General features: G+C 40.3%; 53 protein-coding genes (1 of these 53 cut by a window edge). 31 read left to right on the top strand and 22 right to left on the bottom strand.

Annotation, left to right across the window (positions count from 1 at the left end):
• The 9 genes from GNP81_RS01835 to rpoC all read left to right on the top strand — a co-directional run.
• Positions 1 to 172: EF-Tu C-terminal domain-related protein (locus tag GNP81_RS01835; RefSeq protein ID WP_459076243.1), on the top strand; the 172-nt coding region annotated here is incomplete at its 5' end.
• 216 nt (positions 173 to 388) lie between these two features.
• Positions 389 to 766, top strand: a complete 378-nt coding sequence (gene secE / locus GNP81_RS01825) for a preprotein translocase subunit SecE (protein WP_005421329.1) — start codon at positions 389 to 391, stop codon at positions 764 to 766.
• Between the two features lie 12 nt (positions 767 to 778).
• Positions 779 to 1324 (top strand): transcription termination/antitermination protein NusG, encoded by a 546-nt coding sequence (nusG, locus tag GNP81_RS01820; protein ID WP_005421327.1) that lies wholly within the window; start codon positions 779 to 781, stop codon positions 1322 to 1324.
• A gap of 120 nt (positions 1325 to 1444) precedes the next feature.
• Positions 1445 to 1873, top strand: a complete 429-nt coding sequence (gene rplK, locus GNP81_RS01815) for a 50S ribosomal protein L11 (protein ID WP_005421326.1) — start codon at positions 1445 to 1447, stop codon at positions 1871 to 1873.
• A 4-nt stretch (positions 1874 to 1877) separates the two neighbouring features.
• Complete coding sequence (gene rplA, locus GNP81_RS01810; RefSeq protein WP_005421325.1) at positions 1878 to 2582, top strand: 50S ribosomal protein L1; 705 nt, start codon at positions 1878 to 1880, stop codon at positions 2580 to 2582.
• A gap of 245 nt (positions 2583 to 2827) precedes the next feature.
• Positions 2828 to 3322, top strand: a complete 495-nt coding sequence (gene rplJ / locus GNP81_RS01805) for a 50S ribosomal protein L10 (protein WP_005421324.1) — start codon at positions 2828 to 2830, stop codon at positions 3320 to 3322.
• A gap of 55 nt (positions 3323 to 3377) precedes the next feature.
• The gene (gene rplL, locus GNP81_RS01800) at positions 3378 to 3746 is read left to right on the top strand and encodes a 50S ribosomal protein L7/L12 (RefSeq protein ID WP_005421323.1); all 369 of its coding nucleotides are present in this window, start codon (positions 3378 to 3380) and stop codon (positions 3744 to 3746) included.
• 237 nt (positions 3747 to 3983) lie between these two features.
• Positions 3984 to 8012 (top strand): DNA-directed RNA polymerase subunit beta, encoded by a 4029-nt coding sequence (gene rpoB / locus GNP81_RS01795; RefSeq protein WP_012533765.1) that lies wholly within the window; start codon positions 3984 to 3986, stop codon positions 8010 to 8012.
• A 71-nt stretch (positions 8013 to 8083) separates the two neighbouring features.
• Positions 8084 to 12289 carry a DNA-directed RNA polymerase subunit beta' gene (gene rpoC / locus GNP81_RS01790; protein WP_005421318.1) on the top strand — a complete coding sequence of 1402 codons (4206 nt, stop codon included), beginning with the start codon at positions 8084 to 8086 and terminating at the stop codon, positions 12287 to 12289.
• 66 nt (positions 12290 to 12355) lie between these two features.
• On the opposite strand, the gene GNP81_RS01785 is transcribed toward rpoC, so the two are convergent.
• On the bottom strand, positions 12356 to 13300 hold the full coding sequence (locus GNP81_RS01785; RefSeq protein ID WP_017019298.1) for a major curlin subunit CsgA: 945 nt from the start codon (positions 13298 to 13300) through the stop codon (positions 12356 to 12358).
• A 24-nt stretch (positions 13301 to 13324) separates the two neighbouring features.
• Positions 13325 to 13894: a minor curlin subunit CsgB gene (locus tag GNP81_RS01780; RefSeq protein ID WP_005421315.1), complete on the bottom strand. Its 570-nt coding sequence runs from the start codon at positions 13892 to 13894 to the stop codon at positions 13325 to 13327.
• Between the two features lie 255 nt (positions 13895 to 14149).
• Between GNP81_RS01780 and GNP81_RS01775 the strand changes: the two genes are divergently transcribed.
• From GNP81_RS01775 to GNP81_RS01760, 4 genes are read left to right on the top strand one after another with little or no spacing between them, the layout of a single operon-like run.
• Positions 14150 to 14794: a LuxR C-terminal-related transcriptional regulator gene (locus tag GNP81_RS01775; RefSeq protein ID WP_012533964.1), complete on the top strand. Its 645-nt coding sequence runs from the start codon at positions 14150 to 14152 to the stop codon at positions 14792 to 14794.
• A complete protein-coding gene (locus GNP81_RS01770; protein ID WP_005421311.1) occupies positions 14791 to 15243 on the top strand; it encodes a curli production assembly/transport protein CsgE in 453 nt (150 codons plus the stop codon). Before GNP81_RS01775 ends, GNP81_RS01770 begins: the two co-directional genes overlap by 4 nt.
• Before the next feature lie 9 nt (positions 15244 to 15252).
• Positions 15253 to 15654 carry a curli assembly protein CsgF gene (locus tag GNP81_RS01765; protein ID WP_011262786.1) on the top strand — a complete coding sequence of 134 codons (402 nt, stop codon included), beginning with the start codon at positions 15253 to 15255 and terminating at the stop codon, positions 15652 to 15654.
• A gap of 21 nt (positions 15655 to 15675) precedes the next feature.
• Positions 15676 to 16512: a CsgG/HfaB family protein gene (locus GNP81_RS01760; protein WP_005421307.1), complete on the top strand. Its 837-nt coding sequence runs from the start codon at positions 15676 to 15678 to the stop codon at positions 16510 to 16512.
• A 41-nt stretch (positions 16513 to 16553) separates the two neighbouring features.
• Here GNP81_RS01760 and GNP81_RS01755 read toward each other — a convergent pair whose 3' ends face one another.
• Positions 16554 to 17036, bottom strand: coding sequence for an Rsd/AlgQ family anti-sigma factor (locus tag GNP81_RS01755; protein ID WP_017019297.1), 483 nt, complete (start codon positions 17034 to 17036; stop codon positions 16554 to 16556).
• 159 nt (positions 17037 to 17195) lie between these two features.
• Here GNP81_RS01755 and nudC point away from each other — a divergent pair, with 159 nt between their 5' ends.
• From nudC to GNP81_RS01740, 3 genes are all read left to right on the top strand, one after another.
• Complete coding sequence (nudC, locus tag GNP81_RS01750) at positions 17196 to 17990, top strand: NAD(+) diphosphatase (RefSeq protein ID WP_012534137.1); 795 nt, start codon at positions 17196 to 17198, stop codon at positions 17988 to 17990.
• A gap of 206 nt (positions 17991 to 18196) precedes the next feature.
• Positions 18197 to 19264, top strand: a complete 1068-nt coding sequence (hemE, locus tag GNP81_RS01745; RefSeq protein WP_005421300.1) for a uroporphyrinogen decarboxylase — start codon at positions 18197 to 18199, stop codon at positions 19262 to 19264.
• 115 nt (positions 19265 to 19379) lie between these two features.
• On the top strand, positions 19380 to 19832 hold the full coding sequence (locus tag GNP81_RS01740; RefSeq protein WP_047863570.1) for a tellurite resistance TerB family protein: 453 nt from the start codon (positions 19380 to 19382) through the stop codon (positions 19830 to 19832).
• A gap of 45 nt (positions 19833 to 19877) precedes the next feature.
• Here the strand turns inward: GNP81_RS01740 and GNP81_RS01735 are convergent, their stop codons facing one another.
• Complete coding sequence (locus GNP81_RS01735) at positions 19878 to 20792, bottom strand: D-2-hydroxyacid dehydrogenase (RefSeq protein ID WP_155674218.1); 915 nt, start codon at positions 20790 to 20792, stop codon at positions 19878 to 19880.
• 71 nt (positions 20793 to 20863) lie between these two features.
• Here GNP81_RS01735 and GNP81_RS01730 point away from each other — a divergent pair, with 71 nt between their 5' ends.
• Positions 20864 to 21457: a YjaG family protein gene (locus GNP81_RS01730; RefSeq protein WP_005421295.1), complete on the top strand. Its 594-nt coding sequence runs from the start codon at positions 20864 to 20866 to the stop codon at positions 21455 to 21457.
• An 80-nt stretch (positions 21458 to 21537) separates the two neighbouring features.
• Here the strand turns inward: GNP81_RS01730 and GNP81_RS01725 are convergent, their stop codons facing one another.
• Positions 21538 to 22608: a CNNM domain-containing protein gene (locus GNP81_RS01725; protein WP_155652711.1), complete on the bottom strand. Its 1071-nt coding sequence runs from the start codon at positions 22606 to 22608 to the stop codon at positions 21538 to 21540.
• Positions 22609 to 22829: 221 nt separating this feature from the next.
• Here GNP81_RS01725 and GNP81_RS01720 point away from each other — a divergent pair, with 221 nt between their 5' ends.
• Both GNP81_RS01720 and GNP81_RS01715 read left to right on the top strand, forming a co-directional pair.
• Positions 22830 to 23102: an HU family DNA-binding protein gene (locus tag GNP81_RS01720; protein WP_005421291.1), complete on the top strand. Its 273-nt coding sequence runs from the start codon at positions 22830 to 22832 to the stop codon at positions 23100 to 23102.
• A gap of 39 nt (positions 23103 to 23141) precedes the next feature.
• Positions 23142 to 23846: a DUF1481 domain-containing protein gene (locus GNP81_RS01715; RefSeq protein WP_012534047.1), complete on the top strand. Its 705-nt coding sequence runs from the start codon at positions 23142 to 23144 to the stop codon at positions 23844 to 23846.
• Between the two features lie 64 nt (positions 23847 to 23910).
• On the opposite strand, the gene purD is transcribed toward GNP81_RS01715, so the two are convergent.
• The gene (purD, locus tag GNP81_RS01710; RefSeq protein WP_155674219.1) at positions 23911 to 25203 is read right to left on the bottom strand and encodes a phosphoribosylamine--glycine ligase; all 1293 of its coding nucleotides are present in this window, start codon (positions 25201 to 25203) and stop codon (positions 23911 to 23913) included.
• 293 nt (positions 25204 to 25496) lie between these two features.
• Positions 25497 to 27089: a bifunctional phosphoribosylaminoimidazolecarboxamide formyltransferase/IMP cyclohydrolase gene (gene purH, locus GNP81_RS01705; protein WP_155674220.1), complete on the bottom strand. Its 1593-nt coding sequence runs from the start codon at positions 27087 to 27089 to the stop codon at positions 25497 to 25499.
• Between the two features lie 279 nt (positions 27090 to 27368).
• Here purH and zntR point away from each other — a divergent pair, with 279 nt between their 5' ends.
• Together zntR and GNP81_RS01695 are read left to right on the top strand one after the other, a co-directional pair.
• Positions 27369 to 27788, top strand: coding sequence for a Zn(2+)-responsive transcriptional regulator (gene zntR, locus GNP81_RS01700; RefSeq protein ID WP_005421287.1), 420 nt, complete (start codon positions 27369 to 27371; stop codon positions 27786 to 27788).
• An 89-nt stretch (positions 27789 to 27877) separates the two neighbouring features.
• Positions 27878 to 28186, top strand: coding sequence for a hypothetical protein (locus GNP81_RS01695; protein ID WP_005421286.1), 309 nt, complete (start codon positions 27878 to 27880; stop codon positions 28184 to 28186).
• A 184-nt stretch (positions 28187 to 28370) separates the two neighbouring features.
• Here the strand turns inward: GNP81_RS01695 and fis are convergent, their stop codons facing one another.
• From fis to GNP81_RS01650, 9 genes are all read right to left on the bottom strand, one after another.
• Complete coding sequence (gene fis, locus GNP81_RS01690) at positions 28371 to 28667, bottom strand: DNA-binding transcriptional regulator Fis (protein ID WP_005421285.1); 297 nt, start codon at positions 28665 to 28667, stop codon at positions 28371 to 28373.
• 22 nt (positions 28668 to 28689) lie between these two features.
• Complete coding sequence (dusB, locus tag GNP81_RS01685; RefSeq protein ID WP_005421284.1) at positions 28690 to 29658, bottom strand: tRNA dihydrouridine synthase DusB; 969 nt, start codon at positions 29656 to 29658, stop codon at positions 28690 to 28692.
• A 185-nt stretch (positions 29659 to 29843) separates the two neighbouring features.
• Positions 29844 to 30728, bottom strand: coding sequence for a 50S ribosomal protein L11 methyltransferase (gene prmA, locus GNP81_RS01680; RefSeq protein WP_005421283.1), 885 nt, complete (start codon positions 30726 to 30728; stop codon positions 29844 to 29846).
• A gap of 116 nt (positions 30729 to 30844) precedes the next feature.
• Positions 30845 to 32188 (bottom strand): acetyl-CoA carboxylase biotin carboxylase subunit, encoded by a 1344-nt coding sequence (gene accC / locus GNP81_RS01675; RefSeq protein ID WP_005421282.1) that lies wholly within the window; start codon positions 32186 to 32188, stop codon positions 30845 to 30847.
• An 11-nt stretch (positions 32189 to 32199) separates the two neighbouring features.
• Positions 32200 to 32658, bottom strand: coding sequence for an acetyl-CoA carboxylase biotin carboxyl carrier protein (accB, locus tag GNP81_RS01670; RefSeq protein WP_155650719.1), 459 nt, complete (start codon positions 32656 to 32658; stop codon positions 32200 to 32202).
• Between the two features lie 30 nt (positions 32659 to 32688).
• Positions 32689 to 33138: a type II 3-dehydroquinate dehydratase gene (gene aroQ / locus GNP81_RS01665; protein ID WP_196587398.1), complete on the bottom strand. Its 450-nt coding sequence runs from the start codon at positions 33136 to 33138 to the stop codon at positions 32689 to 32691.
• A 455-nt stretch (positions 33139 to 33593) separates the two neighbouring features.
• Positions 33594 to 35543 carry an acetate--CoA ligase gene (gene acs, locus GNP81_RS01660; protein WP_155674222.1) on the bottom strand — a complete coding sequence of 650 codons (1950 nt, stop codon included), beginning with the start codon at positions 35541 to 35543 and terminating at the stop codon, positions 33594 to 33596.
• Between the two features lie 204 nt (positions 35544 to 35747).
• Positions 35748 to 36389 carry a 3'-5' exonuclease gene (locus tag GNP81_RS01655; protein WP_155674223.1) on the bottom strand — a complete coding sequence of 214 codons (642 nt, stop codon included), beginning with the start codon at positions 36387 to 36389 and terminating at the stop codon, positions 35748 to 35750.
• Positions 36390 to 36392: 3 nt separating this feature from the next.
• Positions 36393 to 38225: a putative nucleotidyltransferase substrate binding domain-containing protein gene (locus GNP81_RS01650; protein ID WP_155674224.1), complete on the bottom strand. Its 1833-nt coding sequence runs from the start codon at positions 38223 to 38225 to the stop codon at positions 36393 to 36395.
• Positions 38226 to 38430: 205 nt separating this feature from the next.
• On the opposite strand from GNP81_RS01650, the gene GNP81_RS01645 reads away from it, so the two are divergent.
• A complete protein-coding gene (locus tag GNP81_RS01645; protein WP_012533064.1) occupies positions 38431 to 39573 on the top strand; it encodes a 3-phenylpropionate MFS transporter in 1143 nt (380 codons plus the stop codon).
• Between the two features lie 119 nt (positions 39574 to 39692).
• Positions 39693 to 43133: a hybrid sensor histidine kinase/response regulator gene (locus tag GNP81_RS01640; RefSeq protein WP_155674225.1), complete on the top strand. Its 3441-nt coding sequence runs from the start codon at positions 39693 to 39695 to the stop codon at positions 43131 to 43133.
• A gap of 61 nt (positions 43134 to 43194) precedes the next feature.
• Here the strand turns inward: GNP81_RS01640 and ulaG are convergent, their stop codons facing one another.
• Positions 43195 to 44262 (bottom strand): L-ascorbate 6-phosphate lactonase, encoded by a 1068-nt coding sequence (gene ulaG, locus GNP81_RS01635; protein WP_155674226.1) that lies wholly within the window; start codon positions 44260 to 44262, stop codon positions 43195 to 43197.
• A 141-nt stretch (positions 44263 to 44403) separates the two neighbouring features.
• Positions 44404 to 45159 carry an HTH-type transcriptional regulator UlaR gene (gene ulaR / locus GNP81_RS01630; RefSeq protein ID WP_155670892.1) on the bottom strand — a complete coding sequence of 252 codons (756 nt, stop codon included), beginning with the start codon at positions 45157 to 45159 and terminating at the stop codon, positions 44404 to 44406.
• Between the two features lie 342 nt (positions 45160 to 45501).
• On the opposite strand from ulaR, the gene GNP81_RS01625 reads away from it, so the two are divergent.
• From GNP81_RS01625 to GNP81_RS01595, 7 genes are all read left to right on the top strand, one after another.
• A complete protein-coding gene (locus GNP81_RS01625; protein ID WP_155674227.1) occupies positions 45502 to 47286 on the top strand; it encodes a PTS ascorbate-specific subunit IIBC in 1785 nt (594 codons plus the stop codon).
• 64 nt (positions 47287 to 47350) lie between these two features.
• Entirely contained in the window at positions 47351 to 47818 is a 468-nt protein-coding gene (locus GNP81_RS01620) for a PTS sugar transporter subunit IIA (RefSeq protein ID WP_155670896.1), read from the top strand.
• Between the two features lie 9 nt (positions 47819 to 47827).
• Entirely contained in the window at positions 47828 to 48532 is a 705-nt protein-coding gene (locus tag GNP81_RS01615) for an L-ribulose-5-phosphate 4-epimerase (RefSeq protein ID WP_155674228.1), read from the top strand.
• Between the two features lie 35 nt (positions 48533 to 48567).
• Positions 48568 to 49389, top strand: a complete 822-nt coding sequence (locus tag GNP81_RS01610) for a pyridoxal phosphatase (protein ID WP_155674229.1) — start codon at positions 48568 to 48570, stop codon at positions 49387 to 49389.
• 4 nt (positions 49390 to 49393) lie between these two features.
• Complete coding sequence (locus GNP81_RS01605; RefSeq protein WP_155674230.1) at positions 49394 to 50041, top strand: 3-keto-L-gulonate-6-phosphate decarboxylase UlaD; 648 nt, start codon at positions 49394 to 49396, stop codon at positions 50039 to 50041.
• Between the two features lie 8 nt (positions 50042 to 50049).
• Positions 50050 to 50931, top strand: coding sequence for an L-ribulose-5-phosphate 3-epimerase (locus GNP81_RS01600; RefSeq protein ID WP_155674231.1), 882 nt, complete (start codon positions 50050 to 50052; stop codon positions 50929 to 50931).
• A 174-nt stretch (positions 50932 to 51105) separates the two neighbouring features.
• Entirely contained in the window at positions 51106 to 51528 is a 423-nt protein-coding gene (locus tag GNP81_RS01595) for a hypothetical protein (RefSeq protein ID WP_155670904.1), read from the top strand.
• A 121-nt stretch (positions 51529 to 51649) separates the two neighbouring features.
• Here the strand turns inward: GNP81_RS01595 and GNP81_RS01590 are convergent, their stop codons facing one another.
• The 4 genes from GNP81_RS01590 to GNP81_RS01575 form a co-directional block, all read right to left on the bottom strand.
• Positions 51650 to 53353 (bottom strand): sodium:solute symporter family protein, encoded by a 1704-nt coding sequence (locus GNP81_RS01590; RefSeq protein ID WP_155674232.1) that lies wholly within the window; start codon positions 53351 to 53353, stop codon positions 51650 to 51652.
• A gap of 11 nt (positions 53354 to 53364) precedes the next feature.
• The gene (locus GNP81_RS01585; RefSeq protein WP_011262767.1) at positions 53365 to 53631 is read right to left on the bottom strand and encodes a DUF4212 domain-containing protein; all 267 of its coding nucleotides are present in this window, start codon (positions 53629 to 53631) and stop codon (positions 53365 to 53367) included.
• Positions 53632 to 53814: 183 nt separating this feature from the next.
• Positions 53815 to 54438, bottom strand: coding sequence for a MarC family protein (locus tag GNP81_RS01580; RefSeq protein ID WP_063653268.1), 624 nt, complete (start codon positions 54436 to 54438; stop codon positions 53815 to 53817).
• A 124-nt stretch (positions 54439 to 54562) separates the two neighbouring features.
• Positions 54563 to 55192 carry a response regulator transcription factor gene (locus tag GNP81_RS01575; protein ID WP_011262765.1) on the bottom strand — a complete coding sequence of 210 codons (630 nt, stop codon included), beginning with the start codon at positions 55190 to 55192 and terminating at the stop codon, positions 54563 to 54565.
• Between the two features lie 226 nt (positions 55193 to 55418).
• Between GNP81_RS01575 and GNP81_RS01570 the strand changes: the two genes are divergently transcribed.
• A protein-coding gene (locus GNP81_RS01570) for a DeoR/GlpR family DNA-binding transcription regulator (RefSeq protein WP_012533066.1) crosses the window boundary here: on the top strand, positions 55419 to 55839 show its 5' portion. It continues 341 nt past the right edge of the window; the window shows 421 of its 762 coding nt (coding positions 1–421); it begins with the start codon at positions 55419 to 55421; its stop codon lies beyond the right edge, outside the window.

Below are 55839 nucleotides of genomic sequence, written 5' to 3'. Positions count from 1 at the left end.
AACAGGCGACATCACTCTACCTGAAGGCGTAGAAATGGTAATGCCAGGTGACAACGTTCAAATGACGGTTGAGCTAATTGCTCCAATCGCAATGGACGAAGGTCTACGCTTCGCGATCCGTGAAGGTGGCCGTACAGTTGGTGCTGGTGTTGTTGCTAAAATCTTTGCTTAAGATTTGACTAAGTACTAGTAAAGAGGGCATCATTTGATGCCCTTTTTCTGCGTTGTATTGTGTGTTGTTTTGCATTTTTAGAAAATACACAGCACAGCGCAGATGAATCAACGAAATTGTTGGTTTATGGAATGAAGATACTAGGCTATATTAAGTCTGGTTAACAATTTCTATCAAGTGATAGAAGTAAATTATGGTTATGTCACAGGTTGGTTTATGAAAACAAATACTGAGACAACAGAAACTTCAGGCGCAGCTGATACAGTAAAATGGTTACTTGTTTTAGTTCTATTATCTGCTGCTGTTGTTGGTAATTACTTACTAGCTGATTTATCTGTTGTTATTCGAGCTGCCGGTGTGGTTGCATTAATTGCTGCTGCTGGTGGTATTGCTGCTTTCACAGCAAAAGGTCAAACTGCAATTGCATTTGCTCGTGAATCAAGAATGGAAGTTAGAAAGGTTGTTTGGCCTACACGCCAAGAAACAACACAAACAACTTTCATTGTTCTAGCTGTATGTATCGTGATGGCTCTGATTTTATGGGGCATTGATGGTATTATGGTTAGACTAATTGGCTTAATCACAGGTGTTTGAGGATAAGTGATCATGAGTGAAGCTCCAAAAAAACGTTGGTATGTAGTTCAAGCTTTTTCAGGCTTTGAAGGTCGTGTATCTCAATCGCTACGCGAACATATTAAAATGCATAACATGGAAGAGTTATTTGGTGAAGTACTAGTACCAACTGAAGAAGTGGTAGAAATGCGTGCTGGCCAACGTCGTAAAAGCGAACGTAAATTTTTCCCTGGTTACGTTTTAGTGCAAATGATCATGAATGATGAATCATGGCACTTAGTACGTAGTATTCCACGTGTAATGGGGTTCATTGGTGGTACTTCGGATCGCCCTGCACCAATTACTGATAAAGAAGCGGATGCCATTTTAAACCGTCTTGAGCAAGCGAGCGAAGCTCCACGTCCTAAGACATTGTTTGAAGCTGGTGAAGTGGTTCGTGTTACTGAAGGCCCATTCGCAGACTTTAACGGTACTGTTGAAGAAGTGGATTACGAGAAGAGTCGCTTAAAAGTATCTGTATCTATCTTTGGTCGTGCAACTCCAGTAGAACTAGAGTTCAGCCAAGTAGAAAAAAACTGATCGAAAAATCAGCAAAAGGTATTGTCAAAGGCGCGAATTATTACTATAATTTCGCGCCTTTTTGTTAACGGGGAGCTAATCCAGTTGGATAGCGTTTGAACCCAAGTATTAGGAAATATCATGGCTAAGAAAGTTGAAGCTTATATCAAACTGCAAGTTGCAGCAGGTATGGCGAACCCAAGTCCACCAGTTGGTCCTGCACTAGGTCAACACGGTGTGAATATCATGGAATTCTGTAAAGCGTTTAACGCAAAAACAGAATCTATCGAGAAAGGTCTACCAATCCCAGTAGTTATCTCTGTATACAACGACCGTTCTTTCACGTTCGTTACTAAGACTCCACCAGCAGCAGTTCTTCTTAAGAAAGCTGCAGGCGTTAAGTCTGGTTCTGGTCGTCCAAACACTGAGAAAGTTGGTACTGTTACTGACGCTCAACTACAAGAGATCGCAGAAACTAAAGCTGCGGACATGACTGGTGCTGACATTGAAGCTATGAAGCGTTCAATTGCTGGTACTGCTCGTTCAATGGGCCTAGTGGTAGAGGGTTAATATAATGGCAAAACTTACTAAGCGCATGCGCAATATCCGCGAAAAAGTTGAAGTTACTAAAGAATACGACATCAACGAAGCTGTTGCTCTTCTAAAAGAACTTGCTACTGCTAAGTTCACAGAAAGCGTTGACGTTGCTGTTAACCTTGGCATCGATGCACGTAAATCTGACCAAAACGTTCGTGGTGCAACTGTACTACCACACGGTACTGGTCGTGACATTCGTGTTGCTGTTTTCACTCAAGGTGCAAACGCAGAAGCTGCTAAAGAAGCTGGTGCTGATCTAGTTGGTATGGAAGATCTTGCTGAACTAGTTAAGAAAGGCGAAATGAACTTTGACGTTGTTGTTGCTTCTCCTGATGCAATGCGCGTTGTTGGTCAACTAGGTACAATCCTAGGTCCTCGCGGTCTTATGCCAAACCCTAAAGTTGGTACTGTAACGCCTAACGTAGCTGAAGCTGTTAAGAACGCTAAAGCTGGTCAAGTTCGTTACCGTAACGACAAAAACGGCATCATCCACACTACTATCGGTAAAGTGGACTTTGATGCTGCTCAACTTAAAGAGAACCTAGAAGCTCTTTTAGTTGCACTTAAGAAAGCAAAACCAACTTCTGCGAAAGGTACTTTCGTGAAGAAGGTAAGCATCTCTACTACAATGGGTGCTGGTGTATCTTTAGATCAAGCGACTCTAAATACACAAACAAACTAATTTGCAAAGGTGGGAAATTCATGTATAATTTTCCGCCTATCAAATTTATGGTTGGGGCTTTCTGATTTTTAATTAGAAAGTCTCCGTCCAAGACCGTAGGCGCTCGTAAGAGCTTAATAAAACCTGCGTAGACGGTGCCCGAACTTGAAATCAATTTTATAAAAATTGGTTTTCTGTGAATGCATCGTATTTACTCTCCTACATTTTGTAGTGAGTGGTGTAATCACAACCAGAGGTTAATCCAAATGGCTTTAAATCTTCAAGACAAAAAAGCAATTGTTGCTGAAGTCAACGAAGCAGCCAGTGGTGCACTTTCTGCAGTTGTAGCTGACTCTCGTGGCGTTCCTGTTGCTGCGATGACTGTTCTACGTAAACAAGCGCGTGAAGCGGGCGTTTACATGAAAGTTGTTCGTAACACATTAGCACGCCGTGCAGTAGAAGGTACTGAGTATGAGTGTCTAACTGACACTTTCACTGGTCCGTCTCTACTTGCATTCTCTAACGAGCACCCAGGTGCTGCAGCGCGTCTTTTCAAAGACTTCGCTAAAGAGAATAAAGATTTCGAGATCAAAGCTGCTGCATTTGAAGGCGCAGTTACTGATGCTGATGTACTAGCGACACTACCAACTTACGACGAAGCTATCGCACGCCTAATGATGTGCATGAAAGAAGCTTCTGCTGGCAAGCTGGTTCGTACTATCGCTGCTGTTCGTGACCAAAAAGAAGAAGCTGCGGCATAAGCCTTGCTTTAACTGGTTACAAAATAAATTATTGTTGACTTAAAAGAGAATTGTTATGTCTATTACTAACGAGCAAATCCTAGACGCAGTTGCAGAAATGTCTGTAATGCAAGTTGTTGAGCTTATCGAAGCTATGGAAGAAAAATTCGGTGTTACTGCTGCTGCTGCAGTAGTTGCAGGTGGCGCAGCTGGCGGCGACGCTGCTGAAGAGCAATCTGAATTTGACGTAATCCTAACTTCTGCTGGCGCTAACAAAGTTGCTGTTATCAAAGCAGTACGTGGCGCTACTGGCCTAGGTCTTAAAGAAGCTAAAGGTCTTGTAGACTCAGCTCCAGCACCTCTAAAAGAAGGCGTTGACAAAGCTGAAGCTGAAGCTCTTAAAGCTCAGTTAGAAGAAGCTGGTGCTTCTGTTGAAGTTAAGTAATTATTACTTAGTTTCATAGCCTAACGGCTAATGGCTGGTGGTTTATTAACCACCGGCCTTTTTGCGCTGTAGGGTGTAGGGTAATTTCACACTGTTTAGAACCCCTCATCCGAGCAAAAAACATGATCACAAATCAGTGAACATGTCCTACAGAAAACAGTGTTATTAGTCACTGTCCCAGCCTTTAAAGACAAAGGCGGACGGTTCGGGTCACTTATCAGCGAGCTGAGGAACCCCATGGTTTACTCTTATACAGAGAAAAAGCGCATCCGTAAGGATTTTGGTAAGCGTCCACAAGTGTTGGACATACCATACTTGCTATCGATCCAGCTTGATTCTTTTACAAAATTTATCGAGCAAGATCCAGAAGGGCAATACGGTCTTGAGGCTGCCTTCCGTTCTGTTTTTCCAATTCAGAGCTACAACGGCAACTCTAAGCTAGAATACGTTAGCTACAATCTCCGTGAGCCAGAATTTGACGTTAAAGAATGTCAAATCCGTGGTGTTACATATTCTGCACCACTACGTGTTAAACTGCGTTTGGTTGTGTACGATAAAGATGCACCAGCAAACACGGTTAAAGACATTAAAGAACAAGAAGTCTACATGGGCGAAATTCCGCTTATGACAGACAATGGTACTTTTGTAATCAATGGTACTGAAAGGGTTATCGTATCCCAGCTGCACCGCAGCCCAGGTGTCTTCTTCGACAGCGATAAGGGTAAGACCCATTCATCTGGTAAAGTTCTTTATAACGCACGTGTAATTCCTTACCGTGGTTCATGGTTAGATTTCGAATTTGATCCTAAGGATAACTTATTCGTACGTATCGACCGTCGTCGTAAATTACCAGCAACGATCATCCTACGTGCACTGAATAAAACAACAGAAGAGATCCTAGATCTATTCTTCGATAAAGTTGTTTTTGAAGTGAAAGATCAAACGCTAATGATGGAATTACTTCCTGAGCGTTTACGTGGTGAAACTGCAACTTTTGATATCGAAGCTAACGGCAAAGTTTATGTAGAAGCTGGCCGTCGTATTACTGCGCGTCATATTCGCCAGTTAACGAAAGACGATATCACTCATATTGAAGTTCCAGTTGATTACATCGTAGGTAAAGTGGCTTCTCACGACTACGTGAATGAAGACACTGGCGAGATCATTATCGCAGCTAACCAAGAGTTTAGCTTAGAAGATCTGGCTAATTTATCTCAGGCTGGCTACAAGAAGATCGAAGTACTATTTACTAACGATCTTGATCATGGTGCATACATCTCTGACACATTACGTGCAGATTCAACTGTTGACCGTTTATCGGCTCTTGTTGAAATTTACCGTATGATGCGCCCTGGCGAGCCGCCAACAAAAGAAGCTGCTGAAGCATTATTCGAAAGCCTATTCTTCTCTGAAGAACGCTATGACTTATCGACTGTTGGTCGTATGAAGTTCAATAGCTCTATTGGCCGTGATAATGACGAAGGTGCTGGCGTTCTTGATGAGACAGACATCATTGAAGTGATGCGTAAACTGATCGATATCCGTAACGGTATTGGTGAAGTCGATGATATCGACCACCTAGGTAACCGTCGTATTCGTTCTGTTGGCGAAATGGCAGAAAACCAATTCCGTGTTGGTCTAGTTCGTGTAGAACGTGCTGTTCGTGAGCGTCTAAGTCTTGGTGACCTTGATGCAATTATGCCTCAAGACCTTATCAACGCTAAGCCGATTTCAGCTGCAGTTAAAGAATTCTTTGGCTCTTCACAGCTGTCTCAGTTTATGGACCAAAACAACCCATTGTCAGAAGTTACGCACAAACGTCGTATTTCTGCTTTAGGTCCTGGTGGTCTAACTCGTGAGCGTGCTGGCTTCGAAGTTCGTGACGTACACGCGACTCACTACGGTCGCCTATGTCCTATCGAAACGCCTGAAGGTCCAAACATCGGTCTGATTAACTCACTATCAGCATTTGCACAATGTAACGAGTACGGTTTCCTAGAAACTCCATACCGTCGTGTTGTTGATGGTCAAGTAACTGATCAAGTTGATTACCTATCTGCTATCGAAGAAGGTACTTTTGTTATTGCACAGGCTAACGCCGTGTTAACTGAAGAAGGTACTTTTGCTGATGAACTAATCATCGCTCGTCAGAAAGGTGAATCTGGTCTACACCCTCGTGAACATATCCAATATATGGATGTCGCGACAAACCAAGTTGTATCTGTAGCTGCTTCGCTTATCCCGTTCCTAGAACACGATGATGCGAACCGTGCCCTAATGGGTGCGAACATGCAACGTCAAGCTGTACCTACATTAAAAGCTGATAAGCCTTTAGTTGGTACTGGTATTGAACGTAACGTAGCAGTTGACTCAGGTGTAACAGCTGTTGCTAAACGTGGTGGTGTGGTTCAGTCAGTAGATGCTTCTCGTATCGTTATTAAAGTGAACGAAGAAGAGTTGGTACCTGGTGAAGCTGGTATCGATATCTACAACTTAACTAAATACACTCGTTCTAACCAAAATACGTGTATCAACCAACGTCCTACAGTGCTTCCTGGTGAACCTGTAACTCGTGGTGATGTTCTTGCTGATGGTCCTTCAACAGACCTTGGTGAGTTAGCACTTGGTCAGAACATGCGTATCGCATTTATGCCTTGGAATGGTTACAACTTCGAGGATTCAATCCTTGTATCTGAACGTGTAGTTCAAGAAGACCGTTTCACGACGATTCACATCCAAGAACTATCTTGTGTGGCTCGTGATACTAAACTTGGTTCTGAAGAGATCACAGCAGACATCCCTAACGTAGGTGAAGCTGCTCTGTCTAAACTAGACGAATCAGGTATTGTTTACATTGGTGCTGAAGTTAAGGGTGGTGACATCCTAGTTGGTAAAGTAACACCTAAAGGTGAAACTCAACTGACTCCTGAAGAGAAGCTACTACGTGCTATCTTCGGTGAAAAAGCATCTGATGTTAAAGATTCATCTCTACGTGTACCAAACTCTGTTTCAGGTACTATCATTGACGTACAAGTATTTACGCGTGATGGTGTTGAAAAAGACAAACGTGCTCTAGAAATCGAACAAATGCAGCTTAAAGAAGCTAAGAAAGACATCACTGAAGAGTTCCAAATTCTTGAAGGTGGTCTATTAGCTCGTGTTCGTACACTTCTTGTAGCAGCGGGTGTTTCTGAAGTTAAACTTGATGCAATGGATCGTAAGCAGTGGTTAGAAATCACTCTTGACGACGAAGCGCAACAAAACCAACTTGAGCAACTTGCTGAGCAGTACGACGAACTTAAAGCTGAGTTCGATAAGAAGTTTGAAACTAAGCGTCGTAAGATCACTCAAGGTGATGATCTTGCTCCGGGCGTACTGAAGATCGTTAAAGTTTACCTAGCGGTTAAACGTCGTATTCAGCCTGGTGATAAGATGGCGGGTCGTCACGGTAACAAGGGTGTAATCTCTAAGATCAACCCTGTTGAAGACATGCCTTATGATGAGAAAGGTCAACCAGTAGATATCGTATTGAACCCACTGGGTGTACCTTCTCGTATGAACATCGGTCAGATTCTTGAAGTTCATATGGGTCTTGCTGCGAAAGGCGTTGGTGACAAGATCAACCAAATGCTTAAAGAGCAACAAGAACTGCATAAGTTCCGTAACTTCTTACAAAAAGTATACGATCTTGGTGAAACTCGCCAAGAAGTAGATATTGCTGCTCTGTCTGATGACGAAGTTCGTACTTTAATTAAGAACTTACGTGGTGGTTTACCAATCGCTACACCAATCTTTGATGGTGCTCCTGAAGCGTCAATTAAAGAGCTATTAAAACTTGTTGATCTACCAGAATCTGGTCAGTTGAAACTGTTTGATGGTCGTACTGGTGATGCGTTTGAGCGTCCTGTAACTGTTGGTTACATGTACATGCTAAAACTGAACCACTTAGTTGATGACAAGATGCACGCACGTTCTACCGGCTCTTACAGCCTTGTAACTCAGCAACCACTAGGTGGTAAAGCTCAGTTCGGTGGTCAGCGTTTCGGTGAGATGGAAGTATGGGCACTTGAAGCATATGGTGCTGCATATACCCTACAAGAAATGCTAACCGTTAAGTCGGATGACGTGAACGGTCGTACTAAGATGTATAAGAACATCGTAGATGGCGATCATCGTATGGAACCAGGTATGCCAGAATCATTCAACGTATTGTTGAAAGAGATCCGCTCACTTGGTATCAACATCGAGTTAGAAGACGAAGAATAATCTCATTGAGATTGTCCGGTAGAATATAAGGCGCTCGCCGAGCGCCTTTTTTCTCCTTACAGGAGCCGAATGTGAAAGACTTATTAAAGTTTCTGAAAGCACAACACAAGACTGAAGAATTTGATGCAATCAAAATCGGTCTTGCTTCACCTGACCAAATTCGTTCATGGTCTTTTGGTGAAGTTAAAAAGCCAGAAACAATCAACTATCGTACCTTTAAGCCAGAACGTGACGGTCTTTTCTGTGCACGTATCTTTGGCCCAGTTAAAGACTACGAATGCTTATGTGGTAAATACAAACGCCTTAAGCACCGTGGTGTTATCTGTGAAAAATGTGGCGTAGAAGTAACGCAAACTAAAGTTCGTCGTGACCGTATGGGCCACATCGAATTAGCGTCTCCAGTTGCGCACATCTGGTTCCTGAAGTCACTGCCGTCTCGTATTGGTTTGTTAATGGACATTCCACTACGTGATATCGAGCGTGTACTTTACTTTGAATCATATGTGGTTACTGAGCCAGGTATGACTGATCTAGAACGCAGCCAACTTCTTTCTGAAGAAGAATATCTTGATAAGCTAGAAGAGTTCGGTGACGAATTCACAGCTAAGATGGGTGCGGAAGCGATCAAAGATCTGCTAGCGTCTATGGACATGCAAGCAGAAATCGAAGACATGCGTGAAGAGTTAGAAACTACTAACTCTGAAACAAAACGTAAAAAAGTAACTAAGCGTCTGAAACTAGTAGAAGCTTTCGTTCAATCTGGTAACAACCCAGAGTGGATGATTCTAACTGTTCTACCAGTTCTTCCGCCAGATCTTCGTCCTCTAGTACCACTAGATGGCGGTCGTTTTGCTACGTCTGATCTAAATGACTTATACCGTCGTGTGATTAACCGTAACAACCGTTTGAAGCGTCTATTAGACTTAGCTGCACCAGATATTATCGTACGTAACGAAAAACGTATGCTTCAAGAGTCTGTTGATGCGCTGCTTGATAACGGTCGTCGTGGTCGTGCGATTACAGGTTCTAACAAGCGTCCTCTTAAATCTCTTGCTGATATGATCAAGGGTAAACAAGGTCGTTTCCGTCAGAACTTGCTTGGTAAACGTGTAGACTACTCTGGTCGTTCTGTAATCACAGTAGGTCCATACCTTCGTCTACACCAGTGTGGTCTTCCTAAGAAGATGGCACTTGAACTATTTAAACCATTTATCTACAGCAAATTAGAAGGCCGTGGTCTTGCTACGACAATCAAAGCTGCTAAGAAGATGGTAGAGCGTGAAGAAGCGATCGTTTGGGATATCCTAGATGACGTAATTCGTGAACACCCAGTACTGCTTAACCGTGCGCCGACACTTCACCGTCTAGGTATCCAAGCGTTTGAACCAGTACTAATCGAAGGTAAAGCAATTCAGCTTCACCCACTAGTGTGTGCGGCATATAACGCCGACTTCGATGGTGACCAGATGGCGGTACACGTACCACTAACTCTGGAAGCTCAATTAGAAGCTCGTACCCTAATGATGTCGACAAACAACATTCTGTCGCCAGCATCAGGTGACCCAATCATCGTACCTTCTCAGGACGTTGTATTAGGTCTGTACTACATGACACGTGAAAAAATTAACGCTAAAGGCGAAGGCATGTACCTTGAAGGTTTTGCTGAAGCTGAAAAAGCATACCGTACAGGTGTTGCTGAGCTACACGCTCGCGTTAAAGTTCGTATCACTGAAGTTATTCGTGATGAGAACGGTATTGAGACTCGTGAAACTAAATTGGTTGATACGACTGTTGGTCGTGCAATGCTATGGCAAATCGTGCCAGAAGGTCTTCCTTACAGCATCATTAACCAGAAGTTAGGTAAGAAGCAAATCTCTAACCTACTAAACGAAGCGTACCGTACTCTTGGTCTTAAAGACACAGTAGTGTTTGCTGACCAAATCATGTACACCGGTTTCGCATACGCAGCATTGTCTGGTGCGTCTGTTGGTATCGATGACATGGTTATCCCTGATGCTAAGTACACGAAAGTTGCTGATGCAGAAGAAGAAGTTAAGCAAATTCAAGAGCAGTACCAATCTGGTCTTGTAACTGCGGGCGAACGTTACAACAAAGTTATCGATATCTGGGCAGCAACAAACGAACAAGTTGCTAAAGAGATGATGGATAACCTGTCTTCAGAAACAGTGCTTAACCGCGATGGTGAAGAAGAGCAACAAGAATCGTTTAACAGCGTTTACATGATGGCCGACTCCGGTGCTCGTGGTTCTGCAGCTCAGATTCGTCAGCTAGCGGGTATGCGTGGTCTGATGGCTAAACCAGATGGTTCAATCATCGAAACACCGATCACGGCGAACTTCCGTGAAGGTCTAAACGTAAACCAATACTTCATCTCAACGCACGGTGCGCGTAAAGGTCTTGCCGATACAGCACTTAAAACTGCGAACTCAGGTTACCTGACTCGTCGTTTAGTAGACGTTGCACAAGATGTAGTTGTTCATTTAGATGACTGTGGTACATACGAAGGTGTGACCATGACTCCTCTAATTGAAGGTGGTGACGTTAAAGAACCTCTACACGAACGTGTTCTAGGTCGTGTGGTTGCTGAAGATGTATTGAAACCAGGTACAGATGAAATTCTTCTTCCACGTAACACTCTTCTTGATGAGAAGCAGTGTCAAATCGTTGAAGAAAACTCAGTTGACCAAATTAAAGTACGTTCAGTAGTAAGTTGTGAAGCTGACTTCGGTTGTTGTGCAAACTGTTACGGTCGTGACCTTGCTCGTGGCCACATGGTTAACCAAGGTGAGTCAGTTGGTGTTATCGCTGCTCAATCAATCGGTGAACCTGGTACACAGCTAACGATGCGTACGTTCCACATCGGTGGTGCGGCATCTACAGCGGCAGCAGACAACAGCATTCAAGTTAAGACGACTGGTTCGATCAAGCTTCATAATGCTAAGCACGTAACAAATAGCGAAGGTAACTTAGTTATTACGTCTCGTGCTTCTGAATTAACAGTTATTGATGAGCATGGCCGTACTAAAGAGAGTTACAAGCTATCTTACGGTACTATCTTGAATAAGAAAGATGGTGATGCAGTTAACCAAGGCGATAAGATCGCAGCTTGGGACCCGCATACAATGCCAATCATCACTGAAGTACAAGGTCAAGTTCAATTCGTTGACATGATTGATGGTGTTACGATCACAACTCAAACTGATGAGTTAACTGGTCTATCTTCAATCGTTGTTCTTGATGCGGCTGAGCGTGCTTCTGCTGGTAAAGACATGCGTCCAACAGTGAAACTTGTTGATGCGAACGGTAACGACATCATGATCCCTGGTACTGAAATGCCAGCTCAATACTTCCTACCAGGTAAGGCGATTGTTAACCTTGCTGATGGTGGTAATGTAGGTATTGGTGAAACGTTAGCGCGTATTCCTCAAGCTTCAAGCGGTACTAAAGATATCACCGGTGGTCTACCACGCGTTGCGGACTTATTTGAAGCTCGTAAACCTAAAGAGCCAGCAATTCTTGCTGAGCACGCAGGTATTGTTGCGTTTGGTAAAGAGACTAAAGGTAAGGTTCGCTTATTGATCACTCGTGACGATAACGGCGAAGTTTATGAAGAAATGATTCATAAACACCGTCAACTTAACATCTTTGAAGGTGATAAAGTTGAACGTGGTGACGTTATCTCTGATGGTCCAGAAACTCCACATGATATTCTACGTTTACGTGGTATCCATGCAGTGACTGAATACATCACTAACGAAGTTCAAGAAGTTTACCGCTTACAAGGCGTTAAGATTAACGATAAGCACATTGAAACTATCGTTCGTCAAATGCTACGTAAGTGTACGATTACACATTCTGGTGATTCTACTTTCCTTGAAGGTGAGCAACTAGAATTCGCTAACGTAACGATTGCAAACCGTCAGCTTGAAGCTGAAGGCAAGCAACCTGCACGTTTCGAGCGTGATCTACTAGGTATTACTAAAGCGTCTCTTGCTACTGAGTCGTTCATCTCTGCTGCATCGTTCCAAGAAACGACGCGCGTACTTACTGAAGCAGCTGTTTCTGGTAAGCGTGATGAACTACGTGGTCTGAAAGAAAACGTAATCGTTGGTCGTCTAATTCCAGCGGGTACAGGTTTCGCATACCACCAAGAACGTCAAAAGCAAAAAGCTGTGGAGCAAGAAGGTCCATCAGCTGAGCAAGCGACTGATAACTTAGCGGCACTATTAAATGCAGGTTTCTCTTCTGAAGAGTAATTGATTTAATAAACGCAAATAAAAGCCCTGCAGAGATGCAGGGCTTTTTTTATTTAAGTGATAAATTTATAGTTGAGTAATTACAACAGCATTGTAACTACTGTTATCTGCGGTTACTGTAGCCATATCATTATTAGTTTGGTTAACCATTATCCAGTTATCATTCGAACCATTTTCCAATGTAACCTCAGCCATTGATGAGTCACCCCATTGGGCCACAGAAACAAAGTTATCGTTACTTGAATCAATTGTTACATCCGCTTCGTTGAAGCTACCACCAACAACGACAGCGTAAACGGTATTGTCTAATGAATCATTTTTCATCAAGATTGTCGTGTCGTTATCTGATGCACCAGCATAAAATGCAGTGTAAGTTGTATTATCATCACCGTTGATTTTAGTTAATGCTTCATTACCTGAACCACCATAAACATGAATTTTAGAGTCATTATCATGTCCTTTTTGACGGATTTTTAATGTACCATTGTTTGATCCGCCCATTACACTGATTTCACCTTCATTACGACGACCTCTTTGAACAATTTTATTGTTCGAGTTATCTGATGCACCATCAAAATTAATGTAGGCTTCATTTTTGCGTCCACGTTGGTCAATTAAACCATTGTTGTTATCGCTGTCGTCAGCAATAACCTTACCTAAATTAAGGCGTCCATCTTGTTCAATTGCGAAGTCATTATCATCACTACCTAAACGAGCTTTTAGAACAGCACGGTTGTGACGACCATCTTGATCAATCATCAGGTCATTATCATCACTTCCGTTACGTACTCTTACTACAGCTTCGTTATGACGCCCCATTTGATAGATATCAACTTCGTTATCATCAGAGTTTCGGATTAACACATCTGCATCATTCCCTACTGCTGGCGACATTTGGAAAATATTAACGTCATTATCATCTGCATTAAATAGCTCTACATCTGCTGTATTCCCAGCATATGCAGCACCAGAAAGTAAGATAGTTGAGATTGCGATTGCTAGCTTTTTCATAATAAAACTTCCTTGAAATGATTTTTAATTTACGATGGATATGAATCTATCCATTCCGTTTACTAAGATAATTCCTTGATTGCCAGTTTGATTAATGGAAAAACCTGCACCATTATTTTTATTCACTGCAGCTGCAATATTTGAATCACCTGTTTGGTTTACTACGTTTTGTTTACCGTTACCTGTTTGTACTAAATGAGCTATGTTGTCATTACCTTCTTGTAAAATGGCACCTTCATGGTTTAATCCTAGCTGTTTCAATGTCGCTGAATTATTTGTGCCATTTTGAGCAATTAACCCTACATTATTGCTACCTAGTTGCATGACGGCTGCTGTATTGTCATAGCCAGTTTGTTTTACTTTTGCTTTATTACTTCCTGTTTTATTTACATTATGTTGAATAATAGTTACTTGCGAATTTGTTGCATTAGTTAATTCAATAATTGCATTATTATCATTGCTCGTATTTAATTCGGATAATTCCGTTAATTCATTTGGAGCATTAAATTCATTAATACCTAGATCAAAATTCGCATAACTGTAACCACTTATCCCCATTAATAAATAGATATAACTTACTGATAATATTTTCATATCAGTATCCCTCTTTCGTGATAGCTTTTTGCCACATCAAAAGTATGGGATTTGCTCAGAGAACAACCATAAACTTATTAATGATATTTTAATTGGTAAAAAATAAACTAAAGTACTATACGTTTTGATTTTTAAATGCTTATTTAATTCTCACAAATGATACAAACTAAAGGTTATTAATAATTATTTAGTTATTCGGTGGATATGTAGAGGTTTTAAGCTAGTTTTAAATAACAGTCATCATGGAGGAGTGAGATGAGTATCTATTATTTATCGTCAGATCCAACATTGTATTCATCTTTACTTATTGATTTATTAGAGAAATCTTCAGGTCAGGCGATTGTTTCTCTTAATTGTGATGAATTAGTAAATAAAGGGAAAGTAGATGATGACATTCTAGTTATCTTGGATATAAAAAAACAAACAGATAAAAAGTATAAAAATTACATAGATACAATTAATCGAAATAAATTAAAGGTAAGAGAAATACTTTTTAATATAACTGATGAGAATATAAAAAAAAACATAATGAAATATCCGAATGTTGTCGGGGTGTTTTATGAGAAAGATAATATGGATGTTATATCTTATGGAGTAAAGAAAATAATAGAAGGAGAGATGTGGCTTAGTCGTAAAATAATTAATGAATTAATATTTGCATATAGAGAGAAACAGAGTGCGATATTATCAACATCTATTTCATTAACGACAAGAGAAAGTGAAATATTAAGATTATTAGCATCCGGCGCTTCAAATGTAGACATCGCTAATTCATTGTTTGTAAGTGAAAATACAGTTAAGACACACTTATATAATGTCTTTAAAAAATTAAATGTAAAAAATAGATTACAAGCGATGATGTGGGCGAAAGGATATGACTTTGAAGGAAATAATCGATGAATATTAAATATATTAGTATCGTTTTTTTTACATCTTTTATTTCTTTTGCTTCAGATAATAAAGCATCGTTAGAGTCTAAAGCTCCTTTGGAAAATAACAGCGTAAATGAAGTGGATGATTTAATTGAACTTGATGGGTTGATTATTGATCGTACATTGACTCGTTTGGGACGAGATTTTTATTTTTCTTTTTCTATGAAAATGAACGCTAGATATGAAGATATAGATGTAAACCTAACAATAAAAGAGAGACCGACGGCATTATCTGGAAGCATTATAGGGGTTTATCATTTTGATAAGGTTATTTATAGAAGTGCTCTTTCTCCAGGTCAACGACAGGCTGATGAGAAAGCAGAGCAGGCTCTAGAAGCCGTAAATAAATACATAGTTAAATGGCAAACAGAAAAGTTATTTAAAGATACATTTGATCTCGATTACCCTGAGATCTAAGGATTGATTATGGCAATAAGGAATGTATTGCTAATGCTATCTATCTGTATACCTGTTTTTGTTCATGCAAGTGAATTGGTATATACACCTGTGAATCCTAATTTCGGAGGAAACCCTTTAAATACATCGCACCTATTTGGTGGCGCAAATGCAATTAATGATTATAAAGGACCTCAAGAAGATTCACTATTTGAACAAGAGTCAGCACTAGATCGTTTAACATCTAGTTTGCAATCTCGTTTGATCAGTCAATTACTTGCTGATGTTGGTAATGGTAATACTGGGCAATTAATTACAGACGATTTCATACTTAATATTGTTGATGATTCAGGGGCTCTATTGATTCAAATTGTTGATAAAGCAACAGGGGAAACATCAGAGATTCAGGTGAGTGGCTTAACTCCAGATTGATCTAACGCTAAGGACTGAGCAATGAAATATTCAATTTATTATTTATTCATACTACTGTTAGCGGGTTGTTCAAATTCAATCGATATTCCTGAAACTTCTGAGTCTCCAACGTTAATGCAGCGAGGAGCAAATTATATTGATTTGATATCGCTACCTAAACCACAAGGAAAAATATTTGTTTCTGTCTATGATTTTAGAGATCAAACGGGACAATATAAGCCACAGCCTAACAGTAACTTTTCGACCGCTGTACCTCAAGGTGGAACGGCTCTTTTAACGATGGCTTTATTAGATTCTGAATGGTTTTATCCTTTAGAACGACAAGGATTACAAAATCTTTTGACTGAACGAAAAATTATTAGAGCGGCTCAAAAAAAGCAGGAATCGATTAGCAATCATGGCTCAACATTACCTTCATTATTGTCTGCTAACGTAATGATAGAAGGGGGTATTGTTGCTTATGATTCAAATATAAAAACCGGTGGTGCAGGAGCTCGTTATTTAGGAATTGGTGGTTCGGGTCAATATAGAGCAGATCAAGTTACTGTGAACATACGAGCGGTAGATGTAAGAAGTGGGAAAATACTGACAAGTGTGACTACAAGTAAAACGATTTTATCTTATGAAGTCTCTGCTGGTGCATTTCGTTTTGTTGATTACAAAGAGTTATTAGAGGTTGAACTAGGGTATACCAATAATGAGCCTGTAAATATTGCTTTGATGTCAGCGATTGATTCCGCTGTCATACACCTTATCGTGAAAGGTGTACAACAAGGGCTATGGCGACCTGCAAATTTAGATACTAGAAATAATCCGATATTTAAAAAATACGCCTCTGAAACCAATCAAATTTTATAAAATTAAATAGAGTGTTTGGGTTCAAACACTCTATTTAATCATTAAGCTCCTGGAGGGTGTGCCAAGCTGCTAGAAATTTGCTCGATTAACCCATCCTCTAACTCAAACCTCGCTTCAATAATTTCACCTAGCGTTGAAAAATCATTGTCGAAATCACTCAATAATAACTCCTCATCATCTTTAGAATATTTATCAGTGAAGTTAAGAATAGGATCGGTTGTTTTTGTTATATGGGCATAAAGTTGACTCATCTCTTCAGTAGGAGAAAAGCCTGTCGCATCCCATTTGGCCATTACCATGTTGTAAATTTTAAAATGACCCTCTGAAATATAATCAATTAGATGCTGTGTAAATGATTGAATTGAAGAGAAATCAGGAAGAGAAGATGCAGATGAGTCAAAAGGTGGCAGTCCGGCCAATTTGCAATACTCAACCAATAAATCTTGGCGAGTTGATAGCCAATGGTCAATAACGTCGCTATTGCCGCCCCATTGTTCTTGGAATTGATTTAGTCTAGTAAGCATAACGATATCCTTGTAGTTGCAAGCAATATTCCAAAGTTCTATATCTATACCCAAGTAAATCTGAGTGTGGTTTCAGTGTAAATTGTTTGGGTATATACTCATTACTATTCTTTAAGATTGCCAGTAAATATGGATGGCTGCAAGAGGGTTGTGATAAAGATGTTAAACCAACATACAAAAGCGTATTGGTGCGTAGTAAATGATTCAAACATTTGGTTGAAGGATGGAAAGCTTCCAAATGGTAGTGCAATTGAGTTTAACTTACCTTTTGAGCAAGCAATATGTATCGGTAATCATAATAGTGAACCAGTAATGTGGTTGAACGATGAATTAGTTAACCAAGAGTTAGCTTATACTGGTCTTAGAGAGTTATTAGAATACCCACAATCTGATTTTTTATTGTTTAGTAAAGCCATTCAGTATGGGTTCATGGCAAGAGAATTTCGTTTTTGTCCACAATGTGGTGGTCGAACTCAACTCAACCATAATCAAATTGCGATGCAATGTAATGACTGTCGTAAACTCCATTACCCTAGAATATTCCCTTCTATTATTGTTGCTGTTCGTCGTGATGATAAGATTCTACTTGCTCAACACCAAAGGCATAAAGGTGGTTTGTTTACTGTTTTAGCGGGTTTTGTTGAAGTTGGTGAAACACTGGAGATGGCGGTTTCTCGTGAAGTATTTGAAGAGACGGGTATTAAGATAAAAAATATTCGTTATGTAGGAAGCCAACCTTGGGCCTTTCCATCGAGCCTTATGATGGGATATATGGCGGACTATGAGTCTGGTGAAATAAAAGTAGATAGAAATGAGCTCATTAAGGCGGGTTGGTATGATAAAAATTCGCTGCCGGAATTAGCGCCAAAAGGGACTATAGCAAGAGCATTAATTGAAGCAACGTTAAGTGATATTCAGCAAGAAAAAAACACCCAAACAGATGAATGGGTGTAAGTAAGGTGTTGTTATGATTTCCAATTTTAACAATTGTTAATTAGATGTTGTTATTTTCACTAGCAAGACAATTTTTAACACGTGGTTATCTATTGCGCAATTATCATTAATCACAAGATTGGTTAAATATGATCTCGATAGCAAAGGTAGGCTTTTGTTCAGTGAATTGAGTGCTACAATAGCGGGATCAAATATGAGGGAAGATCATGACAGAACTAAAAAATGACCGTTATTTACGTGCATTATTAAAACAACCAGTAGATTACACACCAGTTTGGATGATGCGCCAAGCGGGTCGTTACCTTCCAGAATACAAAGCTACGCGTGCAGAAGCCGGTGACTTTATGTCTTTGTGTAAAAATGCAGAGTTAGCATCAGAAGTAACTCTTCAACCTTTACGCCGTTTTCCCCTAGATGCTGCTATTTTATTCTCTGACATTTTAACTATTCCAGACGCTATGGGTCTTGGTCTGTACTTTGAAACAGGTGAAGGTCCTAAGTTTGAACGTCCAATTACTTGTAAAGCGGATGTTGATAAGATCGGTCTTCCTGATCCAGAAGGTGAACTGCAGTATGTGATGAATGCAGTTCGTCAGATTCGTAAAGATCTAAAAGGTGAAGTTCCACTAATTGGTTTCTCTGGTAGTCCGTGGACATTAGCAACTTATATGGTTGAAGGTGGCAGTTCAAAAGCATTCACTAAAATCAAAAAAATGATGTATGCAGAACCAGCAACACTTCACTTGTTATTAGATAAGTTAGCTGACAGTGTTATTGAGTATTTAAATGCTCAAATTAAAGCTGGTGCACAATCTGTAATGGTATTTGACACATGGGGTGGTGTATTAACTCCTCGTGACTATAACGAGTTCTCATTACGTTACATGCATAAAATTGTTGATGGTTTGATCCGTGAAAACGAAGGTCGCCGTGTACCAGTTACTTTATTCACTAAGAATGGTGGTATGTGGTTAGAGTCGATTGCAGCAACTGGTTGTGATGCAGTAGGCCTTGATTGGACTATTAATATTGCCGATGCAAAAGCTCGTATTGGTGATAAAGTTGCTCTGCAAGGAAACATGGATCCATCAATTCTGTATGCACAACCTGAACGTATTCGCCAAGAAGTAGGAACCATCCTTGAAGGATTTGGTGATGCTGGTACAGGGCATGTATTCAATCTAGGCCATGGTATTCACCTAGACGTCCCACCTGAAAATGCGGGTGTGTTTGTTGATGCAGTTCATGACTTATCTAAGCCGTATCATAAATAAAATCTTAAATTAAGATTCTAGATAAAAAGGAGACTCAATGAGGTCTCCTTTTTTATTGGAACAGAGCTATAATTTTATTGTCATAATTAAAGATAAGAGCAATCAAGAGTCGGTTATGTTTAAACAATTACGTACATTATTGAAGAAAGTGATTCATGAGGCGACAGAAAGTGGGGCAAGTGAAACCGCATCGATGCACTTAGCAATGGCCTCACTTTTGTGTGAAGTATCAAACGCGGATCATCAGAGTGATGAGAGAGAAGATACCGCAAAATTACAGTTACTAATGAAGCTTCTTGACCTTAACGAAGAGTCAGCAAAATTATTGTTATTAGAAGCGATGCAAAAAAGTAAAGCGTCCACATCCTTGTATGAGTTTACAACTAAATTAAGATCACTGATGCCCGAAGAGCGTTATCACTTAATAGAAGCAATGTGGCAAGTGGCTTATGCTGATGGCGTTATAGAGCCAATGGAAGAGGCGGTGATTCGTCAAGTATCAGAGTTAATTTATCTTGATCACTTAGAGTTTATTCGAGCTAAATTAGCGGCTGCACCTAAGGATTAATATACTTAGCCTGTTCATTAAACGAGAGACAACAGGCTAAATATTCTAATAGCCCTTAGTAAAATCTATAGAGTTAATTAAAGAGAACCCATCTCGCCAACGTAAGTAGTTGTCATAGAACTGCTCAAACACTTGCTCAGGAAAGCTGAGTGCCGCAATGTGTGGTGTAATCGTGATATTTGAGTGATTCCAGTAAGGACATTCTTGAGACAGTGGTTCATGAGCAAACACATCTAAAAATGCATGAGAAATAGATCCAGACTCAAGTGCGTTTAGTAAACCGTAATTTTCCAGTACTTCTCCTCGTCCAACATTAAATAGCAATGCACCATTGCATTTTTTTAAGGTTTGGCTATTTAGTAAGTCCATAGTTAATTCAGTCTTTGGTAATGTACTTACAATCACATCTGCATATTGAAAAGCATTTTCAATTTCTGAAATATGGAATATACAATCAAAGGGAGAATCTTTAGGAGGGATCCCTGAGCGGTTAATACCATAAACGATAAAGCCAAGTTGCTTAACGGTTGCGGCTAACTCACTTCCTATTGAGCCTGTTCCTAAAATAACCATGCACTTATTGACTAATGAAGAGTATGTATGGGGCTGCCATTGTTTCTTTTTTTGCTGATCAGCATATTGTTTGAAATGACGAAAGTATTGAATGGAGTAGCCTAAAACATATTCTGATATTTGTTGTCCGAAAATGCCACGAACATTGGTTAAATGGTAATCGGTTCTTAAATTAGGTTGGGTTAGAGAGTCAATACCCGCAAAAGTAGACTGTAACCATTTTAGATTTTTGAATTGGTCTAAGAGATCAATGATTAGTGGTGGATCGGCAAGAAGGATCTCTGCTTTTCTAATATCGTGACAAATTTCAAGATCCGGGAGATCCGCTTGCTCTAAAAGTGAGAGGTATTTCTCTTTTTCTTTTGAAATGATAAGTAATTTATTCATAACCTTCCTTTTGTCATTCGCGGTTATCAAGTACACTTAAAGCGTCCTTTTTGAATAGTGCAGAATCGTCTATGTTACGCAACCCGATCCAAGTTCGTTTAGAAAAGTTTGAACCATGGCAACAAATTACTTTTATGGCTTCTTTGTGTGAACGTATGTATCCAAACTACGCACATTACTGTGAGGCTACAGGTTTTGCTGAACCACAAACCTATCGAGTAATTCTTGATAGTATTTGGGAGCTATTGACCGTTAAAAATGCCAAGATTAACTTTGAACGTCAATTAGAAAAACTGGAAGAGATGATCCCAGAAGTTAATGACGATTCAATTTATCTTACTTACCCAGCAATTGATGCTTGTGTTGCACTATCTACTTTCTTACATGGTATTTTAGATCGTGACGAGTTAGAAGAAGCGATGTTTAAGATCAGTCAACTTTCTGTAATGACGGTAGCTCAACTTGTTGAAGCTCAAACGGGTGAAGAAGTGACAGATGAAAATCAAAAAGAGATCGATGTGATCTGTGAAGAGTGGGATGTTCAGTGGGCCATTTTCCGCCCATTACGCGAAGCTGAAGAGCGTGATATCGATTTAATTAAAGATTTACGACAAGAATTACGAGATGAAAATATCAGTAATATTGGCTTAGAGTTAACGTACTGATTTTCTGATTTAATAAAAAAACCGATGATTGCTCATCGGTTTTTTTTTGTTTGCTAAAAGGGGCTTGCTAACACCTTTTATTATTCTTTCTCTTCTTCTTCAGCATCGGTATTATCGATTACACCGTGTTTATTTTTCCAATTTGTCCAACGTTGTTGAGCAAGTTGTTGCATATCGGTAGTTTTGTCTGCTTCATCGATAATTTCTTCGCCGACCATGTATTCAAAGATATCTTCTAGTGTTAATAAGCCTTGAACGGTACCGTATTCGTCAATAACTAATGCCAGTTGTGCTCTGTGCTTCATTAGTTGCTCAAAAGCTTTTGGTAGTGTTGAAGTACTTATCACAACCTGAATTGGACGCATCATCGCACCAAGAGGTCGTTCACCTTGCCCTTTACGCATTGCTGAGAAAAGTTCTAATCGGTGAGTAAAGCCAATGATGTTATCACTATCTTCACTGTAAACTAATGGACGTGAAAACGGTGTATCTGAATGGCTTTCTAAGAATTGTTCAACCGTCATTTCAGCGTTAACACGAAATAATACCGTTCTTGGTGTCATTACTTGGGTAACAGGCACATCTTGAATATTAAGAATGTTGTTTAATATTTTTGACTCACCTTCTGCAAATTCACCATTTTCTTTTGCCAATGTCGCCATGGCTGTAATTTCATCACGCAATTTAGGTGCTTGATGGCCACGAGAAAGTCGTTTTGTAATTTGTTCTGACATCCAAACTACTGGGCTTAGCAATAGCACCATCCAATGAAGCATTGTCGCTGCCATCGGAGCAAGCTGACGCCAGTAAGTTGCTCCGATTGTTTTTGGAACAATTTCAGAGAACAGTAGAATGGCAAAAGTTAGGAAAGCTGAAAAAACACCTAACCATTCACTACCAAAAACAATCGATGCTTGAGCACCCGATGCTGCAGCACCTGCGGTGTGAGCTATCGTGTTTAGCGTTAAAATTGATGATAAAGGGCGATCAACATTATCTTTTAATGCTGTTAGTCGAGGTGCAGCGGGGTGGTTTTCTTGTCGTAATTTTGCAAGGTAGCTTGGGCTGATACTAAGAAGAATCGCTTCTAATACCGAACAAATGAAAGAAACACCAATAGAAATGGCTATATAGATGGATAAAATTAACATTATTAATCTCAAAAAAAATAAGCAAGCCACTATAAAATGGGTACGGAATAACCAAAATACAATGACTCATTAATGAAAAATAGTAACAAATTGTGAGACGTTACTCAGTTTATGTCTAAAGAACGCGCATTCTACAGCAAGAAAGGGCACAAACCTTTGCCAGATGGGGTCTTTATGCATTAGAGTTACTAGGATTTCAAAAAAATAGAAGGGAAACCCTAATGAATAAAACCCAGTTAATTGATGCTATTGCTGAAAAAGCAGACCTATCAAAAGCACAAGCAAAAGCAGCTCTTGAAGCGACTCTAGAAGGCGTAACTGGCGCTCTTAAAGATGGCGAGCAAGTTCAACTTATTGGCTTTGGTACTTTTAAAGTTAACAACCGCGCTGCGCGCACTGGTCGCAACCCTAAGACTGGTGAAGAGATTCAAATCAAAGCGGCTAAAGTTCCTGCATTTGTTGCAGGTAAAGCACTGAAAGAATCAGTAAACTAAGCTATACTTTGCCGAGTTAATCCTTAACTCGGCATTTTTATGAAGCGCATTCTATCTACTTTACTTCTATCTACTTTTCTTTTTGGCTGTTCGTCTAATCCATCTGATGAACAACGCATCAAATCTGTTACATTAACCGGTGGTCAAATCCAAGGTGATGCAACAAGTTATTATTGGTATACCCGTCGTTTACAGCAACCTATTGTAGCATCTGATTATGTCACTATGGGTGATTATGGTTGGTATAAAACTACTTATCGTTGGGAAAAAGAAACTCTTGTTGAAGCTGTCCGTGAAGGAGAAATGCTTGATTCTGAGAGTGAGTTAATCCCTTATTCTATGCATATTCGCTATAACGGTAATGGTGAGGCTGTGTACCAACGCTATGATAAAGATGGGCGTATTTTGCCGTTAATGCCTGCCCAATTAACACAATTTCAAGATCAATCTAAATATTTGGTCACTAAGGTTGAAGCTCTAAATAAAGACGATATTAAATTATTCCAAGGCGAATGGGATGGTGAGACTTTTTACTCTTGTGATGGTAAACAATACGATCAATTAGAGTTTAACCAAATATTACCTAATTTCGTGGTGGCGAGATTATCTGGCTTAGATAGCTTTATTTCATTTTTAGGCCAAGAAACTCGTAGAGATAAAAATGAGTTAAAGATGTCTGAACTATTACTATTAACAGATGATAGCTATTCATGTGTAGAGCGTCCGGAATTGATTGAAGATTAAGATTAATCAAGTCGAATGAAAAAAGGCGCTATTACAGCGCCTTTATTATTTATTTTCCGTAAAGCTATTTGGTTTCTAATTCACGAGCAATAGCACGGTAACCAATATCATTACGATGGAACATTCCATTCCAACTTACTTGTTTAGCAAGCTGATAAGCACGCTCTTGAGCTTCTGATACGGTATTACCTAATGCGGTAGCACAAAGTACGCGACCACCGTTTGTCACAACATCACCAGCATCATTATTTGTGGTGCCTGCATGGAAGATTTTTTGACCTTCAGCTTCTTCAGAAGGCAGCGAAATAACATCTCCTTTCGCATAATCTGCAGGATAGCCACCAGCAGCAAGAACAACACCGATAGATGCGCGTGGATCCCACTTAGATTCTGCTTCGTCCAGTTTCTCGTCGATAGCCATTAGACAAAGTTCAACAAGGTCTGATTCCATACGCATCATGATAGGTTGTGTTTCTGGATCACCAAAGCGACAGTTGTATTCGATTACCTTTGGTGTACCCTCTGCATCGATCATAAGGCCTGCGTAAAGGAAACCTGTATAAGGTGCACCTTCTGCATCCATGCCACGCACTGTAGGGTAGATAACTTCTTCAAGGATACGATTATGAATTTCAGGAGTCACAACAGGAGCTGGAGAGTATGCACCCATACCACCTGTATTTGGACCTGTATCTTTATCTCCAACGCGTTTGTGATCTTGGCTTGTTGCCATAGGAAGTACGCTTGCACCATCCACCATTACAATGAAACTGGCTTCTTCACCTTCAAGGAATTCTTCGATAACAACACGGCTACCTGCTTCACCAAACGCATTGCCTGCCAGCATATCTTTGATGGCATCTTCGGCTTCTTCAAGTGTCATCGCAACGATAACGCCTTTACCAGCGGCAAGACCGTCAGCTTTAACAACGATAGGTGCACCTTGTTCACGAACGTAAGCTAATGCAGGTTCAATTTCAGTGAAGTTTGCATAAGAACCGGTAGGGATGTCATGGCGAGCTAAGAAATCTTTGGTGAATGCTTTAGAACCTTCAAGTTGAGCTGCTGCTTTCGTTGGTCCAAAGATAGGAAGACCTGCTTCACGAAATGCATCAACAACGCCAATAACTAATGGTGCTTCAGGACCAACGATGGTCAGCTCGATGGCTTTTTCTTTCGCAAAAGCAACAAGAGCAGCGATATCTTCAACATCAATAGCGACGTTTTCTAGTTTTGGTTCAAGTGCTGTACCTGCATTACCAGGAGCGATGAATACTGTTTCAACATTTGGGTTTTGTGCTGCTTTCCAACCTAGTGCGTGCTCACGACCGCCAGCACCAATAATTAATATATTCATTTATTTATCCTTTGATAGCTGCGCCATATTGCTAATCTCTATGTCGAGCTTGCTCATTTATACTTATAAACTCCGCGAGCTCTCCTTGACCTTATCAATATGGCTTTGCTCTAAAATGAAAATGTCTAAAACGAAGAGTATTTCAAATTAGCTAAATTAAATAAGTTTTGCTCAAAGTAGTTGGTGGTGTGGCTAGGCAACAATTGAGTCCATCCCCAGGAGCATAGCTCGCTATGTGACTGGGGTGGGCGAAAGCAGTTAACGACGCCACAGTGCCAAATACGAAGAGAAAATTAGTGACGGAAGTGACGCATGCCAGTAAAGATCATCGCCATGCCGTGTTCATCAGCAGCTTCGATTACTTCACTGTCACGCATTGAGCCGCCCGGTTGGATAACACATTTGATGCCAGCTTCTGCTGCCGCATCAATACCGTCACGGAATGGGAAGAACGCATCTGATGCCATTACACAGCCTTCAACCTGTAGACCTTCATCAGCCGCTTTGATACCAGCGATCTTCGCAGAGTAAACGCGGCTCATTTGGCCTGCGCCAACACCAATAGTCATGTCACCTTTAGAGTAAACGATAGCGTTAGATTTTACGTACTTCGCTACTTTCCAGCAGAACAGTGCGTCTTTTAGCTCTTCTGCTGTTGGTTGGCGCTTAGAAACAACTTGTAGGTCATCTTCAGACACCATGCCTTGGTCACGGTCTTGAACTAATAAGCCGCCATTAACGCGTTTCACGTCAAAACCAGTTGTCTTAGTTGTCCACTCGCCACACTCAAGAAGGCGAAGGTTTTTCTTAGCCGCTACGATTTCTACTGCTTCAGCAGAAACAAAAGGTGCAATGATAACTTCAACGAATTGACGTTCAGTGATAGCGGTCGCTGTTGCTGCGTCTAGTTCGCGGTTGAATGCGATGATGCCGCCAAATGCAGATGTTGGGTCTGTTTTGAATGCACGGTCGTAAGCTTCTAGGATGTTTTCGCCCAGTGCTACACCACATGGGTTAGCGTGCTTAACGATTACACATGCTGGCTCGTCGAACTCTTTCACACACTCAAGTGCAGCGTCAGTGTCAGCGATGTTGTTGTAAGAAAGTGCTTTACCTTGGATTTGGCGAGCAGTAGATACTGATGCTTCTTCAGGATTCGCTTCAACGTAGAATGCCGCAGCTTGGTGGCTGTTCTCACCGTAGCGCATGTCTTGTTTTTTCTTGAACTGTTGGTTGAACGTGCGTGGGAATTTGCTCTCTTCATCACCTTCTTTGTTCTCACCGTAAGATGGAACCATTGTGCCGAAGTAGTTTGCGATCATGCCATCGTAAGAAGCGGTGTGCTCGAATGCTGCGATAGCTAGGTCGAAACGAGTCTCTAGTGTTAAAGATTTATCGTTCGCGTCCATTTCAGCGATAACACGGTCGTAATCGTGAGCGTTAATAACGATAGTTACGTCTTTGTGGTTTTTCGCTGCAGAGCGAACCATAGTAGGGCCACCGATGTCGATGTTCTCAACGGCATCAGCAAGGGTACAGCCTTCTTTTGCTACGGTTTCTGCAAATGGGTAGAGGTTAACAACAACCATATCAATAGGATTGATACCGTGTTGCTCCATGATGCCATCATCTTGACCGCGACGACCAAGTACACCACCATGAACTTTAGGATGAAGAGTTTTAACGCGGCCATCCATCATTTCAGGGAAGCCAGTGTAATCAGATACTTCAGTTACTGAGATGCCTTTTTCAGCAAGCAGACGAGCCGTACCGCCAGTAGATAAAATATCTACACCACGTTCAGCCAATGCTTGAGCAAATTCTACAATACCAGTTTTATCAGATACGCTAATCAGCGCGCGACGGATCGGACGTGCGTTATTCATTGCTACTTTCTTCCTTTAGAATTAAGTTAGGATTTTTGCCAAAAATGAACTTGTTCTGTTATTTTTCATTTCATATGAATCAATAAACAGCAATTGGCCAGTTTTGGAAAACACCCTAAAAAGAGTAAAGTGCGAAACATCAGATCAACCTATTGGTGAATATTCTAACTAAAGTTAAACAAAAAAGCTCGCGCAATCGATTGCATTCGCAAAAAAAGATGCCCTTTTTCTTTAAAAAGAATCAAAATAGAGTGAAGCAAAGAGGAATAAGAAGCAAAAATGTATTTAATTGGTGAGTTAGCTAAACAATGTAATGTTACGAGCGACACATTACGTTTTTACGAAAAAAACGGTCTTCTTGTACCATCAGGAAGAAGTAGCAGTGGTTACCGTTTGTATAATGATGACAATCTAGCTCAAATTCGTTTTATTCTAAAGGCGAAGCAACTTGGTCTCGCATTGGATGAAATTCAAGAATTATTAGCGATTAGATTAGAAGCAACAAAGCACAGTTGTGCAGAAGTAAAAGCCATTACTCAATCTAAGTTAAATATTATTGACGAAAAGATCGCTCAACTAACAGACATTCGCCTTGCATTAAAGAGTATAAATGATGCTTGCTGTGGTCATGTTGATGAAGATGCTTCTCACTGTTCTATTCTTTCTGCGTTAGCTGAATTAGAAGAGAAAAAAGACTAAATAGTTGTGCGTGTTTATTAAAGAAGTTGATAAAATAGTCGATAACTACAATAGACCAATATGAGCGAAAGTTAGGTGAGAGCCGATTAATGGAAAAACAATACGTAATGAAATTGCTTTCCGCTCTGAAAGTTATCGATAAAAAAATCAGTGAGCAAGGTAGAGCGGTAATGGAGCTTGATGCTCGCATTAAGCGTATTGAAGCTCAGAACGCCAAGATCGCGAAAATGGTTGATGGTGGTGGTACTCAAGGTACGAGTACAGCGGGAGCCGCAGCTGATTTAAGTGAACTTGATGAGCGTTTAAAAGGTATTGAAGAAAAAACAGCAAAAGCAGTAGAGCTTATTCGCTCGGGCGCAGGCGCTGGTGGTGGCAAGAAACGAGCATGGCCGCCATAGTAGAGTAAACAAGAAAAACCGATACAGCAGTAAAATGCGTATCGGTTTTTTTGTATTTGTTATACCAATCACAGTAAGTAAGTGATCAGTTATTTACTACGATTGGTATTATTTATTTGGCAGATATAAAAAAAGCAGCGTTAATTGCTTAACACTGCTTTACATTTTTCAAATAAGGCGTGGATTAGTTCATGCCGTATTTTTTAAGTTTCTTACGAAGAGTACCACGGTTGATACCCATCATGTTTGCTGCTTTTGTTTGGTTGCCGCGAGTATGCTGCATGATCATGTCTAGTAGAGGTTGCTCTACTTCAGCTAATACTAATTCATATAAGTCGTTAACTTCTTGACCGTTTAGTTGGCCTAAGTAGTTTTTCAGCGAAGCCTTAACAGAGTCACGTAGTGGTTTCTGAGTAATTTGGTCTTGTGCTGTAACTGTTGTAACTGTTAATGCTTCTGAAGTCATAGATTGATCGAACATATTCTGTTTAGCTCTTCTTTTATTATGATGCAACGTGGTCGAAATAGCTTTCAAGTTGAGAGAGTTGCAATGAAGCATCCTCTATCGCGTTAAAGCTGCGGCGGAAATCATTTGCTTGCTCATGCTCTTTTAGGTACCAACCCACATGCTTACGTGCAATGCGAGGACCTAAAAACTCACCATAAAATTGGTGAAGCGCATGAACATGGCCAAGTAAAGTGGCCTTCACTTCTTCAATTGGAAGAGGTGGCATGAGTTCGCCCGTTTCTAAGTAATGTTGGATTTCTTTAAAAATCCATGGCCTACCTTGTGCAGGACGGCCGATCATCAAAGCGTCTGCGCCTGTGTAATCAAGCACAAAACGAGCCTTCTCCGGCGAGTCGATATCACCGTTCGCTATAACCGGAATAGAAATCGCTTCTTTTACCGCTTTAATGTTGTCGTACTCAGCTTCACCTTTGTACATACAAGCTCTGGTACGCCCATGAAGCGCTAAAGCTTGGATGCCACATTGTTCAGCCATTTTTGCAACCTGAACACAATTTCTATTGTCTGGATCCCAGCCTGTGCGAGTTTTCAGAGTGACAGGAACATCAACAGCATTAACTACAGCCAGTAAGATCTCTTCAATAAGATCTGGGCGCTGTAATAGTGCTGAGCCTGCTAGCTTCTTATTCACTTTTTTTGCAGGGCATCCCATGTTGATATCGATGATTTGCGCACCGGTTTCAACACAGTGTTGCGCTGCTTCCGCCATTAACTTTGGATCAGCCCCTGCAATTTGTACCGAGCGAATACCAGATTCACCTTCATGTACCATGCGGTTTTGGGACTTAGATGTTTTCCACAGTTTCGGATTAGAAGACATCATTTCGCTCACAGCCATGCCTGCGCCATAACGCATACACAACTCACGAAAGGGCCTATCAGTAACACCAGCCATTGGTGCAACGATAAGATTATTTTTTAATGTATATTGACCTATCTGCAAAACATCCACACACGTTTGTGTCAGCAAGGGCGCGCATTTTACGCATTTTTTCCCCGCCTGAAAAGAGCAAATTTTGAGCATTTACATTTTCTTTTTGTAAATTGTCTATAATTCAGTCAATTAGGCGGTTTCATGCCTCAAATTTAGTATTGAGGCATTGAAGTTTTATCAAAAAAGCGCAGTACTTATTTCTTTTTACCTGAGATTCGGCACCATTCTTGTTGCTCAACAATCGCATCTAAGTCGAATTGTTCAGCATAGTATGACGCTACATCTTCTGCCTGCGTGTCTAATACGCCTGACATAGCTAGTTGACCTTGCGGCTTAACTAGAGAGGTAATGATGCCTGAAAGCTCGCGTAGTGGACCTGCAAGAATGTTTGCAACTACTACGTCAGCGATGAGACCTTCTGGTTGGTCTTGAGGAAGGTATAGTTCAATTTGATCAGCAACGCCGTTACGAGTTGCGTTGTCTTTTGATGCTAAGATTGCTTGAGGATCAATGTCGATCCCGATAACTTTAGCTGCACCTAATTTGATCGCTGCGATCGCTAAAATGCCAGAACCACAACCAAAATCGACAACGGTTTTGCCTTCAAGATCTAATCCTTCTAGCCATTCAAGACAAAGAGACGTTGTTGGGTGTGTACCAGTACCAAAAGCAAGGCCTGGGTCTAGCATTACATTTACAGCATCGGGCTCTGGAATTTCACGCCAGCTTGGGCAAATCCACAGACGTTTACCAAACTGCATCGGGTGGAAGTTATCCATCCACTCACGTTCCCAATCTTTATCTTCAAGTTGTTCAATTTTATGTGCAAAACCTTCTTCAAGAAGACGGCTTGCTTTTAATTGAGTAATAACAAAATCCATGTCCGCTTCTGCATCATAAAGAGCAAGAATGTCCGTTTCACCCCACAGGCGAGTTTCACCCGGAAGTGGTTCAAATACAGGCGTATCTTTAGCGTCTAAAAAAGTAATAGATAGAGCACCAGTCTCTTCCATTAACATATCACCGATCTGTTCAGCGTTTTCAGAGGTTGCATTTAGTTTTACTTGAATCCAAGGCATGGGGATCACTTTTGTTTTAGTCGAAAATGTGGGCGATTTTAACACAAAAAAAGACGGTGAGTAATCATACTCACCGTCTTTAATTCGTTCTTATTTATTGAATGATTAGAAAAGGCTTATTGTAGGCCTAGTTTCTTCTCAAGATAGTGGATATTTGCACCACCATGTTGGAAGTTTTCATCATTCATGATTGCTAATTGAAGTGGTGTATTCACGTGAATACCTTCAACAATCATTTCACCTAATGCGTTTTTCATACGAGCGATAGCAACGTCACGGTTTTCACCGTAAGTAATTAGCTTACCGATCATTGAATCGTAATGAGGTGGAACTGTGTAGCCTGTGTAGATGTGAGATTCCCAACGTACACCCATACCACCTGGAGCATGGAAGCGTTCAATCTTACCTGGTGAAGGTAGGAAACGAACGGGATCTTCAGCATTGATACGACACTCAATTGAGTGACCACGTAGTTTGATATCATCTTGTGTGTAAGATAGCGGTTGACCCGCAGCAATACGTAGTTGCTCTTTCACTAGGTCGATACCTGTTACCATTTCGGTAATAGTGTGCTCAACCTGAATACGTGTATTCATTTCGATGAAGTAGAATTCGCCATTTTCATATAGGAATTCAAATGTACCTGCACCACGGTAACCAATTTCAAGACATGCACGAGTACAACGTTCACCGATGTATTTACGCATCTCTTCAGTAATACCTGGAGCTGGCGCTTCTTCAACTACTTTTTGGTGGCGACGTTGCATAGAACAGTCACGCTCACCTAAGTGAATTGCGTTACCTTGGCCATCAGCAAGAACTTGAACTTCAATGTGACGAGGGTTTTCAAGGAATTTTTCCATGTAAACCATTTCGTTATTGAAACATGCTTTTGCTTCAGCACGAGTCATTGCAATTGCTTCAACAAGGTCTTTTTCTGCGCGAACAACACGCATACCACGACCACCGCCGCCGCCAGACGCTTTAATGATTACTGGGTAACCAATGCGTTTTGCGTGTGCTTTGTTTTTCGCTTCATCGTTATCTAGTGGACCATCAGAACCAGGTACACAAGGTACGCCTGCTTTTTTCATTGCAGTGATTGCTGATACTTTGTCGCCCATCATGCGGATAGTTTCTGCTTTTGGACCAACAAAGATAAAGCCAGAACGCTCAACTTGCTCTGCGAAGTCAGCATTTTCGGATAAGAAACCGTAACCTGGGTGAACCGCAACCGCACCTGTAACTTCAGCAGCACTGATGATACGAGGGATGTTTAGGTAGCTGTCGATACCACGTGCAGGACCGATACAAATCGTTTCATCTGCAAGCAGTACGTGTTTTAAATCACGGTCAGCAGTAGAGTGCACAGCAACCGTTTTGATGCCAAGCTCTTTACATGCTCGCAAAATACGTAGTGCAATTTCACCACGGTTTGCGATAACTAATTTATCTAACATAACAGCCTCTATTATTCGATGATAACAAGAGGTTGGTCGAACTCAACCGGTTGACCATCTTCAAGAAGAATTGCAGTTACAACGCCTGATTTGTCTGCTTCGATTTGGTTCATCATTTTCATTGCTTCAACGATACATAGTGTATCGCCAGCAGTTACTTGTTGGCCAACTTTAACAAATGGTTTTGCATCAGGGCTTGGTGCGCCGTAGAAAGTACCAACCATTGGAGAACAAACTTTATGACCAGCAACTTCTGCTGGAGCTTCAACTGCTGCAGGTGCTGATGCAACTGGAGCTGCCGCTGCTACTGGTGCAGCAGGAGCCGCAACTGCTTGAACAGGAGCTACTTGAGCAATTGGTGCGATAGCACGGCTGATGCGTACTGATTCTTCACCTTCCGCGATTTCAAGTTCTGCAATGCCAGACTCTTCAACTAGTTCAATCAGTTTTTTAATTTTGCGGATATCCATTTTGTAATCTCTTCTGTTTATATTCAGTGATCAATTTGAACGCAGACGTTTCACTGCTGCATTCAAAGCAAATTCGTAGCCATCAGCTCCTAAACCACAAATGACACCAACGGCTTTATCTGAAAGATAAGAGTGGTGGCGAAAAGGTTCACGAGCGTGGACATTTGATAAATGTACTTCAATAAAAGGAATATCAACCCCAAGTAGAGCATCACGTAAAGCAACGCTCGAGTGCGTAAAGGCAGCTGGATTGATGATAATGAAATCAATACGTTGATAAGCATTATGGATAGCTTCAATCAACTCATATTCACGATTAGATTGTAAATGTTCGAGCTCTACACCCAAAGCATCGGCTTGAATGGTCAAAGCATTAACAATTTGCTCTAAGTTTTGGCTGCCATAATGAGCAGGTTCACGCAGACCTAATAGATTTAGGTTTGGGCCATTGAGAACTAAAATTCGCGATTGAGTAGACATTGTGATGCTAAATTCCTTGTTTTTACGGTTAAAGTAAAAAAAGCACATCTTTTATATTCGATTTGTTGGTTTATTGCAATTTTTCAGTCTGCAACACCACATAAAAAGCAATTATAGACAATTCACAGCAAATCGCAGCAAAATACTGGTCTTATCAGCTCTAAGTTTCATTTTGAGTATAAAGAATAAAACATATTTTGACTCAAAAGTGATAATTAGAACTAAAGAAAGTAATAAAGTTCTGCCGTATTATCTGTTAGTTAACAAATACTTTCTAACTTGTTGAGTAATTATACTGTTTTTGATTTTGTTTATTAGCAAGGAATAAGGAAAGAAATAAGAGATCTGTAAATTTGAGCTAAACGTCACATCAAAAAAGCCACCATAGAAAATCTATGATGACTTTTAATTAAAATTCACGCGCTAGTACTATGTTTTAGAACGCTTATATTTAGTTAAGCTATCTTTCTTTGTTCTTCGATCAGCTTATCAACCACACTTGGATCTGCTAGTGTCGAAGTATCTCCTAGATTAGAGGTATCTCCGGTTGCAATTTTACGAAGGATACGACGCATAATTTTACCTGAACGAGTTTTAGGTAATGAATCGGTCCAATGTAGAAAATCAGGAGTAGCGATAGGGCCAATTTCTTTTCTTACCCAATCTTTGACTTCTTTATGCAGTTCTGCACTTGGAATTTCGCCTGAGTTTAACGTAATGTAAGCGTAAATTGCTTGGCCTTTAATATCATGAGGCACACCAACAATGGCGGCTTCAGCAATTTTATCAAAAGCCACTAATGCAGATTCAACTTCGGCTGTTCCCATGCGGTGGCCTGATACGTTTAATACGTCATCAACACGTCCAGTGATCCAGTAATAACCATCTTCATCTCGTCGAGCGCCGTCACTGGTAAAATACATGCCTTTAAAGGTAGAAAAGTAAGTTTGTTCAAAGCGGTCATGGTCACCATAAATGGTTCGCATTTGTCCCGGCCAAGAGTCGGTAATGACAAGGTTCCCGTCAGTAGCTCCTTCAATAATATTACCCATATTATCCACTAAAGCGGGTTGAACACCAAAGAATGGACGAGTCGCTGATCCTGGTTTTAATGCTGTTGCACCAGGAAGAGGGGAAATTAAAATGCCTCCCGTTTCTGTTTGCCACCATGTATCAACAATAGGGCAACGGGCATCACCAATTGTGTTGTAATACCATTCCCATGCTTCAGGGTTGATTGGTTCACCTACCGAGCCCATGACTCGTAGTGAGCTGCGCGATGTACCTTGAACCGCTTCAGTGCCTTGAGCCATAAGTGCTCTGATGGCTGTTGGTGCGGTGTATAGAATATTAACATTATGTTTGTCTACCACTTCACTCATACGGCTCGTGCTTGGGTAATTCGGTACTCCTTCAAACAAGATGGTTTTAGCTCCATTAGCAAGAGGGCCATAAATTAAGTAAGTATGACCTGTGATCCAACCAACATCCGCAGTACACCAGAACACTTCACCTTCTTGATAATCGAAAATATATTTAAAGGTCATGGCTGCATAGACAAGGTAGCCGCCAGTGGTATGAAGTACACCTTTAGGTTTTCCTGTTGAACCTGAAGTATAAAGGATAAATAGAGGGTCTTCGGCATTCATAGCTTCTGGTTCACAATGTGGGGAGGCAACAGCCGTTGCTTCGTGCCACCAAACATCACGTCCTTCAGACCATTCAATGTCATTACCTGTACGTTGAAATACCACGACTTTTTCAATGGTGGTTACGTCTGGATTATTCAGTGCATCATCAACATTCTTTTTCAGTGGAACGGTACGTCCGCCGCGAACGCCTTCATCCGCAGTAATCACGACTTTTGCATCCGAATCAATGATTCGACCTGCGAGAGCTTCTGGTGAGAAACCACCAAATACCACGGTATGAACAGCGCCGATGCGAGTACAAGCCAGCATCGCAACAGCCGCTTCTGCCACCATTGGCATATAAATACAAACCACATCGCCTTTACGAACGCCTTGGCTTTTTAATGCATTAGAGAATTTACAGACTTGCTCATGCAGTTCATTAAAGGTAATAGAGGCATCGTCTTGTGGGTCATCGCCTTCCCAAATAATAGCAATGTCATTACCTCGGGTGGCTAAATGACGATCAATACAGTTTGCCGATACATTAAGTTCACCATCTTCAAACCACTTAATATCAACATGACCCGTATCAAAAGAGGTGTTTTTAACTTTGGTGTAAGGAGTCATCCAATCAACAATTTGTCCATGCTCACGCCAAAATCCTTCAGGGTTGATAACGGATTGCTGGTACATTTCACGATATTTATCATCATCAGCGTGTGCATTATTAGCGATATCTTGATTGACCGGGTACACGTGAATCTCACTCATGTTGTTCTCCTTGTGAATACAGCAAATATCCAGATTTATTTATTATTGGATTTCAGTACAGCACCGTCATTGGTACTGCTTTTTTATTTGTAAGGTTGATATTACTTTCAGCTAGAAATGTGTTTTCAACAATTAGACTTTAGTCAGAGAAAGAAGGGTTTACTGAGTATTGAGGGAGAAATCAGTCATTTTTTGAGACACAGATCAGTAACTATGAGCGTTTTTACTTGAGGGAATGTCAGGGAAGTCACCATGAGTTAAACGCACATAAATAAGTGCAGCGGTTATCGCATCTTCAAGTGCATCATGCCTGTCAGCTTGTGGTAATCCCAAATGTTTGGAGATAGCCTCAATACTTAAATCGTAATACGCATTAGGCAGTAATCGCTCTAATTTATTATGGTAGATATAACTGACTTCAATCAGCGAATTGGGTAAAGGATGAGAAAAATGACGCAAGCAAGCTCGATCTAAAATCTTTTTGTCATAGCGGATATGGTATCCAACAATAGGGCGATTACCGATAAATTCAAGCAATTGAGTAATCGCTTGTTGTTCGGATAGCCCATGATGGAGATCTTGATGCCTTAGTTGGTGTATTTTGATTGAATCGGAGTTTAGGCTTTGTGGTGGTGTCAGTTTTAAGTGAATTGTTTGACTGGTTAACACTCGATTATTTTTAATTTTGATAGCAGCAATAGAAACCAATTCGGCATGGTTGGGGTTTAGACTCGTTGTTTCACAATCAATAGACACCAACTCATCGCCAGAATAATGATGAAAAAGAGATAAGTTTTTATGGGATCGTAACTTATATTGCCACCATAATCGTTGTAAATAATTCATCGTTTAATCCCTTATTTGGTAATGATAACCAAGCCATTCTTTGAACTTTTTTACTATGTGTAAGCTGTGGCGTAAGAGGTCTCGCTCAGTACGGTCGAGGCGGTCAATATGAATATGGTTATTTGGAATAGCTGTTTTTTCTTGTAATTGATGGCGCAAACGCCACTTAAAAAACAGTTTTAGTGCTTCACTTAAATTATCTGCTGTGGAGTGCTCTAATACGTTGTGTTTGCGTAGTGAATCGATACGTTTAAACGTGTTTGTTTCTTCAATACCTTGCTCTAAAGATAGCGCTCTAATTCCATGAACGATAGGGAATATACCCCCTTGTTTAATATCGATGCCTTCTTTTTTTATTTTGATATTTCCAAATAGGGTTAATGGCACATGAAATTGCAAAGCTGGGCGAGTAAAAGTACTGAGGGCGAGTTCATTCTCTTTGAGTTTGGATATCAATATTTGTTTGAGTGGAGAGAGTAGCGTTTGATTTCCTGCAACCGTTTGAGCATCTGAGAAAATAGCAAGATTCATCATGTTATCAGCATTTGGTTCAGCACACAGTTTCTGAATATGTTTTTCCCATTGGTGTTCGGTCTTTACCCAGAGAGGGTTACTGACCATCACATTACCTTTGCATAATGGATAACCGAGTTGCTGTAAGGTATGCGTAAATTGGCTCATTAATTCGGGCAAGTTATGCCATTCAAGACCATTTTTTATGATCAGTGCATTATCTTGATCGGTTTTTAAAATTTGCTCACCTCGACCTTCTGACCCCATCACAATCAGACAGCAATGATCATGTAAGCTTTTGGGTACCACTAGGCTAAATGCTTTTTCGATGATCTGTTCATTTACCGTTGAAATAAGCTCCATAATGAAACGCGTTCGAATGCCGTTACTGATTAAGGTCTCTACGAGTTGAGTTTGAGTATTTGCTGCTAAGACAAGCTCATCAATATGTTCGGCGCGAGCAATTCTTAAGGTAAGAACATGTGAGTGAGTTGAAAATAGGCTTAGCACTTGCGTCATATCAAGCATGCCAACCAGTTTGCTTTTATTTAGTACTGCAACTCTTTTTACGTGGTGGCGTGTCATTAGCATCATGGCATTAAACAAATAATCTTGTTGTTGAATATGCACAATAGGATAAGTTGAAATTGCTCCTACAGGATGGTTTGCTGCATACTCATCAATCATAATGGCGTGCAGTAAGTCTGTGCGAGTGACGATGCCAAAAGGTAAATCGCTTTGAGTTTCTTGATGACGAGTATCATATTGGTTTAACTCAACAAATAACGCATCCATGTTATTGTCTTTCAGAAGTTGAGTAACTTGTTGTAAGGGAGTATTTCTATCGACGATAAGGCATTGTTGAGTTGTTTCATCATCGACTTTTGTGAGAATAAATTCGGCTAAGTTCTGTTGCTGATGAGCTTGAGTGAGTAAGGCTTTGCGTTTGGCTAGACTGCTATTGAAGTAGTCAGAAAAGGCTTGATTCTCATTGTATAACTTAAGAAAAAGTTGAGTAGGGAGTAAGTGACAAAGAGTATCTTCTAGAGCGATATAACTGTGTTTTACTTGATGATCAAATTGAGAGCGAACATCAAAAATATCGTCATGAGTGTAGTGAGCATAAACTTCTCCACTGGTATTTGAGCGTTCTTCAATGGAGCCTTTCATTATGATGAAGAGATTGTCTGACGTTTGACCTTCATGAATAATCGTATCGCCTATTCGGAAATAGGCAATATCCGTACTTTTCGCGATCATCTCTTGTTGTTCTGAGGTTAGTCGATTAAACGGAGCAAGTGAAAAGTTAATGTCATTTGGCATAGCCCCATCCTTAGTCAGTAATTTCCCTTATTTTCATTAAAAAGTGAGCAAGAATGAAGACGACTTTAGTCTAGGGCATTAGCATGAATATGAAACCAAAGTCACATTTTAAAAGGTGCATTTTTCTTCGGCTCGGTTTTCCCTTTTTATAAATCAAGACGATGCCATAATGACCGCCTCTTTTTACTTCCTTTTGGACATCATCATGTTACGGGTTTCACCTTTTGCTTGGATCTCTCAGTATTTTGGCGGATTCTTTTTTGCCTATGGGGTTTATTTACCTTTTTGGGCGTTATGGTTTGAAGAACAAGGTGTTTCTGCCGGGGATATTGGTGTTCTTATTGGATTAGGCTTTGCAACTCGTTGTGTTGCTAACCTAGTAATTACACCAAGGTTGCACCGTGTTGAACACATCGTTCCAGCATTGCGCTTGTTAACCTTAGCTTCTTTGATAGCTCTTGCTCTCTTTTTGGTTAATGGGGCGAGTTTTTGGTGGCTTGCTATCGTTACCATCTTATTCAATTTATCCTGCGGACCAGCGGTTCCGTTATCCGATGCGATGACCAATTATTATGCGAAACATAATTTATTAGATTATGGTCGTACGCGATTGTGGGGATCCGTTAGTTTTATTGCAGGCTCTACTGTAGTTGGTTATTTGGTGTCTGGTTTTGGTACCGATATGATCGTTTACACCGCAATTGCAGGTATTTTAGCGGCGTTAGTGTTAGTGATGAGAAATCCTAATCCAATGCCAGTATCAGTATCTGATGAAGATAATGAACGACCAAAATTATTGGCTTTACTAACTGAAGCTCCAATTGTGAAATTCATCGTGTTAGTGGCATTAATTCAAGGCAGTCACGCCGCTTACTACAGTTTTAGTTCGATTTATTGGAAAGAATCAGGCTATCAAGAAAGCACTATTGGTTATTTATGGAGCTTAGGTGTTGTCGCTGAGGTGATGATATTTGCGTTTAGTAAGCAATTATTTGCGGGTTGGAAAACATCAACCTTATTTAAAGTTGCAGCGATTGGTGTTGTGGTTCGTTGGGGATTAACGGCAGCAACCACAGAGCTATTTGCTTTGGTATTAGTGCAAGCGTTACATGGCGTGACTTTCGCAATGGCTCACCTTGCCGCGATTCAATATATTCAAAAATTCCCTCAGAATAAAATGGTGGCATTACAGGCGTTATATAACGCGATTCCGCTTGGTGCATTTATCGCATTAATGACAACCTTAAGTGGTTGGGGGTATGAAGCGTGGGGAGCGAATATATTCTGGTTGATGGCTGCGATGGGGGTGCTAGCTCTGATGATTAAACTCGATAAAGTGAAGTCTTAATCACATTTGTCAGCTTGTATAAAAACGAAGCAATAATTAAACGCTAGAATGATGCTACAGAATAAATGCACCTTCTGGCGTTTTTTATATCGTTAGAATGGTCTCACCAAGGATGAGTGATGACACAAGGATGGATTGTGGTGCCAGTTTCGCTGGCGTATTTAGGATTATTATTTTTAATTGCTTGGTATGGCGATCGTCAGAAAGGGTGGTTAGCTCAATATCGCCCATGGATTTATAGCCTTTCAATTGCCGTTTACTGCACCTCATGGACCTTTTATGGTACCGTAGGCCAAGCCACTAATAACCCGTGGTCTTTTCTTCCTATTTATCTTGCTCCTATTTTTGTGTTTGTTTTTGCATGGCGTTTTTTGGCTCGTATTATTTTGATTGCCAAGCGTGAACACATCACTTCAATAGCGGATTTTATCGCTGCTCGTTATGGAAAATCACAAGGTCTTGCTGGGGTTATAACGATAATTGCTGTCATTGGCATTCTTCCTTATATCGCCTTGCAATTGCGAGGGATCACCATGGGGCTCGATCTTGTTGCACCTAATTTAGCGCAAGACTTTGGGTATCAAGATGGGCATATCTCTTGGTTTGTTGGTGCAGCGCTCGCGATTTTTACAATTCTATTTGGAACTCGACACATTGATACTACAGAGCATCACCGTGGTTTGATGATGGCGGTAGCCTTTGAATCGATCGTTAAGCTCGTTGCTTTTTTAATGGTTGGTGTATTTATTTTGTATTTGGCTTACTCTGAGCCTAAGGTGGATTTGTTCTCTATTGCTAAAGAAACGTATCAGTCTCCAAATGTCATCACTCTTTTATTTCATACCATTTTAACTATGGCGGCAATAGTTTGCTTGCCGCGCCAGTTTCACACCACTGTTGTAGAGAATGAACAAGCGCAGGATTTAAGAACCGCTCGTTGGGTGTTTCCAAGTTATTTAGTTTTAATTGGTTTGTTTGTTTTACCTATTTCTTGGGCTGGACAGGCGCTGCTCTCTGGTGGTGTTAGTGATAGTTTTGTTATTAGTGTTCCGCTCTCTGTTGGTGCAGAGAATATGGCGTTACTCGCCTTTGTTGGGGGGACTTCCGCTGCCAGTGGAATGGTGATCGTATCAACCATCGCATTGGCTATTATGGTATCTAATGATTTGGTGTTGCCTTTGTTATTACGCAAAGTCAAAACGACATCACGTACTTTTAGTCATTTCTCTCATTTACTTGTTTCTATTCGTCGAGCACTCATTTTGCTTCTATTATTGGGGGCATGGGGGTTTTATCAAGCACTCGATTCTATCGATTCGTTATCCGTTATTGGGTTATTGGCGTTTGCTGCTATCGCGCAATTTGCCCCAGCATTAATCGGTGGCTTGTATTGGCGACAAGGAAATAGAAAAGGCGTATATGCTGGTTTAATTATTGGTTTCTTAGTGTGGTTAATCACGCTAATGAGCCAAACTCAAATGCTTGCAGGCAGCGCTGACAATAACTTTTTGCTGTGGGTTATCACCCCTCCAGAATGGTTGCAATCTCTAAATGTGATGACATCGGATTGGGGGATGATGCTTAGTCTTGGTTTGAACTCTATTCTCTTTATTTTGGTTTCTTTAGTGACAAGAGCGTCATTGAGTGAGCGCTTACAAGCGGCTTCTTTTGTTGGTGCTCCATTACCTGAAAATGAAGATGTGAGTGTGTATCAAACTCGCGTGACGGTGGGTGAATTAGAAATGTTAGCTTCACGGTTTGTTGGACGTAGACGTGCACAAAAAGCCTTTCGTCAATTCTCGAATCAGCAAGGTGAAACATTACAACCACAACAGCAAGCAAGTTCGGCGTTAATTCGTCATACCGAGCGTGTATTAGCTGGTGTATTTGGTGCTTCTTCTTCTCGTTTAGTATTAACTTCGGCGCTTCAGGGTCGCAATATGCAGTTGGAGGAGGTGGCAACCATCGTTGATGAAGCTTCTGAATTGTATGATTTTAGTCGCGGGTTGTTGCAAGGGGCGATTGAGCATATTAGCCAAGGTATTGCTGTGGTTGATAAGCAGATGAAATTAGTTGCATGGAATCAGCGTTACTTAGAGTTATTTACTTTTCCTCCGGGGTTAATTCAAGTGGGTAGACCAATAGCTGATGTGATCCGCCATAATGCAGAGCAAGGGTTATGTGGACCGGGTGATCCTGAAGTGCACGTAAAGCGTCGAGTAGAGCATTTAGAGCGACGTACTCGTCATGTTTCTTCTCGTGTTCGAGCTGATGGGCAAGTTATCGAGGTTCAGGGAAATCCGATGCCCAATGGTGGATTTGTAATGAGTTTTACCGATATCACCGTCTTTAGACAGGCAGAAAAAGCGTTAAAAGAAACCAATGAGACTCTTGAATCACGAGTGCATGAGCGAACTAAAGAATTAGAAAAATTAAATCAGCGATTGGTTGGTGCAACCCAAAGTGCGGAGTTGGCTTCTCAATCAAAAACACGTCTGCTTGCTGCGGTAAGTCATGATTTAATGCAGCCATTGAATGCGGCTCGTCTGTTTGCTTCTTCATTAAATGAAGTCGCAAAAGATCAAGAAACACAAAAAATATCAGGACACATAGAAAGTGCATTAGGAGCAGCTGAGGAGTTAATTGGGGACTTACTTGATATATCTCGATTGGAAGCGGGTAAGTTAGAAACGCACATTCAAGGTTTTTCATTAGGAACATTATTTTCTAATTTAGAAGCGGAATTTGGGGCTTTAGCCAAACAACAGAATATTGAGTTTTCAGTGATTCATTCTGATGTGGTGGTGGAATCAGATTCAAAATTATTACGTCGAGTTGTACAAAACTTTTTAACTAATGCGTTTCGATATAACCCTCAAGGTAAAGTGGTGCTCGGAGCAAGACGAGTAGGAGACCAAATTCGAATTGATGTTTGGGATAATGGTATCGGTATTCCAGAAGAGAAACAGCAAGCTATTTTTGATGAGTTTACTCGGGTAGATCAAAGTCGAGCAGATCAAGGGTTAGGTTTGGGGCTTGCGATTGCTCGTGGCATTTCTCATGTGTTAGGACATACGATTTCACTGCGCTCATGGCTCGATAGAGGATCGGTATTTTCAGTAACACTTGAGAGAGGTGTTCTGGTTGAGAGTAAAATGCCTACGGTAACCCCAAAGCTTGAATTACCGTTAAGTGGAGTGCGAGTTCTATGCGTTGATAATGAGCCGGATATTCTTGTTGGTATGGAGTCTCTGATTTCTCGTTGGGGTTGTGAAGTGAAAACCGCAACGGATCTGTTTGGTAGCTTGCATTGTTTAGAAGATGATTGGATTCCAGATGTGATTTTTTCTGATTATCGATTAGATAACGACAGAACAGGACTAGAAGTATTGCAGCAATGCCGTTTGCGTTTAGGTAATCAGTTTGAAGGCGTGATGATCAGTGCAGATAAAACCGAGGATCTGCTAGATAGCATTAAAAGTAATGGATTTGGGTTTATTTCAAAGCCAGTAAAACCATTGAAATTAAGATCAGTATTGAACCGTCATGTTAGCACCTAAACTGTATTCTTAATAAAAAGAAGGGAGCATTTGTGCTCCCTTTTGTCTATTTTAATGTGTGTTATAAGAATGCACGATAAGGTAATTCTGGATCATTTTTAAAGATATCAGTAAATCCACGGAAGTGTTGGTAATGTATACGGCCTTTATCTGTTGGGTAAGTATACTTTCCGCCTACTTGCCAGAAGAATGGAGCAAATCCGTATTGAAGACGTTCTTTCTTCATGTTCCATAACACTTCAATTTCACGAGGATCATTTTGGAAGTTAGCCCAAATATCGTGATGGAAAGGTACGACAACTTCACAATTAAGTGATTCTGCAGCACGTAAAATATCAGAAGATGTCATTTTGTCCGTTACACCACGAGGGTTTTCACCATAAGAAAGTAGCGCTATGTCGATTTTATGATCGTTACCGTGTTTTGCGTAGTAGTTTGAGTAATGTGAATCACCCGAGTGATAAACAGAACCACCAGTAGTTTCCACTAAGTAATTAACTGCGCGGTCATCCATACCATCTAGAATTTCTTTATCTAACGAAGATGTACCTTCTGGAAGAGTAACTAACGCTGTACGATCAAATGCGTCTAATACTTTAATATTTACATCTTTGATCTTAATTTCATCACCAACTTTAGCGATAACACAGCGTTCTTCTGGAACACCCCATTTCATCCATAACTCAACACATGCTTTAGGACCAATAAATTTAACGTGATCACCACAGTTTTGTAGAACGGCTGCAGCAACGTTGATATCAATATGATCACCATGATCATGAGACGCCATTACGGCATCTATTTCTTTAATTGCAAATGGGTCTAGAGGAAAGATAGCCGTACGTAGATTGGGTTGAAGAGCTTCAACACCACCCATACGCATCATTTGGTGTTGATTTTTCATTTTCTGAACAGCTTGAGTTTTTTTACCAGTACCGCACCAGAAGTCCATTGATAGATTTGCACCACCTTCGGATTTTAGCCAAATACCAGTACAACCAAGCCACCACATAGAAAATGTATTTGGTTGAATAACTGTTTGTTCGATTTCTTCATTTAACCAAGTTCCCCACTCAGGGAATGTATTTAAGATCCAAGATTCGCGAGTGATTTCATTTACGTTGCTCATGTTAATACCTTCTGTTTCTTATTTTTAAATTTATTTAGGATGTAGGGAGCCGAGCGTCTTAATTGATATTTAAGACACTGAGCTAAATAATTATTATTTTTTTTAGGGTTTATTACCCCGTTTGTTATTTTGAACTAATTGTTATACCAAGATAACTTGTGTCCCTTGAGCTTTAATTAATTTGATCACCTCAGGGTTTGCATCTTTACCTGTTATAACAATATCGATTTGTTTTGTTGGGCAAAAAAGCATGCCGGTACGTTGACCTATCTTTGAACTATCAACCACAACTACAAGTTTGTCGATTTGCTCTAGCATTTGTTGCTCTGCAACAGCTGTCAGCATATCGGCCTTGTATAACCCTGCATCGGTAAGTCCTTTTCCTGATGTAAACATCCAGTTTCCGGCATAACCACCTAGAGAATTAGGAGCAGGATTTAAAAATATATTTTGTGCCTTGTTATATTGCCCTCCAATAATGATGACATCATCGTGATCTTCATTAATCAAATAGCTGGCTAACGGGAAGTAGTTCGTCACAATTTGAACATCATCGCCACAAAGCTGTTGCCCTAATAGAAATGCGGTTGAGCCGCAGTTAATAACAACGCTATCTCCTGGCTGACACAAATCGGCAGCGGTTTGTGCTATACGCGCTTTCTCTTCATAAAATTCAGTGCTGTTTATGTTTAATGGAGACCATTTTCTTTTTTGGTTTTCAACACGTTCAGCACCGTTACGAACTTTTCTTAATTTACCTAGCTCATCTAATTTAGCGATATCACGTCTTGCTGTAGCTGGCGAAACATTGAAGCTTTCAATAATGTTCGAAACGTTAATCGTCTGTTTTTCTTCTAATAACGACAAGATGCCGTTATGTCTTTGTAGTTCATTCATATTTATCACTCGGTTTGTCTTGATGACAATTTTATGATTACTTGTGATTTAATTTGATTCTAATAATCACAAATTTGATTGTCAAATTATATGGTGGTAAAAAGTAGAACTAAATCACAATGTTTTTTAACTTATTGATTTTAAGGTAATTGTTGTTTTTTGGTGTGATCGATAGCTCAATTGGAACGATTGCAAAGGATAATTATTGATATAAATCAAAATAATCACAAATGAGCATTGAATGATTACTTTTGATTGTTAAAGTCTAGTTCGTGAGCAAAATGAGACATCACTAAATCCTACAAACCATTAAAACTACAAAATTATATTAGGGGTAAAGATATGGAGTTCTTATACGATATCTTCTATATTTTTTACAGTCAGGTAATGACTAAAGCACCATTGCTGCTTGGTTTAGTCACCTGTCTGGGTTACATACTTCTTAAGCGAGATGCCACTACGGTTATCTCTGGTTCAATCAAAACCATTGTTGGTTTCATGATTGTGCAAGTCGGAGCGGGAACTTTGGTTGCAGGTTTTAAACCTGTGATTGAGAAAATGAGTGAAATTCATGGATTAACAGGTTCAGTAATTGACCCATACACCTCCATGATGTCCACAATGGAAACCATGGGAGATAATTATTCGTGGGTTGGTTATGCTGTATTACTAGCTCTTGGATTAAATATTCTTCTTGTTGCTTTTCGTCGTATTACGGGTATTCGGACCATTATGCTTACTGGACATATTATGTTTCAGCAAGCGGGGCTTATTGCGGTATTTTACTTTGTGCTTGGCGCAAGTATGTGGGAAACCATTATTTATTCAGCAATATTGATGGCGTTGTACTGGGGTATTTCATCTAACATCATGTTCAAACCGACCCAAGAAGTTACCGGAGGTGCTGGTTTTTCGATAGGTCACCAACAGCAATTTGCTTCATGGATTGCGACCAAAGTTGCGCCTAAGCTAGGTGATAAAAATGACAGTGTAGATCATATAAACCTGCCTAAATGGTTACATATTTTCCACGATAGTATTGCTGCGACTACACTAGTTATGACAGCATTCTTCGGCATTATTCTTCTCTCATTTGGTTTAGATAATCTTCAAGATATGGCAGGTAAAACGCACTGGCTTATCTACATTTTTGAAACTGGCCTTAAGTTCGCTGTAGCAATTCAAGTTATCGTAACGGGCGTTCGTATGTTCGTTGCTGAATTATCTGAAGCGTTTAATGGTATTTCACAACGCTTAATTCCTAATGCAGTTCTGGCTATTGATTGTGCTGCAATTTACGCATATTCACCAAATGCAATGGTATTTGGTTTTATGTGGGGAGCGGTTGGTCAATTTACAGCAGTGCTTGCAATGCTGGCATTTGATGCACCAATCATGATCATTCCAGGCTTCATCCCAATGTTTTTCTCGAACGCAACTATTGGTGTATTCGCAAACCATTTTGGTGGCTGGAAAGCAGTCATGAAAATCTGTTTTGTGATGGGTGTTATTGAAGTTGTTGGTTCAGCATGGGCTATTCATATTTTTGCTCAATCAGGGACTGAATTTAATGGTTGGATGGGCATGGCTGATTGGGCTCTAGTCTTCCCTCCAATTATGCAAGGGATATCAAGCTCGAGTCTTTTCTTCTTCTTTATTTTAGCGCTTGCTGGTGTGTATATGTACTTTGCATCAAAACAGCTACGAGCAGAAGAAGATGCTGCAAGTTCTGAAATTATGACTGCGATAACTCCTGAAGGTATTGAGGTTGAAGTTGAAATTACCCCTCAATCTGAAACATCTAAAACCACTAATCTAGAAAATCAAAAACCAGTACGAGTGCTTGTATGTTGTGGCTCTGGTCAAGGTTCTTCAATGATGTGTTCAAAGAAAATTAAAGAATATCTAGATAAAAAAGGCATTCCGAGCTTGACTTTTAATAGTGCAATCACGGATTACAAATCTCATTTAGGTTCATTTGACATCATTGTTACCTCTGTTGCATTAGCTGCAAAAATTACAGGTCTCCCGGAAGGCAAGCAGCAATTAGCAGTGAAGAACATGATCATGGTGAAAACCTTTGGTGATGAGCTAGTTTCAATTATCGAAAATAACTTCCATAAATAATAAAAAAGCTCGGTAACTCATTGTTGCCGAGCCCATAAAAATAATTCAATAAGTGAGCAAAACAATGAACTTAAAAGAATCTCTTATCCAAAATAACTCTATCCAACTAAATGCGAAAGCAACGGATTGGAAATCAGCAATCAAGTTAGGAACGGATGCTCTTGTAAGCGCAGGTGTCGTTGAAGCGCGTTATTACGATGCAATCATTAAAGCGATTGGCGAGGAAGGTCCTTATATTTGCATTCATGATGCTTTTGCATTGCCTCATTGCCGTCCTGAAGATGGTGTTATTAAAACGGGTTTTGCACTAACGGTATTAGAAACCCCAATTATATTTGAAGGTGTCGATGAGCCTGTGGATGTTTTGATTACTCTTGCGGGTAAAGACTCTGATGAACATATAGAAGGCACAATGCAGGTTGCTAATTTAATTGAGTTTGATGAGGATTTTTCGAAACTTCGCGCATGTAAAACTGCTGATGATGTAGCTTGTTTAATTGATGCTGCGTTGGCGGAAGCTGAAGCAGCATAAGGAGGCACAATGTCACAATATCATGAATTAAAACAGCGGGTACTAAACGCTAATTTGCAACTACCTAAATATGGGTTAGTGACTTTTACTTGGGGTAATGTTTCTGAGATTGATCGCGAACGTGGTGTGATTGCCATTAAGCCGTCAGGGGTAGAGTACTGTGATATGACAATCGACGACATGGTCATTGTCGATCTTGAAGGTACTGTTGTGGAAGGGACATTAAATCCTTCAAGTGATACTGCAACTCACCTTGAGATCTATAAAGCATTTCCTGGTACTGGTGGTGTCGTTCATACTCACTCACGCAGCGCGACTATTTGGGCACAAGCTGGCATTGATATCCCAGCTCTAGGTACAACACATGCTGATTATTTTTATGGCGATATTCCATGCACTCGTCGATTATCAAATGTCGAAATTGCTGAAGAATATGAGAAAAATACAGGGTTAGTCATCATCGAAGAGTTCGCTCATAGAGATATTGATCCTATGGCTGTACCTAGTGTTATCGTTGCCGGACATGCTCCATTTTCTTGGGGGAAGGATGCAAACGATGCTGTTCATAATGCCGTTGTATTAGAGGAAGTGTCAGCGATGGCTCTAGCTACACGTTCTCTTAATAGTGGTATCAAAATCCAACCAGAATTATCAGATAAGCACTATCTACGTAAGCATGGAGAAAACGCTTATTACGGACAGCATAAGATTTGATAACAAAGGTCATTCATATAATGAGAGAACATTCTATGTATAAAGTGCTTGCATTGGATCTGGATGGAACGGTGTTAACTGATAACCATACGATTCATCCAGAAGTAAAAAAGGCAATTCAAGAAGTCAAAAAGTATTGTCATGTTGTCATCGTTACAGGGAGACATCATACGGCAGCGAGACCTTACTATTATGAATTAGGTCTTGATACTCCAATCATTTGCTGTAATGGCACTTATGTTTATGACTACCAGAGTGAAACGGTTCTTAAACAAAATGCGATAGAAAAACAAAACGCATTGACCTTCATTGATATGGCTGAAGAATTTCAACTCAAGATGGTGATGTATATCACTAATGCGATGACGTACTCCAATTACAACCCATTTGCTTACATGTTGGTATTGGAAGAGTGGGCAGCAACAGCGCCAAAGCAACATAGACCACAAATATATCGAGTCGATTCATTTATTGAAACCGCGAACCAGGCAGAGCATGTTTGGAAGTTTGTTGTGGAAGGAGAACAAGGTGCTGTGGATAGTTTACTGCAACACCCTTGGGTTGAATCGAACTTTAATGGAGAGCGTTCTTGGTCAAATCGAATTGACTTTGCAGCTAAAGGAAACAGTAAAGGTCTTCGTCTTTCAGAATATATTTCAGAACTAGGTTATCAAGCATCGGATGTTATAGCGGTTGGTGATAATCACAATGATATATCAATGCTCAAATATGCAGGATTAGGCGTCGCAATGCTGAATGCTGACGACATTGTAAAGTCACACGCTCAAGCTGTGTGCTCAACGAATAACAATAATGATGGCTTAGCCCATTTGATACGTGAACAAATTAAAGGATAACAACATGACTAAACCAATGATTCAAATCGCCCTAGATCAAACAAACTTACCTGCTGCTATTGACGTGGCGGCTAATGTTGAAAGCTTTGTCGATGTAATTGAAGTCGGCACTATTTTGGCTTTTGCTGAGGGCATGTCAGCGGTATCTACATTACGAAAAAATCATCCTAATCACATTTTAGTCTGTGATATGAAAACGACGGATGGTGGGGCAATTTTGGCCCGCATGGCATTTGAGGCTGGGGCTGATTGGATTACTGTTTCAGCAGCAGCGCATATTGCGACTATTGGCGCTTGTAAGAAAGTTGCGGATGAATTTAATGGTGAAATCCAAATTGAAATTTATGGCAATTGGACAATGGAAGATGCGCAGTCTTGGGTTGATCTTGGCGTATCACAAGCCATTTACCACCGCTCTCGCGATGCAGAATTAGCTGGTGTAGGCTGGACTGAAGAAGACCTTGTAAAAATGCGCGCGCTGTCAGAGTTAGGCCTTGAGTTATCTATTACTGGTGGGATTGTTCCTGAAAATCTGTATTTGTTCGAAGGTATTAAAGCAAAAACGTTTATTGCGGGTAGGGCTCTTGCTGGAAAAAAAGGGAAGGAAACGGCGGAAGCATTAAAAGCACAAATTAATCGTTATTGGAATTAGAGGGTGTTATGTATAAGAATTTAGAACGCCATCGTATAGGTCTTTATGAAAAAGCGCTTCCAAATGAATTCAGTTGGGAAGAAAAGCTAAAGACAACTAAAGAGCTAGGATTTGATTTTCTAGAGATTTCTGTTGATGAATCTGATGAGCGTCGCAGTCGCTTAGATTGGAATGATGAAGAAGTGTATGGTTTACGTCGTCTTTGTGAAAAATATGATGTGCCTTTACACTCAATGTGTCTAAGTGCTCATCGAAAATTTCCTTTTGGATCTGCTGATGCCGCAATTCGTGAGCAAGCGGTTATTCATATGGAAAAAGCGATCACACTTGCTTATAAATTGGGTATTAGAACAATTCAATTGGCTGGTTATGATGTTTATTATGAGCCAGCAGATAAACAGACACATCAATGCTTTATTGAAGGTATGAAGCTTTCAGCGCAACTTGCTGAGAGAGCAGGGGTGATGTTGGCTGTTGAGATAATGGATACCGATTATCTTAATTCATTGAGTAAGTTTGAAGTGTTAAACCGTGAAGTTAACTCTCCTTATTTTACGGCGTATCCTGATGTAGGGAATATTTCAGGATGGAATTATGACATTGTTACTGAGCTTAAATTAAGTAAGCCGCATATTACTCAAATACACCTTAAAGATACGTATTGTGTAACGGCTGAATATAAAGGGCAGTTTCGAGATTTAGTTATTGGTGATGGTGAAGTCGATTTCAAAGCCATTTTAAATACATTGAAAGAGACACAATGTGTGGTTCCTCTTGTTATTGAAATGTGGGCGCAAGATGCTAATTGGAAAGAGAATATTATTCTTGCAAAGGAGAGGTTAAACAAAACCTGTGATGACGTTGGGTTACTAAGGATATTCTCTGATTAACATCGTTTAATCGTTATTAAATAAATGCGTTTTGCTGTTGTGCAGTACTGTACCCCCCCCATATGTACTGCACACTCCACATTTTATCTCTCTTCCTTTCTATCTAATTTGACTTCATAGTACTGTTGGCGCAAAGTGGTGAAAATTAAATCACTTAAAGAGCAGTAAAAGTCGATGAAACCACTAAATTTACAGCTTTTTTGGTATGAAAAAGACCAGTCTCTGATTGATACCAAAGAACTTACAACATTATCTGCCACTCAAGAGTCAGAATTTAATGAGTGGAAAAAACAACGTCGAAAAATTTTAAGTTATGAGCTGCACCAGCAAACATGGGTGAAAGTATCAAATGATGGCGCATCATCAGAATTGCTATTTAGTTCCAATGGAACTGTGATTGAAACAGAACTATTTGGAGGTAAATCTTTATCTGGAGCTTGGAAAGTCGTTGATGGGGTTTTATTTATTAGTATGGTTAGTGATGACATCACTATTGAATATCAGGTTGTAGCTAATCGAACGAATAATATTCATGCTGGTATTCAATTTATTAACGATGCAATTTGTACGTACAATAAGTTTATTATTACTAAATAAAACTCATATTATAGCTTTAATGCTCACGTTGATAATCCATGATTAAGCATAAAAAAAGGGAGTTAGCATTCACTAACTCCCTTTGCTTAGCCAATATTTGACGCAATTTATTTATATACGATTAATGATCGTGTGCTTCGCCTGCACCTTTAGGGAAACGAATCGATTCCACAAGGTCTTGTACGTCTTTAGGCACTTCTGCTGTTACTTTGTTTACTGCAATTGAAACAATGAAGTTCACACACATACCTAGCGTACCAATCCCCTCAGGGCTGATACCAAACCACCAATTGTCAGGTGTGCTTGCGGCTGGGTTAATAAACTTAAAGTAAACGATGTAAGCGGTAGTGAAGGTAACACCAGAAACCATACCGGCAATTGCCCCTTCCTTATTCATCTTCTTATAGAAAATACCTAAGATAATCGCAGGGAAGAAGGACGCTGCGGCCAACCCAAAGGAGAAAGCAACTACTTGTGCTACAAATCCTGGTGGGTTAATCCCTAAATAACCAGCACCCACAATAGCAATGACGGCAGCCAATCTGGCGGCAAGCAATTCTTGCTTATCAGTCATATCGGGTTTAAAGCCTTTCTTCAATAAATCATGGGAAATAGACGTCGAGATTACCAGTAGTAGACCGGCAGCCGTTGATAATGCAGCAGCTAAGCCACCAGCGGCTAATAGTGCCACAACCCAGTTTGGTAAACTTGCTAGTTCAGGTGACGCCAATACGATGATATCTCGGTTGATGTCCATTTCATTACGTTCATCACCAGAGTAAAACATTTTGCCATCGCCATTTTTATCATCCCAACCAACAAGACCTGTGTCTTCCCAGTTTTTATACCAGCTTGGTGCATCAGCCGCAGCAACCCCTTGGCTATCTGGACCATTAATGGTTTCAATCATATTTACACGAGCAAACGCGGCTACCGCAGGTGCTGTGGTATATAAGAATGAGATAAACAGTAACGCCCAGCCCGCAGATATACGTGCATCTTTAACACGAGGTACCGTGAAGAAGCGGATAATTACATGAGGAAGTCCAGCCGTACCTACCATTAGCGCTGCACAGATAAAGAAGACATCAACCATGCTCTTAGAGCCGTCAGTATATGGGGTAAACCCGAGTTCAGTCGTTAATCCATCCAACTTATCTAATAAGTAGACTTCAGATCCAGTAACCGTTGAACCCATCCCAATTTGTGGGAATACGTTACCTGTCATCATGATAGAAGTGAATACTGCTGGTACAAGGAAGGCGAAAATGAGGACACAGAATTGAGCTACCTGCGTATAAGTGATGCCTTTCATACCACCCAGTACCGCATAGAAAAATACGATACCCATACCGATAATAATACCGATGTTTATATCTACTTCTAGGAATCGAGAGAATACCACACCTACACCACGCATTTGCCCTGCCACGTAAGTGAAAGAAACAAAGATGGCACAGAATACTGCAACCATACGAGCGGTTTTGGAGTAGTAACGTTCGCCGATAAAATCTGGCACGGTAAACTTGCCAAATTTTCGTAGATAAGGAGCAAGACAGAGAGCGAGCAGTACATAGCCGCCAGTCCAACCCATAAGATATACAGCACCATCATAACCAACAAAGGAAATGATACCTGCCATTGAAATAAATGAAGCTGCCGACATCCAATCGGCTGCCGTAGCCATGCCATTAGCAACAGGATGAACCCCGCCACCAGCAACATAAAACTCACTGGTTGATCCGGCGCGAGCCCAAATCGCTATCCCTATATAGAGTGCAAAGGTAATACCGACTAGTATAAACGTCCAAGTTTGGATACCCATGATAATTCCTCTTAGTCTTCCTGTACGTTGTATTTTTTATCTAGCGCATTCATGCGTGCCACGTAGATAAAGATCAGTGCCACAAAGGTATAAATTGAACCTTGTTGAGCAAACCAGAATCCCAATTTGAATCCACCAAATTGAACGGTATTAAGTGCATCAACAAATAATATTCCTGCGCCGTACGAGACTAAGAACCAAATCGCAAGCAAGCTGCCCATGATCCCCAAATTTTCTTTCCAGTAGGCTTGTGCTTGTTCTTGTGTTTCAAACGCCATAGCCAGCTCCTTTTTATGTTAAAAGTTTGTAACAAGAAGGAGGTTAGCAGCGGAAGAAAAGGAAAACAGTGCAACTTTAGTCGAGCGGATAAAGAAAAACGCCCAAAATATGAGCGTTTTATGTGAAGTGGTTATTGAATTTTTAATGTTAATACAGTGTTAATTAATACCAAGGTCTAACGATTAAAAATAGAAATCTTTAATTCCCATGAGTAAGTTATTTACAGCAACAGCAGCCAAAATTAATCCCATGACTCGACTAATAATAGCGGCCCCAACATTACCAATGACTTTTTGAATAAAGGTTGCTCCAAGCAATAAACCTAACGTTATCAATAGAACAACGAGCATGACACCCGCTGTGATTGATTGATCAAGTATGGAGTAACGAGAATTATCGGTCAGCATGACGATAGCCATCATAGCTCCCGGTGAAGCGATAGATGGGATAGCTAGAGGGTATACGGCAAGATCAGCAAGATCAGAATGACTCATTTCCTCACTCATTTTTTGTTCTTGCTCTGGTTTACTTTCACCAAAGATCATTGTGAGAGCAAAAATTAATAGCACTAAACCACCTGCAACTTGAAAAGCCGGTAAAGGGATTTGCATTGCTTCTAATAATAATTGACCAACAATAAGAAAAAAGAGCAAAACTAAAGTGGCGATAGCAACGGCTTTTAGGGCAACCAGTTTACGTTGCTTAGCTGAAAGATGTTGAGTTTGTGAAAGATAGACAGGAACTGAGCCAATAGGGTCAATTACGGCCCAAAGAACAACAAATTGAGTTACGAGGATACTTATCATGATTCTCCCAGAGGTTAGGTTACACAGAGGGATGGAATACCAATCAATGATGTGAAGTCATATTGATTGGTATAGCGTAAAGCAGAGTTTAATTTATTTTAGCGTCTAGAGTGTTATATCTTGGTTAACTTTCCGTTTGTTGTAAAAGAATGACGGCTTGAGTGCGATTCTTCACTCCTAATTTTCTAAATATAGCCGTCATGTGTGCTTTTATTGTGGCTTCTGAGACGTCTAAATCATACGCAATTTGTTTATTGAGCAATCCATCTGACAGCATTCCAAGAACTTTATACTGCTGAGGTGTTAGCGCAGCTATTTTTGTCGCTAAATCATCGCAAGCTGCTGAATTCTTTATTGCACCAGCAGGAAAATAGGAATCCCCCGCTAAAATTTGGTTAAGTGCTCCGATAAGCGACTTCATGTCACTGGATTTAGGAATAAAGCCGAATGCACCATGGGTTTTAACTTGAGATACGATGCTTGCTTCTTCACTAGCAGACACAACCACAATCGGTAAATCAGGATATTGAGAACGTAATTGGATTAAGCCTGACATGCCGTTACTGCCGGGCATTTTTAAGTCTAATAGCAGTAAATCGGGTTCTGGTTCTTTCTCTAATACTTTTAATAACGCCTCTAATGAATCAGCTTCTAGCAGGTTTGCACCACTGATTGCCATGTGGATAGATTGAAAAAGTGCATTGCGAAATAAGGGGTGATCGTCTGCGATGATAATGGTGTAGTTGTCGTCCATAGCTACAAGATTCCTTATAAGTTATAAAATAAAATTAACATCCTCTTGTGTTTTGAGCAATTTTTAGTCGCCAAAATCTGCGCTGCCTCTCTAACTCATGATCTCTAGAGCATTGAATCGCTTTTTTATTAGGATCTTAATATTTAAAACGAATTAATTTGAAGGGCTAGACAATCAAATAAAACGAAACTAAACTTCTTTCAAATCGAAACTTATTGAGTTTTTTATGTCAAAAAGAAATACAAAACAACGTCGCCATATGATCCTTTCTTTATTAACAGAACAAGGTGAAGTGAGCGTAGAGCATTTATCAGACCTATTTGATATATCTGAAGTTACCATTAGAAAAGACTTAACTGAGTTAGAGAAGAATGGGTTACTGATGCGTAAGTATGGTGGTGCTGTTTTAATGCCATCAAACATCATTCAAGAAGATAATTGTGAAGAAGTTTCGAATCGAAAGTTATCTATAGCAATGGCAGCAGTGGAACTGATTAAAGATCATAATCGGATCATTATTGATAGTGGTAGTACAACCGCAGCATTAATTAATCAGTTATCGAAACGAAATGGGTTAGTTGTGATGACAAACTCATTGCCTGTTGCGAATGCATTACAAGAGATTGAAAACGAACCAACCTTATTAA

The organism is Aliivibrio fischeri (assembly GCF_009727955.1).
Classification (GTDB): Bacteria; Pseudomonadota; Gammaproteobacteria; order Enterobacterales; family Vibrionaceae; genus Aliivibrio; species Aliivibrio fischeri_A.
Note: the sequence above shows the minus strand (reverse complement) of the source record. Positions and strands in the feature narration are given on the sequence as shown.

Coding starts and splice junctions, on each gene's coding strand:
- secE (WP_005421329.1), top strand. CDS start 389: ATGAAAACAAATACTGAGACAACAGAAACTTCAGGCGCAGCTGATACA.
- nusG (WP_005421327.1), top strand. CDS start 779: ATGAGTGAAGCTCCAAAAAAACGTTGGTATGTAGTTCAAGCTTTTTCA.
- rplK (WP_005421326.1), top strand. CDS start 1,445: ATGGCTAAGAAAGTTGAAGCTTATATCAAACTGCAAGTTGCAGCAGGT.
- rplA (WP_005421325.1), top strand. CDS start 1,878: ATGGCAAAACTTACTAAGCGCATGCGCAATATCCGCGAAAAAGTTGAA.
- rplJ (WP_005421324.1), top strand. CDS start 2,828: ATGGCTTTAAATCTTCAAGACAAAAAAGCAATTGTTGCTGAAGTCAAC.
- rplL (WP_005421323.1), top strand. CDS start 3,378: ATGTCTATTACTAACGAGCAAATCCTAGACGCAGTTGCAGAAATGTCT.
- rpoB (WP_012533765.1), top strand. CDS start 3,984: ATGGTTTACTCTTATACAGAGAAAAAGCGCATCCGTAAGGATTTTGGT.
- GNP81_RS01785 (WP_017019298.1), bottom strand. CDS start 13,300: ATGAAAAAGCTAGCAATCGCAATCTCAACTATCTTACTTTCTGGTGCT.
- GNP81_RS01780 (WP_005421315.1), bottom strand. CDS start 13,894: ATGAAAATATTATCAGTAAGTTATATCTATTTATTAATGGGGATAAGT.
- GNP81_RS01775 (WP_012533964.1), top strand. CDS start 14,150: ATGAGTATCTATTATTTATCGTCAGATCCAACATTGTATTCATCTTTA.
- GNP81_RS01770 (WP_005421311.1), top strand. CDS start 14,791: ATGAATATTAAATATATTAGTATCGTTTTTTTTACATCTTTTATTTCT.
- GNP81_RS01765 (WP_011262786.1), top strand. CDS start 15,253: ATGGCAATAAGGAATGTATTGCTAATGCTATCTATCTGTATACCTGTT.
- GNP81_RS01760 (WP_005421307.1), top strand. CDS start 15,676: ATGAAATATTCAATTTATTATTTATTCATACTACTGTTAGCGGGTTGT.
- GNP81_RS01755 (WP_017019297.1), bottom strand. CDS start 17,036: ATGCTTACTAGACTAAATCAATTCCAAGAACAATGGGGCGGCAATAGC.
- nudC (WP_012534137.1), top strand. CDS start 17,196: ATGTTAAACCAACATACAAAAGCGTATTGGTGCGTAGTAAATGATTCA.
- hemE (WP_005421300.1), top strand. CDS start 18,197: ATGACAGAACTAAAAAATGACCGTTATTTACGTGCATTATTAAAACAA.
- GNP81_RS01740 (WP_047863570.1), top strand. CDS start 19,380: ATGTTTAAACAATTACGTACATTATTGAAGAAAGTGATTCATGAGGCG.
- GNP81_RS01735 (WP_155674218.1), bottom strand. CDS start 20,792: ATGAATAAATTACTTATCATTTCAAAAGAAAAAGAGAAATACCTCTCA.
- GNP81_RS01730 (WP_005421295.1), top strand. CDS start 20,864: ATGTTACGCAACCCGATCCAAGTTCGTTTAGAAAAGTTTGAACCATGG.
- GNP81_RS01725 (WP_155652711.1), bottom strand. CDS start 22,608: ATGTTAATTTTATCCATCTATATAGCCATTTCTATTGGTGTTTCTTTC.
- GNP81_RS01720 (WP_005421291.1), top strand. CDS start 22,830: ATGAATAAAACCCAGTTAATTGATGCTATTGCTGAAAAAGCAGACCTA.
- GNP81_RS01715 (WP_012534047.1), top strand. CDS start 23,142: ATGAAGCGCATTCTATCTACTTTACTTCTATCTACTTTTCTTTTTGGC.
- purD (WP_155674219.1), bottom strand. CDS start 25,203: ATGAATATATTAATTATTGGTGCTGGCGGTCGTGAGCACGCACTAGGT.
- purH (WP_155674220.1), bottom strand. CDS start 27,089: ATGAATAACGCACGTCCGATCCGTCGCGCGCTGATTAGCGTATCTGAT.
- zntR (WP_005421287.1), top strand. CDS start 27,369: ATGTATTTAATTGGTGAGTTAGCTAAACAATGTAATGTTACGAGCGAC.
- GNP81_RS01695 (WP_005421286.1), top strand. CDS start 27,878: ATGGAAAAACAATACGTAATGAAATTGCTTTCCGCTCTGAAAGTTATC.
- fis (WP_005421285.1), bottom strand. CDS start 28,667: ATGTTCGATCAATCTATGACTTCAGAAGCATTAACAGTTACAACAGTT.
- prmA (WP_005421283.1), bottom strand. CDS start 30,728: ATGCCTTGGATTCAAGTAAAACTAAATGCAACCTCTGAAAACGCTGAA.
- accC (WP_005421282.1), bottom strand. CDS start 32,188: ATGTTAGATAAATTAGTTATCGCAAACCGTGGTGAAATTGCACTACGT.
- accB (WP_155650719.1), bottom strand. CDS start 32,658: ATGGATATCCGCAAAATTAAAAAACTGATTGAACTAGTTGAAGAGTCT.
- aroQ (WP_196587398.1), bottom strand. CDS start 33,138: ATGTCTACTCAATCGCGAATTTTAGTTCTCAATGGCCCAAACCTAAAT.
- acs (WP_155674222.1), bottom strand. CDS start 35,543: ATGAGTGAGATTCACGTGTACCCGGTCAATCAAGATATCGCTAATAAT.
- GNP81_RS01655 (WP_155674223.1), bottom strand. CDS start 36,389: ATGAATTATTTACAACGATTATGGTGGCAATATAAGTTACGATCCCAT.
- GNP81_RS01650 (WP_155674224.1), bottom strand. CDS start 38,225: ATGCCAAATGACATTAACTTTTCACTTGCTCCGTTTAATCGACTAACC.
- GNP81_RS01645 (WP_012533064.1), top strand. CDS start 38,431: ATGTTACGGGTTTCACCTTTTGCTTGGATCTCTCAGTATTTTGGCGGA.
- GNP81_RS01640 (WP_155674225.1), top strand. CDS start 39,693: ATGACACAAGGATGGATTGTGGTGCCAGTTTCGCTGGCGTATTTAGGA.
- ulaG (WP_155674226.1), bottom strand. CDS start 44,262: ATGAGCAACGTAAATGAAATCACTCGCGAATCTTGGATCTTAAATACA.
- ulaR (WP_155670892.1), bottom strand. CDS start 45,159: ATGAATGAACTACAAAGACATAACGGCATCTTGTCGTTATTAGAAGAA.
- GNP81_RS01625 (WP_155674227.1), top strand. CDS start 45,502: ATGGAGTTCTTATACGATATCTTCTATATTTTTTACAGTCAGGTAATG.
- GNP81_RS01620 (WP_155670896.1), top strand. CDS start 47,351: ATGAACTTAAAAGAATCTCTTATCCAAAATAACTCTATCCAACTAAAT.
- GNP81_RS01615 (WP_155674228.1), top strand. CDS start 47,828: ATGTCACAATATCATGAATTAAAACAGCGGGTACTAAACGCTAATTTG.
- GNP81_RS01610 (WP_155674229.1), top strand. CDS start 48,568: ATGTATAAAGTGCTTGCATTGGATCTGGATGGAACGGTGTTAACTGAT.
- GNP81_RS01605 (WP_155674230.1), top strand. CDS start 49,394: ATGACTAAACCAATGATTCAAATCGCCCTAGATCAAACAAACTTACCT.
- GNP81_RS01600 (WP_155674231.1), top strand. CDS start 50,050: ATGTATAAGAATTTAGAACGCCATCGTATAGGTCTTTATGAAAAAGCG.
- GNP81_RS01595 (WP_155670904.1), top strand. CDS start 51,106: ATGAAACCACTAAATTTACAGCTTTTTTGGTATGAAAAAGACCAGTCT.
- GNP81_RS01590 (WP_155674232.1), bottom strand. CDS start 53,353: ATGGGTATCCAAACTTGGACGTTTATACTAGTCGGTATTACCTTTGCA.
- GNP81_RS01585 (WP_011262767.1), bottom strand. CDS start 53,631: ATGGCGTTTGAAACACAAGAACAAGCACAAGCCTACTGGAAAGAAAAT.
- GNP81_RS01580 (WP_063653268.1), bottom strand. CDS start 54,438: ATGATAAGTATCCTCGTAACTCAATTTGTTGTTCTTTGGGCCGTAATT.
- GNP81_RS01575 (WP_011262765.1), bottom strand. CDS start 55,192: ATGGACGACAACTACACCATTATCATCGCAGACGATCACCCCTTATTT.